Annotated in this window: 52 protein-coding genes (1 of these 52 running past the window's edge); 16 read left to right on the top strand and 36 right to left on the bottom strand. The window is 73.7% G+C overall.

Going from position 1 to position 56,468, the window contains the following annotated elements; all coding sequences use genetic code 11:
- From AOM04_RS12245 to mraZ, 12 genes are all read right to left on the bottom strand, one after another.
- Window positions 1-756: the 5' portion of a cell division protein FtsQ/DivIB gene (locus AOM04_RS12245; protein ID WP_062465074.1), read on the bottom strand. 156 nt of this gene lie to the left of the window's left edge; 756 of the gene's 912 nt are visible here — the first part of the coding sequence; it begins with the start codon at window positions 754-756; the stop codon falls past the left edge of the window.
- A 127-nt stretch (window positions 757-883) separates the two neighbouring features.
- Window positions 884-2,236, bottom strand: coding sequence for a UDP-N-acetylmuramate--L-alanine ligase (murC, locus tag AOM04_RS12240; protein WP_062465073.1), 1,353 nt, complete (start codon window positions 2,234-2,236; stop codon window positions 884-886).
- On the bottom strand, window positions 2,233-3,345 hold the full coding sequence (locus tag AOM04_RS12235; RefSeq protein WP_062465072.1) for a UDP-N-acetylglucosamine--N-acetylmuramyl-(pentapeptide) pyrophosphoryl-undecaprenol N-acetylglucosamine transferase: 1,113 nt from the start codon (window positions 3,343-3,345) through the stop codon (window positions 2,233-2,235). Before AOM04_RS12235 ends, murC begins: the two co-directional genes overlap by 4 nt.
- Window positions 3,338-4,549 carry an FtsW/RodA/SpoVE family cell cycle protein gene (locus tag AOM04_RS12230; RefSeq protein WP_062465071.1) on the bottom strand — a complete coding sequence of 404 codons (1,212 nt, stop codon included), beginning with the start codon at window positions 4,547-4,549 and terminating at the stop codon, window positions 3,338-3,340. The genes AOM04_RS12235 and AOM04_RS12230 overlap by 8 nt, the downstream gene beginning before the upstream one ends.
- A gap of 1 nt (window position 4,550) precedes the next feature.
- The gene (gene murD, locus AOM04_RS12225; protein WP_062465070.1) at window positions 4,551-5,933 is read right to left on the bottom strand and encodes a UDP-N-acetylmuramoyl-L-alanine--D-glutamate ligase; all 1,383 of its coding nucleotides are present in this window, start codon (window positions 5,931-5,933) and stop codon (window positions 4,551-4,553) included.
- Window positions 5,930-7,015: a phospho-N-acetylmuramoyl-pentapeptide-transferase gene (mraY, locus tag AOM04_RS12220; RefSeq protein ID WP_062465069.1), complete on the bottom strand. Its 1,086-nt coding sequence runs from the start codon at window positions 7,013-7,015 to the stop codon at window positions 5,930-5,932. Before mraY ends, murD begins: the two co-directional genes overlap by 4 nt.
- Window positions 7,012-8,385, bottom strand: a complete 1,374-nt coding sequence (locus AOM04_RS12215; protein WP_062465068.1) for a UDP-N-acetylmuramoyl-tripeptide--D-alanyl-D-alanine ligase — start codon at window positions 8,383-8,385, stop codon at window positions 7,012-7,014. Before AOM04_RS12215 ends, mraY begins: the two co-directional genes overlap by 4 nt.
- Complete coding sequence (locus AOM04_RS12210; protein ID WP_062465067.1) at window positions 8,382-9,920, bottom strand: UDP-N-acetylmuramoyl-L-alanyl-D-glutamate--2,6-diaminopimelate ligase; 1,539 nt, start codon at window positions 9,918-9,920, stop codon at window positions 8,382-8,384. The genes AOM04_RS12215 and AOM04_RS12210 overlap by 4 nt, the downstream gene beginning before the upstream one ends.
- 2 nt (window positions 9,921-9,922) lie before the next feature.
- Complete coding sequence (locus AOM04_RS12205; RefSeq protein ID WP_062465066.1) at window positions 9,923-11,713, bottom strand: peptidoglycan D,D-transpeptidase FtsI family protein; 1,791 nt, start codon at window positions 11,711-11,713, stop codon at window positions 9,923-9,925.
- 5 nt (window positions 11,714-11,718) lie between these two features.
- Entirely contained in the window at window positions 11,719-12,111 is a 393-nt protein-coding gene (gene ftsL / locus AOM04_RS15020) for a cell division protein FtsL (protein ID WP_062465065.1), read from the bottom strand.
- Window positions 12,108-13,115 carry a 16S rRNA (cytosine(1402)-N(4))-methyltransferase RsmH gene (rsmH, locus tag AOM04_RS12195; protein WP_062465064.1) on the bottom strand — a complete coding sequence of 336 codons (1,008 nt, stop codon included), beginning with the start codon at window positions 13,113-13,115 and terminating at the stop codon, window positions 12,108-12,110. The genes ftsL and rsmH overlap by 4 nt, the downstream gene beginning before the upstream one ends.
- A 110-nt stretch (window positions 13,116-13,225) precedes the next feature.
- Window positions 13,226-13,654 (bottom strand): division/cell wall cluster transcriptional repressor MraZ, encoded by a 429-nt coding sequence (mraZ, locus tag AOM04_RS12190; RefSeq protein WP_062465144.1) that lies wholly within the window; start codon window positions 13,652-13,654, stop codon window positions 13,226-13,228.
- 239 nt (window positions 13,655-13,893) lie between these two features.
- On the opposite strand from mraZ, the gene AOM04_RS12185 reads away from it, so the two are divergent.
- Genes AOM04_RS12185 through AOM04_RS12175 form a run of 3 tightly spaced genes read left to right on the top strand, consistent with a single transcriptional unit; the run spans window position 13,894 to window position 18,298 of the window.
- Window positions 13,894-14,886 carry an AAA family ATPase gene (locus tag AOM04_RS12185; RefSeq protein WP_062465063.1) on the top strand — a complete coding sequence of 331 codons (993 nt, stop codon included), beginning with the start codon at window positions 13,894-13,896 and terminating at the stop codon, window positions 14,884-14,886.
- On the top strand, window positions 14,883-16,145 hold the full coding sequence (locus AOM04_RS12180) for a DUF58 domain-containing protein (protein WP_062465062.1): 1,263 nt from the start codon (window positions 14,883-14,885) through the stop codon (window positions 16,143-16,145). The genes AOM04_RS12185 and AOM04_RS12180 overlap by 4 nt, the downstream gene beginning before the upstream one ends.
- Window positions 16,142-18,298, top strand: a complete 2,157-nt coding sequence (locus AOM04_RS12175; protein ID WP_062465061.1) for a transglutaminase TgpA family protein — start codon at window positions 16,142-16,144, stop codon at window positions 18,296-18,298. Before AOM04_RS12180 ends, AOM04_RS12175 begins: the two co-directional genes overlap by 4 nt.
- Before the next feature lie 74 nt (window positions 18,299-18,372).
- Here the strand turns inward: AOM04_RS12175 and AOM04_RS12170 are convergent, their stop codons facing one another.
- Entirely contained in the window at window positions 18,373-18,738 is a 366-nt protein-coding gene (locus AOM04_RS12170) for an SCO2097 family morphological protein (RefSeq protein WP_062465060.1), read from the bottom strand.
- 82 nt (window positions 18,739-18,820) lie between these two features.
- Between AOM04_RS12170 and AOM04_RS12165 the strand changes: the two genes are divergently transcribed.
- Window positions 18,821-19,600 (top strand): spermidine synthase, encoded by a 780-nt coding sequence (locus AOM04_RS12165; RefSeq protein ID WP_062465059.1) that lies wholly within the window; start codon window positions 18,821-18,823, stop codon window positions 19,598-19,600.
- A gap of 85 nt (window positions 19,601-19,685) precedes the next feature.
- Here the strand turns inward: AOM04_RS12165 and AOM04_RS12160 are convergent, their stop codons facing one another.
- The gene (locus AOM04_RS12160; RefSeq protein WP_062294355.1) at window positions 19,686-19,889 is read right to left on the bottom strand and encodes a cold-shock protein; all 204 of its coding nucleotides are present in this window, start codon (window positions 19,887-19,889) and stop codon (window positions 19,686-19,688) included.
- 155 nt (window positions 19,890-20,044) lie between these two features.
- Window positions 20,045-20,968, bottom strand: coding sequence for a PAC2 family protein (locus AOM04_RS12155; protein ID WP_082104632.1), 924 nt, complete (start codon window positions 20,966-20,968; stop codon window positions 20,045-20,047).
- A gap of 156 nt (window positions 20,969-21,124) precedes the next feature.
- On the opposite strand from AOM04_RS12155, the gene AOM04_RS12150 reads away from it, so the two are divergent.
- Window positions 21,125-23,308 carry a HelD family protein gene (locus tag AOM04_RS12150; protein WP_062465058.1) on the top strand — a complete coding sequence of 728 codons (2,184 nt, stop codon included), beginning with the start codon at window positions 21,125-21,127 and terminating at the stop codon, window positions 23,306-23,308.
- A gap of 18 nt (window positions 23,309-23,326) precedes the next feature.
- Here the strand turns inward: AOM04_RS12150 and AOM04_RS12145 are convergent, their stop codons facing one another.
- Window positions 23,327-24,136 (bottom strand): zinc metalloprotease, encoded by an 810-nt coding sequence (locus AOM04_RS12145; RefSeq protein ID WP_062465057.1) that lies wholly within the window; start codon window positions 24,134-24,136, stop codon window positions 23,327-23,329.
- Window positions 24,137-24,242: 106 nt separating this feature from the next.
- On the opposite strand from AOM04_RS12145, the gene serA reads away from it, so the two are divergent.
- Together serA and AOM04_RS12135 are read left to right on the top strand one after the other, a co-directional pair.
- Window positions 24,243-25,448 carry a phosphoglycerate dehydrogenase gene (gene serA, locus AOM04_RS12140; RefSeq protein ID WP_062465142.1) on the top strand — a complete coding sequence of 402 codons (1,206 nt, stop codon included), beginning with the start codon at window positions 24,243-24,245 and terminating at the stop codon, window positions 25,446-25,448.
- Window positions 25,449-25,510: 62 nt separating this feature from the next.
- The gene (locus AOM04_RS12135; protein WP_062465056.1) at window positions 25,511-27,229 is read left to right on the top strand and encodes a DEAD/DEAH box helicase; all 1,719 of its coding nucleotides are present in this window, start codon (window positions 25,511-25,513) and stop codon (window positions 27,227-27,229) included.
- Here AOM04_RS12135 and nrdR read toward each other — a convergent pair.
- A complete protein-coding gene (nrdR, locus tag AOM04_RS12130; RefSeq protein ID WP_062465055.1) occupies window positions 27,204-27,677 on the bottom strand; it encodes a transcriptional regulator NrdR in 474 nt (157 codons plus the stop codon). The genes AOM04_RS12135 and nrdR overlap by 26 nt on opposite strands.
- A gap of 80 nt (window positions 27,678-27,757) precedes the next feature.
- Window positions 27,758-28,072, bottom strand: coding sequence for a LysM peptidoglycan-binding domain-containing protein (locus tag AOM04_RS12125; protein ID WP_062465054.1), 315 nt, complete (start codon window positions 28,070-28,072; stop codon window positions 27,758-27,760).
- 175 nt (window positions 28,073-28,247) lie between these two features.
- On the opposite strand from AOM04_RS12125, the gene lexA reads away from it, so the two are divergent.
- The gene (gene lexA, locus AOM04_RS12120) at window positions 28,248-29,018 is read left to right on the top strand and encodes a transcriptional repressor LexA (RefSeq protein ID WP_082104630.1); all 771 of its coding nucleotides are present in this window, start codon (window positions 28,248-28,250) and stop codon (window positions 29,016-29,018) included.
- 51 nt (window positions 29,019-29,069) lie between these two features.
- Here the strand turns inward: lexA and AOM04_RS12115 are convergent, their stop codons facing one another.
- Both AOM04_RS12115 and hflX read right to left on the bottom strand, forming a co-directional pair.
- Window positions 29,070-30,998 (bottom strand): ATP-dependent DNA helicase, encoded by a 1,929-nt coding sequence (locus tag AOM04_RS12115; RefSeq protein ID WP_228373718.1) that lies wholly within the window; start codon window positions 30,996-30,998, stop codon window positions 29,070-29,072.
- Window positions 30,995-32,497 carry a GTPase HflX gene (gene hflX / locus AOM04_RS12110; protein WP_062465053.1) on the bottom strand — a complete coding sequence of 501 codons (1,503 nt, stop codon included), beginning with the start codon at window positions 32,495-32,497 and terminating at the stop codon, window positions 30,995-30,997. The genes AOM04_RS12115 and hflX overlap by 4 nt, the downstream gene beginning before the upstream one ends.
- A 98-nt stretch (window positions 32,498-32,595) precedes the next feature.
- Here hflX and AOM04_RS12105 point away from each other — a divergent pair, with 98 nt between their 5' ends.
- A complete protein-coding gene (locus tag AOM04_RS12105) occupies window positions 32,596-33,183 on the top strand; it encodes a class I SAM-dependent methyltransferase (RefSeq protein ID WP_062465052.1) in 588 nt (195 codons plus the stop codon).
- A 7-nt stretch (window positions 33,184-33,190) separates the two neighbouring features.
- Here the strand turns inward: AOM04_RS12105 and AOM04_RS12100 are convergent, their stop codons facing one another.
- The 11 genes from AOM04_RS12100 to pgsA form a co-directional block, all read right to left on the bottom strand.
- Window positions 33,191-33,796, bottom strand: coding sequence for a YdeI/OmpD-associated family protein (locus AOM04_RS12100; protein WP_082104629.1), 606 nt, complete (start codon window positions 33,794-33,796; stop codon window positions 33,191-33,193).
- A 2-nt stretch (window positions 33,797-33,798) separates the two neighbouring features.
- Entirely contained in the window at window positions 33,799-34,632 is an 834-nt protein-coding gene (gene dapF / locus AOM04_RS12095; RefSeq protein ID WP_062465051.1) for a diaminopimelate epimerase, read from the bottom strand.
- Between the two features lie 13 nt (window positions 34,633-34,645).
- Complete coding sequence (gene miaA, locus AOM04_RS12090) at window positions 34,646-35,566, bottom strand: tRNA (adenosine(37)-N6)-dimethylallyltransferase MiaA (RefSeq protein WP_228373717.1); 921 nt, start codon at window positions 35,564-35,566, stop codon at window positions 34,646-34,648.
- Window positions 35,567-35,588: 22 nt separating this feature from the next.
- Window positions 35,589-37,097 carry a tRNA (N6-isopentenyl adenosine(37)-C2)-methylthiotransferase MiaB gene (gene miaB, locus AOM04_RS12085; RefSeq protein ID WP_062465049.1) on the bottom strand — a complete coding sequence of 503 codons (1,509 nt, stop codon included), beginning with the start codon at window positions 37,095-37,097 and terminating at the stop codon, window positions 35,589-35,591.
- Window positions 37,098-37,100: 3 nt separating this feature from the next.
- A complete protein-coding gene (gene rny, locus AOM04_RS12080) occupies window positions 37,101-38,561 on the bottom strand; it encodes a ribonuclease Y (protein ID WP_062465048.1) in 1,461 nt (486 codons plus the stop codon).
- A 30-nt stretch (window positions 38,562-38,591) separates the two neighbouring features.
- Window positions 38,592-39,155, bottom strand: coding sequence for a regulatory protein RecX (locus AOM04_RS12075; protein ID WP_062465047.1), 564 nt, complete (start codon window positions 39,153-39,155; stop codon window positions 38,592-38,594).
- A gap of 3 nt (window positions 39,156-39,158) precedes the next feature.
- Window positions 39,159-40,229, bottom strand: coding sequence for a recombinase RecA (gene recA / locus AOM04_RS12070; RefSeq protein WP_062465046.1), 1,071 nt, complete (start codon window positions 40,227-40,229; stop codon window positions 39,159-39,161).
- Between the two features lie 201 nt (window positions 40,230-40,430).
- Window positions 40,431-40,664: a DUF3046 domain-containing protein gene (locus AOM04_RS12065; protein ID WP_062465045.1), complete on the bottom strand. Its 234-nt coding sequence runs from the start codon at window positions 40,662-40,664 to the stop codon at window positions 40,431-40,433.
- Window positions 40,665-40,667: 3 nt separating this feature from the next.
- On the bottom strand, window positions 40,668-40,979 hold the full coding sequence (locus tag AOM04_RS12060) for a helix-turn-helix domain-containing protein (RefSeq protein ID WP_062465044.1): 312 nt from the start codon (window positions 40,977-40,979) through the stop codon (window positions 40,668-40,670).
- A gap of 91 nt (window positions 40,980-41,070) precedes the next feature.
- The gene (locus AOM04_RS12055; protein ID WP_062465043.1) at window positions 41,071-41,553 is read right to left on the bottom strand and encodes a CinA family protein; all 483 of its coding nucleotides are present in this window, start codon (window positions 41,551-41,553) and stop codon (window positions 41,071-41,073) included.
- Window positions 41,540-42,109, bottom strand: a complete 570-nt coding sequence (gene pgsA, locus AOM04_RS12050; RefSeq protein WP_169816445.1) for a CDP-diacylglycerol--glycerol-3-phosphate 3-phosphatidyltransferase — start codon at window positions 42,107-42,109, stop codon at window positions 41,540-41,542. The genes AOM04_RS12055 and pgsA overlap by 14 nt, the downstream gene beginning before the upstream one ends.
- A gap of 83 nt (window positions 42,110-42,192) precedes the next feature.
- On the opposite strand from pgsA, the gene AOM04_RS12045 reads away from it, so the two are divergent.
- Window positions 42,193-43,524, top strand: coding sequence for a CapA family protein (locus AOM04_RS12045; protein WP_082104628.1), 1,332 nt, complete (start codon window positions 42,193-42,195; stop codon window positions 43,522-43,524).
- A 28-nt stretch (window positions 43,525-43,552) separates the two neighbouring features.
- Here the strand turns inward: AOM04_RS12045 and AOM04_RS12040 are convergent, their stop codons facing one another.
- The 5 genes from AOM04_RS12040 to AOM04_RS12020 all read right to left on the bottom strand — a co-directional run bounded on the left by AOM04_RS12040 (window position 43,553) and on the right by AOM04_RS12020 (window position 51,557).
- A complete protein-coding gene (locus AOM04_RS12040; protein ID WP_082104627.1) occupies window positions 43,553-45,811 on the bottom strand; it encodes a putative bifunctional diguanylate cyclase/phosphodiesterase in 2,259 nt (752 codons plus the stop codon).
- Window positions 45,796-48,495 carry an FtsK/SpoIIIE family DNA translocase gene (locus AOM04_RS12035; RefSeq protein ID WP_062465041.1) on the bottom strand — a complete coding sequence of 900 codons (2,700 nt, stop codon included), beginning with the start codon at window positions 48,493-48,495 and terminating at the stop codon, window positions 45,796-45,798. The genes AOM04_RS12040 and AOM04_RS12035 overlap by 16 nt, the downstream gene beginning before the upstream one ends.
- 94 nt (window positions 48,496-48,589) lie before the next feature.
- Entirely contained in the window at window positions 48,590-50,272 is a 1,683-nt protein-coding gene (locus AOM04_RS12030) for a ribonuclease J (RefSeq protein ID WP_062465040.1), read from the bottom strand.
- Window positions 50,273-50,282: 10 nt separating this feature from the next.
- On the bottom strand, window positions 50,283-51,176 hold the full coding sequence (gene dapA, locus AOM04_RS12025; protein WP_062465039.1) for a 4-hydroxy-tetrahydrodipicolinate synthase: 894 nt from the start codon (window positions 51,174-51,176) through the stop codon (window positions 50,283-50,285).
- A 42-nt stretch (window positions 51,177-51,218) separates the two neighbouring features.
- Window positions 51,219-51,557, bottom strand: a complete 339-nt coding sequence (locus AOM04_RS12020) for a cupin domain-containing protein (protein WP_062465038.1) — start codon at window positions 51,555-51,557, stop codon at window positions 51,219-51,221.
- Window positions 51,558-51,651: 94 nt separating this feature from the next.
- Between AOM04_RS12020 and AOM04_RS12015 the strand changes: the two genes are divergently transcribed.
- The 6 genes from AOM04_RS12015 to AOM04_RS11990 are packed head-to-tail and all read left to right on the top strand — an operon-like array spanning window position 51,652 to window position 56,294.
- Window positions 51,652-52,452, top strand: a complete 801-nt coding sequence (locus tag AOM04_RS12015; RefSeq protein WP_062465037.1) for a thymidylate synthase — start codon at window positions 51,652-51,654, stop codon at window positions 52,450-52,452.
- 4 nt (window positions 52,453-52,456) lie between these two features.
- Window positions 52,457-52,981 (top strand): dihydrofolate reductase, encoded by a 525-nt coding sequence (locus AOM04_RS12010; RefSeq protein ID WP_062465036.1) that lies wholly within the window; start codon window positions 52,457-52,459, stop codon window positions 52,979-52,981.
- Window positions 52,982-53,036: 55 nt separating this feature from the next.
- Window positions 53,037-54,791 carry a GNAT family N-acetyltransferase gene (locus AOM04_RS12005; protein ID WP_062465035.1) on the top strand — a complete coding sequence of 585 codons (1,755 nt, stop codon included), beginning with the start codon at window positions 53,037-53,039 and terminating at the stop codon, window positions 54,789-54,791.
- A complete protein-coding gene (locus tag AOM04_RS12000; RefSeq protein WP_062465034.1) occupies window positions 54,761-55,471 on the top strand; it encodes an AzlC family ABC transporter permease in 711 nt (236 codons plus the stop codon). The genes AOM04_RS12005 and AOM04_RS12000 overlap by 31 nt, the downstream gene beginning before the upstream one ends.
- Window positions 55,468-55,791 carry an AzlD domain-containing protein gene (locus tag AOM04_RS11995; protein WP_062465033.1) on the top strand — a complete coding sequence of 108 codons (324 nt, stop codon included), beginning with the start codon at window positions 55,468-55,470 and terminating at the stop codon, window positions 55,789-55,791. Before AOM04_RS12000 ends, AOM04_RS11995 begins: the two co-directional genes overlap by 4 nt.
- Before the next feature lie 20 nt (window positions 55,792-55,811).
- Window positions 55,812-56,294, top strand: coding sequence for a GNAT family N-acetyltransferase (locus AOM04_RS11990; RefSeq protein WP_062465032.1), 483 nt, complete (start codon window positions 55,812-55,814; stop codon window positions 56,292-56,294).
- The last annotated feature ends 174 nt before the right edge of the window (window positions 56,295-56,468 follow it).

The raw sequence follows: 56,468 nt of genomic DNA, 5'->3' as shown, positions 1-56,468 counted from the left end.
GGTGACGGTGTCCTCCGTCGAGGCGCTGATGTCCTGCACGCGGTTGCGCAGCTTGACCGGGAGCTGGTTGACCACGCCGAGCACGGACTCGAGCACGCGCTCGTTCCCCTTGCCCACGGGCACCGTCACGACGGGCAGCCTGGCCGGCGCGCCGTCGGCGTGGCCCACGCGCGTCGCCTCCGAGTCGAGCAGGTCGTAGCCGTCCGTGGCGGGCACGGCGGCGACGGGCTCGCGCGAGGTGAGCTCGATGAGCAGCCCGCGCGGCCACACGCGCTCGACGGTGGCGTCGCGCACGCCTGGCACGTCGCGCAGCTCGTCGGCGAGGCGCGACGAGGCGAGCGTGGCGAGGGATCGGCCCTCGTGCGCGTCGACGACCGCGGCCACGTCCGCCGGATCGACCACAGTCCCGTACCCCGTCACCTCGACGTCCTGCGGGTCGAGCGCGAGCACGGGCGACGCGAGCACCACCCACGCGAGGAGCGCGGCGATGGCGACGTAGCCGGCGCGGCGCGCCCACACGAGCGCGGACAGGCGCCGCTGCGCCGCCGCGCGCTCCTTGAGGCGGGCCTGCAGGCGCAGGGTGACGTTGCCGAGCTGCTCCGCGGCCACCTCGGCGCCCTTGGCGGTGCCGCGGCGCACGCGGCCCGTGACGCGCGCGCCGGTGGACGATGCGCCGGTCGGGTCGGCCCCTCGCGGCTGGCGACGCGCAGGGTCGCGCCGCCACGCCTGCGCGAGGTCCTCGGAGTCGGCCGACACGGGAACCGAGCCCGCGCGCGGCCGCTCCGCTGCGGGGCGGGGGCGGGCCGGGGCGGCGGGCATGGGCGGGCGCGACGCCTGGCCGTCGGCGGGACGCCGGGCGGCCGGTCGCGGCGGGCGCCGGACCTCAGACATCGCCGTCCCGTGCCGCGAGGCGCGCGAGGATCCAGTCCGCGGCGAGGGTCACGGTGCCCGAGCCGACCGTGAACACCGTGTCGCCCGGGCGCGCGGCGTCGGCGGCGAGCCGCGCCGCGTCCTCGAGGTCGTCCGCGAGGGTCAGCGTCGAGCCCGCGGGCATGACGGCGTGCGCGGCGATGGACGCCGAGGACACCCCGGGGATGGGGTCCTCCCGGTCGCCGTGGACGGGCGCGAGGACCACCGCGGCGTCCGCGACGGACAGCGCGCGCCCGAAGCCCTCGGCATGCATCTGCGTGCGCGTGAACAGCGCGGGCTGGAAGAGCACGACCATGCGTCCCACCCCGCCGTCGCGCGCGGCCCGCAGCAGCGCGGCGACCTCGGTCGGGTGGTGCGCGTAGTCGTCGATCACGGTGACGCCGCCGGCCTCGCCGCGCAGCTGGTAGCGCCGGCCCGTGCCCGCGAAGGTCGCGAAGGCAGCCGCGGCCGCCGCGGGGTCGGCGCCCATCTCGACGGCCGCGAGCCAGGCCGCGGTCGCGTTGAGACGGTTGTGGCGCCCGGGGGCGGAGACGGCGAGGGGCAGGGTGCGGCCCGCGTACGCGATGCCGGCGTCGTCGACGATCGCGTCGGCGTCGACGGAGCCGTACGTGATCACCCGCGTGCCCGCCGCCCGGGCCTCGTCGGCCAGGCGCCGCACCACCGCATCGTCCACGCACGCGATGACGGTGCCGGACTGCGCCGCGAAGTCGGCGAACGCGCGGTGCAGGTTCTCGACCGTGCCGTGGAAGTCGAGGTGGTCGGGCTCGATGTTGAGCAGGATCGACACCTCGGGGCGGTAGCGCAGGAAGGAGCCGTCGGACTCGTCGGCCTCGAGCACGGAGACGCCCGCGGTGCCGGCGTAGCCGCCCGCGACCGCGCCCTCGATGCCGAAGACGCGCGCGCCGACCGCGAAGCCCGCGTCGATGCCGCTCGCGTGGAGCGCGTGGGCGACCATCGCGGACGTCGTGGTCTTGCCGTGCGAGCCGGCCACCGCGACGAGGCGCTGGCCCTCGAGGGCGCGCACGAGCGCCTCGGAGCGGTGCCACACCGGGATGCCGAGCTCGCGTGCGCGCGCCAGCTCGACGTTGGTCTCGCGCACCGCGGTCGAGACGACCACCGCCTCCGCGCCGTCGACGAGCGCCGCGTCGTGGCCGAGCTGCACGTCCATGCCGGCGTCGCGCAGCGCCTGGAAGTAGGCGGTCTCGGTGAGGTTGGTGCCCGAGACGTCGTAGCCGCGCGCGGCGATGAGGCGCGCGACGGCGGACATGCCGGAGCCGCCGACGCCGATGAAGTGGATGCGGCTCACAGCGCGCCCTCGATCAGGTCGGCGAGGCGCGCGGCCCCGTCGGCGATGCCGATGCCGCGCGCGGCCTCGCGCATGGCCTCGCGCGCGTCGCGGTCGAGCAGCATGCGCTCGGCGTGCAGCGTGAGCGCCGCCGGGGTGAGGTCGGCGTCGCGCACGAGCACCGCGGCGCCGGCGTCGACCGCGGAGGCGGCGTTGAGCGCCTGCTCGCCGTTGCCGTGGGCCAGGGGGACGTAGAGCGCGGGCAGGCCGAGGGCGCCGATCTCGCACACCGTCGCGGCGCCCGAGCGGCACACCACCGCGTCCGCGGCGGCGAAGGCGGACGCCATGTCGTGCGAGTACTCGGCGACCGCGTACATCCCGCGGTCGGCGGCGGGCAGCTCGGCGAGCGCCCGGTAGGCCTCCTCCGTCTTGCCCTTGCCGGTGAGGTGGATGACGTGGACGCCGTGTCCCACGAGGGTGCCGATCGCGCCGGCGAGGGCCGCGTTGAGGCTCGCGGCGCCGAGCGAGCCTCCGAACGCGAGCAGCACGGGCGCGTCGGCCGCCCACCCGCGGGCCTCGCGTGCCGCCGCGGCGGCACGCGCCCGGCTGGCGGCATCCGCGAGGGTGCCGGCGAGCGCCTCGAGCTCGGGACGCAGCGGCAGCCCGGTGACGGTCGCGTGGCGCAGCGGGGTGCCGGGGAACGTCACGGCGACCCGGTCCGTCAGCCGCGCGCCCAGCTTGTTCGCGATGCCGGGCTTGGCGTTGGCCTCGTGCACGACGATCGGCAGGCGGCGGCGCCGCGCGGCGAGGTACAGCGGCGTGGACACGTAGCCGCCGAAGCCGACGACCGCATCGGCCCGCACGCGGTCGATCGCCGCCTCGCAGGCCTTCACGGCGCCGCGCAGGGCGCCCGGGAACCGCAGCGCCGCGGCGTCGGGCCGGCGCGGGAACGGCACCTTCTCGATCTCGACCAGGTCGAGGCCCGCGCGGGGGACGAGGTCGGCCTCGAGGCCGTCCGGGGTGCCGACCGCGGTGACGTCGTGGCCGCGCTCGAGCAGGGTGGACGCGGTCGCGAGCAGCGGGTTGACGTGGCCGGCGGTGCCTCCTCCGGCGAGGAGCAGGCTAGCCACGGCGCCCCCTCGACAGGACCGCGAGCGAGCGGCGCACCACGGAGGGTCGCGCGGCGAGCGCCTCGGGCGCTCCCGGCTCGTTGCGGGCGAAGGACAGGAGGACCCCGACTGCGGCCATGGACATGATGAGGGACGAACCTCCGGAGGAGACGAGTGGGAGCGGGACTCCCGTGACGGGCGCGAGCTCGAGCACGACCGCGATGTTGACGCAGGCCTGGACGACGATCCACGCGCCGATCGCCGCGGCGGCGATCTGCACGAAGAGGTCGGTCGAGCGGTGGACGATGCGCGTGACGGCCACGAGGATCATGGCGTACGCGGCGAGGATGAGGAGCGTGCCGATGAGGCCGAACTCCTCGCCGATGATGGCGAAGATGTAGTCGTTGTCGGAGGCGGGCAGCCAGCCCCACTTCTCGCGGCTCATGCCGGGCCCGAGGCCCCACAGCCCGCCCGAGGCGAGCGCCCACGTGCCGTGGGTCTGCTGCCAGCACTCCGCGGTGTCGGTGCACGAGCCGGTGGCCCACTGGCTGATGCGGTCGACGCGGGACTGCGCGGCGAAGACGAGCCCGACGGCGCCGACGCCGAGCAGCCCGGCCGCCATGGCGAAGAACCGGCCGGGCACGCCCGCGACCCAGAACGCGACCACCACGACCACCAGCATGATCATCGCGGTGCCCATGTCCTTGCCGGCGAGCACGAGGCCGATGACGAGGATCGCCATGATGCCGCCCGGGACCATGATGTCGCGCGGGTTGGTGAGCTTCTTGCGGAACTTGGACAGCACCACGCCGAGGTAGAGCGCGAGGCCCAGCTTGGCGATCTCGGAGGGCTGGAGGCTGAAGCCCGCGATCCGGATCCACGCCTTGTTGCCGCCGACCGCGTAGCCGGTGACGAGCACCACGCCGAGGAGGATCATCGCGCCGAACAGCACGGCGGGCGCGGCCCGCTTCCAGAACTTCACGGGCATGCGCGCGCCCACGACGAGCGCAGCGAGGCCCACCGCGAACGCGATGAGCTGCGTGACGAAGCCCGCGTACGCGTTGCCGTTGTCGACGCGGATGGACACGATCGACGAGCTCGACAGCACCACCGCGAGCCCCACGAGCAGGAGGATCGTGGTGGCGGCGAGGAGGAGGTAGTACGACGTCGTCGCGGATCGCATCCCCGTGGCCGTGGCCTCGGGCCGCGCGGCGGTCGCCGTCATGTCACTCCTCGCGGTCCATTGCCTCCACCGCCCTGGTGAACGCCTCTCCTCGGTCCGCGTAGCTGCGGAACTGATCCATCGATGCGCACGCGGGTGACAGGAGCACCGTGTCCCCCGGCTCCGCGAGCCCGCGGGCGGCCGCGACCGCCCGCTGCATCACATCCTCCCCCGGCGGTACGGACACCACGGGTATATCGGACGCGTGTGTCGCGAGCGCGGTCGCGAGCGGCTCCTGGTCCACCCCGATGAGCACGGCGGCCCGCACGCGGCCCGCGACGTCCTCCACGAGGGCGGAGAACTCCTGCCCCTTGGCGAGGCCCCCGGCGATCCACACGACCGAGCGGTCGGCGCGCCCGCCGAACGCCGCCTGGACGGCGTGGGCGTTGGTGGCCTTCGAGTCGTCCACGTACGCGACCCCGTCGAGGTCGCGCACCCAGGCCGTGCGGTGATGGTCGAGGCGGAACGAGCGGAGCCCGTCGCGCACGGCCTCGGGGGCGACGCCGACGGCGCGGCACAGCGCGGCCGCCGCGAGGGCGTTCGTGACCAGGTACGGGGGCACGTCGCCCGCGACGAGGTGGGCCAGGTCGTCGACCTCGCCGAGCTCGGCCGCCTGACGGTGCCGGTCGGGGTGGAAGGCACGGTCGACGAGCAGGCCCTCGACCAGTCCCAGCTGCGAGGGCGCGGGCGAGCCGAGGGTGATGCCGACGGCGCGCGCGCCCTCGACCACCTCGGCCTCCGCGACCATCGACTCGACCAGCGCATCGGCCGCCGGGTACACGCACGCCACCTGGACGTGCTGGTAGACCTTCGCCTTGTCGGCGCGGTAGGCCTCGAGGCTGCCGTGCCAGTCGGTGTGGTCGTCGTCGGCGTTGAGGCACACCGCCGCGTGGGGCGAGATGGTGTGCGCGAAGTGCAGCTGCAGGCTCGCGATCTCGACGGCCACCAGGTCGGACTCCTCGCGCGCGGCGTGGATGACGGGGATGCCCATGTTGCCGCACACGCGCACGTCGAGCCCGCCTGCCCTCGCGATCGCGCCGACCATCTGCGTGGTGGTGGTCTTGCCGTTGGTGCCGGTCACCATGACCCACGGGATGCCCGGGCGGCGCACGCGCCACGCGAACTCCATCTCGGACCAGATCTCGAGGCCCGCGGCCTCGCACGCACGCACGGCGTCCGAGTGGGGCGCGAAGCCCGGGGACGCCATCACGACGTCGAACGTCGACAGGTCCACCTCGGAGACGTCGCGGTGATCGGCGGCGCCGTTCGCGTCGACCGTGACGGCGATGCCGCCCAGCTCGCGCGTGACCTCGGCGGCGGACGTGCCCGCGATGCCGACGCCCAGCACGAGGACGCGGCGGCCCTCCACCGGGTTGAGCACCGTCACAGCGAGGCCACCCAGGCCGCGTAGAAGATGCCGACGCCGAGGCCGGTGAACATCGCGGCGATGATCCAGAACCGCGTGACGATGGTCACCTCGCCCCAGCCCATGAGCTCGAAGTGATGGTGCAGCGGCGCCATCTTGAACAGCCGCTTGCCGCCCGAGATCTTGAAGTACCCGATCTGCAGCACGGAGCTCGCGACGACGATGACGAAGAGGCCGCCGACGATCACGCCGAGCAGCTCGGTGCGCGTCACCATCGTCATGCCGGCGATCGCGCCGCCCAGCGCGAGCGAGCCGGTGTCGCCCATGAAGATCTTGGCGGGGCTCGCGTTCCACCACAGGAAGCCCAGGCTCGCGCCGGCGATCGCTCCCGCGAGGATCGCGAGGTCCCACGGGTCCCTGACCTCGTAGCAGGTGGAGCCCGCGCCGGGGGTGCCGCACGCCTGGTTGATCTGCCACAGGCAGATGAGGATGTACGCGACGAAGAAGATGACCGCGGTGCCCGAGGCCAGGCCGTCGAGCCCGTCCGTGAGGTTGACGGCGTTCGACCACGCGGTGATGAGGAAGTTCGACCAGATCACGAACAGGATGAGGCCGGCCGTGGGCCCCCAGATCGCGAGGTCGACGTTCGTGTCGCGCAGGAACGAGATCGCGGTGGAGGCGGGCGTGACGCCGTTGGAGTCGGGGAACTGGAGCGCGAGGATGCCGAACGAGATGCCGACGATCCCCTGCCCGAGGAACTTCCAGCGCGCCTTCAGGCCCAGCGAGCGCTCGCGCGAGATCTTGATCGCGTCGTCGAGGAAGCCGACGAAGCCCAGCCCCACCATGAGGTAGACGACGAGCATGGACGATGCGCTGGGCGTGCGTCCGACGAGCAGGTTGCCGCCGAGCCACGCGAGGACCGCCGCGAGGATGATGACGACGCCTCCCATGGTGGGGGTGCCGCGCTTGACGTGGTGGCTGGCGGGACCGTCCTGCCGGATGAACTGGCCGAACTGCCGGCGCGTGAGGTACCGGATGAGCACCGGCGTCGCGAGGAGCGACAGCAGGACTCCCAGCCCCGCCGCGAACACGACCGCCTTCATCCGACTCCTCCCACGAGCTGATCCGCGAGCTCCCACAGGCCGGAGCCGTGGGATGCCTTGACGAGGACGGTGTCCCCCTGCCGCAGCGTCTCCTCGAGGAGCGCGCGCGCCTCGCCGATTGTATCGACGTAGGTCGCCTCGTCGCCCCACGAGCCCTCGCGGACGGCGGCGATGTACGCGGGCCTCGCGCCCTCGCCGACGATGATCGTGCGGTCGATGCGGAGGCGGACCACCTCGGTGCCGATCTGCTCATGGATCGCGAGCGATGCGTCGCCGAGCTCGCGGATCTCGCCGAGCACGGCGACGGTCCTGCCGCCGTCCGCCACGAGCTTGAGCGCGCGCAGCGCGGCGCGCATCGACTCGATGGACGCGTTGTAGGCGTCGTCGATCACGGTGACGCCGTCGGGCCGCTCGGTCACGGCCATGCGGTGGGCCGACACGGGTCCGGCGGCGGCGACGCGCTCCCACGCGTCGTCGGGCGCGAGCGCGCACTCGAGGCACACCGCGAGGGCGGCGAGGGCGTTGGTGGCGTGATGCTCCCCCACGAGCGCGAGGGTCCGGCGCGGCAGCACCGTGCCGTCGGCGAGCGCGACCTCGAAGGACGCGCGTCCCTTGACCGTGGTGACGCCGCTGGCGGCCACGTCGCCGTGGCCGTTGCCGAACATCACCGCGCGCTCGGCGAGCGCGGCCATCGGGGCGACCCGCGCATCGTCCGCGTTGAGGACCGCGACGCCGCCGGGCACCAGGCCCTGCACGATCTCGCTCTTGGCGACCGCGACGTCGTCGGGCGACGCGTACTCGCCCATGTGCGCCGTGCCGACGGTGAGCGCGACCGCGACGTCGAGCGGCGCGATCGACGTGAGGTACGCGATGTGGCCGAGGCCGCTCGCGCCCATCTCGAGCACCAGGAAGCGCGTGGCGGCGTCGGCGCGCAGCACCGTGAGCGGCATGCCGATCTCATTGTTGAAGCTGCCGACGGGGGCCACGACGTCGGGCAGGACCTGCGCGAGGAGGTCCTTGGTGGTGGTCTTGCCGTTCGAGCCGGTGATGCCGATCACCGTGATCTCGCCCTCGGCGCGCAGCAGCGCGAGGTAGGCGCGGGCGAGGTAGCCCAGCGCGGCCTGGACGTCGGCCACCAGCACGTGCGGCGCGTCGACCGGCTCGGAGACCAGGCACAGCGACGCGCCCGCGGCGACGGCCTGCGGGACGAAGTCGTGCCCGTCGACGCGCTCGCCCACGAAGGCGACGTAGAGGCAGCCGGGCGCGACCGCGCGGGAGTCCTTCTCGACGGCGGTGACGACGGCCTCGGGATCGGCGGCGAGCGTGCCGCCGACCGCCTCCGCGATCCACGCGGCGGTGACCGCCCTCACGCGCGCTCCTCGCCGACCTTGGCGAGGGCGTCGAGGAAGGCCCCGGCGTCCGTGTACGGGTAGTGCACTCCGTCGATCTCCTGCGTGGTCTCGTGCCCCTTGCCGGTGGCGATGATGGTGTCGTCGGGTCCCGCGAGGCGCACGGCGGCCTCGACGGCCGCGGCGCGCGGGAACACCTCGTGGACGTCGGCCCCGTCGGGGCGCTCGGCGAGCGCGCCCTCCATGATCCGGCCGCGGATGTACGCGGCGGGCTCGGTGCGCGGGTTCTCGTCCGTGACGAACACGACGTCCGCGTGGGTCGCGGCGGCGACTCCGAGCCCGGGGCGCTTCGAGTCGTCGCGCAGCCCGTCGCACCCGAGCACGATGATGACGCGTCCCGGCGTGACGAGGCGCATCGCGTCGAGCACGCTCGCGATCCCGTCCGGGGTGTGCGCGTAGTCGACCACCGTCATCGGGGTGGTCACGTCGCGCGTCGTGACGATCTCGGTGCGGCCGGGCACCGGGCGCGCGGTCTCGACGCCGCGGATCGCGTCGGCGAGAGGCACGCCGGTCGCGTGCGCCGCGACGATGGCGCCCGCGGCGTTGGACACGTTGATGAGGCCCGGCAGGGGGATCTCGACGTCGTGCCGCGAGCGGTCGGGCGCGACGAGCACGAAGCGCATCCCGCCGCGCGCGGTCGGCTGCGCGTCGATCGCGTTCCAGTCCGCCCACGGCGAGCCGGGCCGCGTCGCGACGGTCTCGACGGGCACGAACACCTCGTCGACCAGGCGCTGCCCCCACTCGTCGTCGACGAGCACGACGGCGCGGTCGGCGAACTCGGGCGTGAAGATGCGGGCCTTCTCCTCGAAGTACTCCTCCATCGTGTGGTGGAAGTCGAGGTGCTCGTAGGAGAGGTTGGTGAACAGGACCACGGCGAAGTGCGTCGCGGTGACGCGCTCGAGCGCGATCGCCTGGGACGATGCCTCGGCCACCGCCGCGGTCACGCCCGCCTCGCGCATGCGGGCGAGCAGGCCCTGGAGCATGGGCGCCTCGGTGGTGGTGCGGGCGGCGGGGGCCGCCTCGTCGCCGATGCGCATCTCGACGGTGCCGAGCAGGCCCACCTTGGCGTGGACGGTGCGGAGGGCGCCCTCGACCAGGAACGACGTGGTGGTCTTGCCGTTGGTGCCCGTGATGCCGACGAGCGGCAGGTCGCGCGACGGGTCGCCGTAGATCTCGGCGGCGGCAAGCGCCGTGACGCGGCGCGGATGGGTGGCGACCAGGACGGGCACGCCCGTGGCGAGGCACTCGTCGGCTCCCGCACGGTCGGTGAGGATCGCGGCGGCGCCCCGCGCGACGGCCTGCGCGGCGAAGCGCGCGCCGTGGACGTTCTCGCCCGGCATCGCGCAGAACAGGTCGCCCGGCTCGACGGCGCGGGAGTCGATGGTCGCGCCCGTCACGCGGACGTCGGGGCCGTGCAGGTCGGCGCCCGCGCGCGCCTCGATGGCGCTGAGCAGGGCGCCCGCGACGCGGGTGGGGCGCATCGGAAGGTCCGGCATTCTCACTTCCAGGTGGTCGGGTACAGCGTGGGGGCCGTCGTGGACGGGGGCACCCTCAGGGTCTGCAACGCAAAGGTTGCCACATCCTTGAAGACGGGTGCGGCGGTCGTGCCGCCCCAGATCGCGGTCTTGGGGTCGTACAGGATGACGGAGACGACGATACGCGGGTCGTCCGCGGGGGCGATGCCGACGAAGGACGCGACGATCGACGTGAGCCGCCCGTCGGCGCCCGCCGCCTGGGCGGTTCCGGTCTTGCCCGCGACGCGGTAGCCGTCGATCTTCGCGAGCACTCCCGTGCCGCCCTCCTCGGTGACGTCCTCGAGCATCGTCAGCACCTGCTTGGCGGTGGACTTCGACACCACCCGCTCGGGGTCGGCGGTCTTGCGTGGCGTGAAGGTGCCGTCGGCGTCGCGGAAGCCCTTGACGATGGTCGGCTGGATCTTCATGCCGTCGTTCGCGATGATCGAGAAGACCTGGGACGTCTGCAGCGCGGTCACCGCGAGCCCCTGGCCGAAGGTGGTGGCCCACTTGGTGCGGCCGTCCCAGTCCTGCCAGTCGTGGACGATGCCGGGCGACTCCGCGAGCAGCCCGACGCCCGTGGTCTCCCCGAAGCCGAACTTCTTGAGGTACTTCCAGCGCGTCTCTGAGCTCATGAGCGCGCCCACCTGGACGGTGCCCGTGTTGGACGACGTCGCGAGGATGCCGGACAGCGTGAGCTTCTGCGTCTCGTGCTCGTGGGAGTCGTGGAACGTCTGGTCGTTGTCGGTCGTGTACGCGTACGGCGCGGTGAAGTGCGACAGGGGCGTCGCGACGCCCTCCTCGATCGCGGCCGCCATCGTGACGACCTTCGCGGTCGAGCCGGGCTCGAACACGGTCGACACCGAGCGCGCGCCGCGGTCGGCCGCGTCGCTCGCGGACGGGTCGTTGGGGTCGACGGTGTTCGAGTCGGCGAGCGCGAGGATCTCCCCCGTCTTGGTGTCCTCGACCACGACGGTCGCGCGGCTCGCGCCCGTGTCGGCGAGCGCCTCCTGCACGCGCTGCTGCGTGTACCACTGGATGTCGCGGTCGAGCGTCGTCACCACCGTCTGGCCGGGCACGGCCGGGGTCTCCTCCTGAACGCCGGTCGGGATGACGTACGCGCCGGTCGAGTCCTTCTCGTAGGTCGTCGATCCGGGCGTGCCGATGAGCTTGTCCTCGTAGGCGGCCTCGATGCCGGTGAGCCCGACCTTGCCGGTGCCCTCGGACGTGCCGCCCATGAAGCCGACGACGTTGCCCGCGAGGGTGCCGTTCGGGTAGACCCGCTTCTCGATCTCCTCGGGCTCGACGCCCACGATCTTCTCCGCGGAGATGAGGTCCCATGTCTCGGGCGAGATGTCCTTGACGATGTAGTGGAAGGTGCTGTCGCCCACCATCTCGGCGCCCAGCTCGTCCGCGTCCATGCCGAGGATGGGCGCGAGGATCGCCGCGGCGCCCGCGGCCCCCTCGGCCACGACGACGCCGTTCTCGGTGCGCTTGAACGTCGCGATCTTCTTCTGGTTGACGCCCACGTTGTAGCGCTCGACCGAGGTGGCGAGCACCGCGCCGTTGCGGTCGACGATGTCCGCGCGCGGCGTCGTGATCTCCTTGGTCACGAGGCGCTGCGACAGCGCGTCGGACGCGATCGACTGCGAGTTGACGGCCTGGATCATCACGAGGCGGCCGGCGAACACGGCGAGCACGAGCAGCAGCGCCACCGCGAGGAACCGCTGACGCAGCCGCGGGTCCGCCAGGCGGGGCGCGCGGGGCGAAGGCATGCGATCTACTGCTTCCCTGTCTCGAGGACGATGCCATCCGATAGTGACACGGAGCCGAGCGCCGGCGCGGGCGCCATGCCGAGGCGTGCCGCCCGCCTCGCGAGGTTCGCGGGGGCGGCGTTGGTGTCGAGGGTCTCCTGCAGCGCGGACTGCTGCGTGTGGAGGTCGGCGATCTGGATCTTGAGGTCGCGGCGCTCGTACGCGCCCTCGGCCATCGTCGTGTTGATGAGGAGCACCGACGCGAGCGCCGCGACGATGATCGCGACGCACAGCCACGCGAACGGCACGAGCGAGCGCGAGGACTCGGGCGCGGCGACGGGCCGAAGGTGGCGGCGCGGGGCCGCCTCGGTCCGCGGTGCGTGCGCGGAACGCTGCTGACGCAGGGGTGCGGCGCTCATGCGTGCCTCCTCAGCCGCTCGGGCGGCGTCGGGCGCAGCCGCTCGGCGGCGCGCAGTCGGACGGGCTTGGATCGGGGGTTGGCCTCCGCCTCCTCGGGCGACGCCTTCTCGGCGCCGCGGGTGAGGAGCCGCAGGTACGGCTGGGCCGACTCGGGGACGATGGGCAGCCCGGGAGGCGCCTGGGTCTCGGCTCCCTCGGCGAACGCGCGCTTGACGATGCGGTCCTCGAGCGAGTGGTAGGACTCGACGACCACGCGGCCGCCCACGCCGACGCCCTCGATCGCGGCCGGGATGGCGCGCTCGAGGACCTCGATCTCGCGGTTGACGGCGATGCGCAGGGCCTGGAAGGTGCGCTTGGCGGGGTTGCCCGCGCCCGGCGTGCGGGTCGCGGCGGGGATGCACGCGCGCACGAGGTCGACGAGCTCGGCCGAGCGGGTGATCGGGGCGGTCTCGCGGCGCCTCACGATGGAGCGGGCGATCTTGTGGGCGAAGCGCTCCTCGCCGTACTCGCGCAGGATGCGCGTGAGCTCGCGCTCGTCCGCGTCGCGCAGCAGGTCGGCCGCGGACACGGGGTCGGCGGGGTTCATGCGCATGTCGAGCGGCGCGTCCTGCGCGTACGAGAAGCCGCGCTCCGCATCGTCGATCTGCAGCGAGCTCACGCCGAGGTCCAGCAGGATCCCGTCCGCGCGGTCGACGCCCGCGGCCGCGAGCGCGCCGGCGATGTCGTCGTACTCGGCGTGGTGGGCGATGAAGCGATCGCCGAAGCGGGCGAGGCGTGCCGAGGCGAGCGCGATCGCCTGCGGGTCGCGGTCGATGCCGACCACGCGGGCGTGGGGGCAGCGCTCGAGGATGCCCTCGGTGTGCCCGCCCATGCCGAGCGTGCCGTCGATCGCGACGGCGCCCTCGTGGTCGAGCGCGGGGGCGAGCAGGTCGACGCAGCGGTCGAGCATCACCGGCGTGTGCCGCTCGGCGGCTCCGCGCTCGTCGTGCTCGTGCTCAGCCATCGCCCCTCCTCACCCGGGTCCGGCCCGTGCCCCGTGGTCTCCCTCCGAGCTCCTCTGGCGGGGGGAAGTCCGCCAGAGCGATCCGGGAGGAGGCCACGAGGCACGCGCTCCTACATGTCGTCGAAGATCTCGGCCGCCGTCTCCGCATACGCGTCCTCGCCGGCCTCCAGGTACTCGTCCCACTTCTGCGCGTCCCAGATCTCGACGCGCGAGCCCATACCCACCACGGCCACGTCGCGGTCGAGCCCCGCATAGCGGCGCAGCGGCTGCGACAGCAGGATCCGGCCCTGCTTGTCGGGGACCTCGTCGCTCGCGTGCCCGAGGAAGGCGCGCAGGTAGTCCCGCGCCGCCTTGTTCTCGAGCGGCGCGCGGCGGAGCCGGTCGTGGATGGTCGTGAACTCGTCGACCGGGAACAGGAACACGCAACGGTCGAGGCCGCGCGTGGCGACCAGCCCGTTGGTGAACCGGCCCCGGAACTTCGCCGGGAGGATCAGGCGGCCCTTGTCGTCGAGACGAGGCGTGAAGGTGCCGAGGAACACGCCCGTCGGGCCAAGGCCGAACGTCGCGGTGTCAGACATCGGCCCCTCCCCTCAGGCTCCCTGTCCCTCCCAGTGCCTCCACTTTACTCCACTTCTCTCCACCTGTCTCGGAAAATCTTCAAAATCTGACATCAATTTGCCTAAAAGCGCAGGTAGTCTGCGTGGAGCGTAGTGGAGGGAAATCGCCGCACAGGCGCCCTCGCGCTCCACTAGGCTCGGATCTGGGAGAGGGGAGCCCCATGACGACGACCGTCCCGACCGCCTCGCAGCTGGCCGATGTGTGCGACCTCGCGCTACGCGTGCGGGAAGAGCTGAGGAGGGTCCTGTCGGGGCTCGACGACGCGATCGACGCCACCCTGGCGACCGTCCTCGCCGAGGGCCACCTGCTCCTCGAGGACGTCCCCGGCGTCGGCAAGACGACCCTGGCCCGCGCGCTCGGGCGAGCGCTCGACGCGAGCGTCGGCCGCATCCAGTTCACGCCGGACCTGCTCCCGTCCGACGTCACGGGCGTGAGCGTCTTCCGCGGCGACGAGCACCGCTTCGAGTTCCGCCCCGGACCCGTGTTCGCGAACATCGTGGTGGCCGACGAGATCAACCGCGCCTCGCCCAAGACGCAGGCCGCGCTGCTCGAGTCGATGCAGGAGCGGTCCGTCACGGTCGACGGCGAGACCCGCCCGCTGCCCACGCCGTTCCTCGTCGTCGCGACGCAGAACCCGATCGACATGGAGGGGACCTATCCCCTGCCGGAGGCGCAACGCGACCGCTTCATGACGCGCATCGCCGTGGGCTACCCCTCGCACGCGGACGAGGTCGCGATGCTCGACGCGCACGACGGCCACGACCCGCTGGCCGAGGTGCGACCCGTCGCGACCGCGGCGGACCTTGAGCGCGCGATCGCGACCGTCCGCGGCGTGTACGCCTCCGCCGCGATCAAGCAGTACCTCGTCGACCTCGCGCGAGCGACGCGCGAGAGCGCGGATCTCCGGCTGGGCGCCTCGCCCCGCTCGTCGCTGCAGCTCCTGTCGGCGGCGAAGGCGCGCGCGGCCATGGCCGGCCGCGACCACGTGCTGCCCGACGACGTCAAGGCGCTCGCCGTGCCCGTGCTCGCGCACCGGCTCATCCCGGCGGCGCAGGCGCGCGCCGCGGGCCGCACCGCCGAGACGGTCGTCACCGAGCTGCTGTCGCGGATCGCCGTGCCCACCGCCCGCACCCCGGAGCCCACCCGCGGATGAGCTCGTTCCGGCGCCCCGCCGGCCGTCGCGAGGCCGATGCCGAGACGGCGGTCTCGCCGCGCGGCGTCGGCCTCGCCGCGGGCGGCGGCGCGCTGCTGCTCGTCGGTGTCGGGTTCGGCTCCGCGCCGCTCGTGCTCATCGGCGCCGCCGTGGTGGCCGCGGTGCTCGTCGCCGCGGGCTGGATCGTCGCGTCCTCCCTGCTCACCCGCTCGCGCGTGCGCGGCGTCACGCGCGAGGTCACGCCCGCGACGCTCACCGCGGGCACGCCCGCGCAGGTGGTGACGCGCGTGGCGGCCCCGGGCGGCGCGGCACGCGTGCTGCGGATCCGCGAGCAGGCGGCCGCCGAGCTCACGGGCGGCGCGGGCACGCGCGCCTCGATCGCACGGCGGCCGGGCGGGATCGAGCTGCGCTACCGCCTGGAGCCCACGCGCCGCGGCCGCTGGCTCCTGGGCCCCGCGCTCGCCCGCGCCGCCGACCCGTTCGGGCTCGCGTGGACGGACCGGCCCGTCGGCCAGGCGCTCGAGATCGCCGTGTGGCCGCCGGTGGTCGACCTCGCCGCGAGCGCGGGCGAGCTCATGGGCGTCGCCGACCGCGCCCATGCGGGCGCCCGCACCCCCGCGGCGGACGACGCCTCGCTGCGCGACTACCGCGAGGGCGACGACCTGCGCCGCGTCCACTGGGCGTCCTCCGCCCGGCGCGGCACGCTGCTCGTGCGCTCGGAGGAGCAGCAGGGCCGCACCGCGGCGACGATCCTGCTGGCGCTGCCGCCGGTGAGCGCGGGGCTCGAGTGGGCCATCACGGCGGCAGCGTCCGTCGCGCTGTCCGTGCTCGAGGCGGGGCACCCGGTGCGGCTGCTCGCGGGAACCGCGGAGGCGTCGGTGCACGATGCCCGCGGGCGGGCGGCCGAGCCCGCACGCGCGCAGATCCTCGACGCGACTGTCGACCTGGCGCCGTCCGAGTCCACGTCGGAGGCCGACCGCCTCCTCGCCGCGTCGGCGGGGCGGGTCGACGCGGGCCATCGGGACGTGGTGGTCGCGGTGGTCGAGCCGCTCGGGCCCACCGCGCTGCACGCGCTCACCCCCCTGGGCGAGTCCGGGCGCGCGTGGGCGCTCGTGCGGGCGTCGCTCGCGGCACGCGCGCGGGCCGAGCGCACGGCCGAGGCCCTGCGGCTCGGCGGATGGCGCACGGTGGTGTCCCTCGAGCCCGAGACCCTCGAGTCGGCCTGGACTCGGCTGCTCGCCGAGGAGACGGACGCATGAGCGGCGGACGGTGGCGGCTGGCCGCGACCCCGCTCGTCGCCGTCGCGGTCGGGCTGAGCCTCGCGGGCCTGTCCGGCCTCGTCATCTACGGCGGCTGGCTGAAGGTGCTCGCGATCGTGCTCGGGGCGACCGCCGCCGTGGTCGTGCTCGCCCGCCTCACGACAGGGAGGCCCTTCCTGCCCACGGTCGCGGGCGCCCTCGCCGGCGCCTGGTTGATCGTGCTCGCCTACGTGCCCGCGGACGACGGAGGGATCCGGTGGCTTCCCACGGGCGACACCCTGGCCGCCGTGCGCCAGGTCGCTCTGGACGCGGTCGGGTATGCGCAGGTCTCGGTCGCGCCGGCGCCCGTCGAGCCCGAGCTCGCGGGGGCGATCACCGCGGCGGTGGTCGCGCTGTTCCTGCTCGTCGACGCGGTCGCCGTGGGCGCGGGCTTCGCCGCGTCGGCGGGCTTCCTGCTCCTCGCGCCGTGGCTGCCGGCGCTCACGCTCGAGCGTCGCGTCCCCACCGCCGCGCTCGCCGGAACCCTCGCGGCCTGGCTCGCGGTGATCGCGTTGTCGCGCCGCAACGACCGCGGCTCGTGGCGCGCCCGCGCGCGCGACGGCGCCGCCCCCGCCTCACCGCCCGCGGTGCTGGGCGCCGCCGTCGCGGCGGTGCTGGTCGCGCTGCTCGTCGCGCCCCTCGCGATCGGCGGACCGTTCTGGGGGGCCATGCCCCGCCTGAGCCTGCCCGCCTCGCTCGGCGGCACCTCCCGCCTCGACCTCGAGATCGACCTGCGCGACTCCCTCACCACGCGCTCCGGGACCCCCGTCCTCAGCTACTTCTCCACGAACGGCCGCGTGGACGTCCTGCGCGCCTACTCCATGGGAACCTTCGACGGCAGCCGGTGGGACCGCGACCCCGAGGGAGAGATGGTGCCCGCGACCGGGGTGCTATGGCCCGAGGACCTCGCGAGCCCCCTGCTCCACGACCCGGCCACCATCTCGGTGAGCGTGGGCGACCTCGCCGAGAGCCACGTGCCGGTGCCCGCCTCGCCCCGCTCGCTGGCGGCCGGGAACGAGTGGCTGTACGACCCGTCGACGGACGAGGTGGTGATCAACCGCGAGGGCGGGACCCGCGACCTGTCGTACACCGTGCGCGAGGAGGTGGGCTACACCACCGAGGAGGCGCTGCGCGGCGCCGACCCGCTGATCGCGGCCGGCGGCGACCGCGCCGTGCCCGCGCGCTACCTCGACCTCAACCCGCGCATCGACATCGAGAACGTGCGCGCGATCGCGCAGGCCGTGACCGCGAGCGCCACCGACCGCTACGAGCAGGGCCTCGCGCTGCAGGAGTACCTGCGCGGCCCCAGCTTCACCTACGACACGGAGGCGCCCACCACCAGCGACGACATGGTGTCGACGTTCCTCGAGCAGCAGCACGGCTACTGCATCCACTTCGCCACCGCGATGGTCGTGATGGCGCGCACGCTCGACATCCCGGCGCGCATGGCCGTCGGGTTCCTGGGCGGCGTCGAGTCGGGCGACGGCTTCCAGGTCCGCGGCCGCGACGCGCACGCGTGGCCCGAGCTGTACTTCCCTGGCCACGGCTGGGTGCGGTTCGAGCCCACGCCCTCCGTACAGACCGGATCGCGCCCCGCGTACGCGGTCCCGGTGGTCCAGGGCACCACCCCGGACGACACGCGCAACCCGGTCAACCCCACCACCGCGCCGCGCACGTCGCGCCCGAGCGCGGCGCCGACGACGACCGCGCCCGCGACGGTCGAGGACGCGCGGGGCTTCCCGTGGATCCCCGCGCTCGCCGGCGCGCTGGTGCTCGCCATGCTCGCGATCGGCGTGGCGCGCCGCCGGGGATCGGCCGTGGCCGTCGACTCCCCCGAGGCGGCATGGGCGTCGATGCGCCGCCGCCTGGGCGACCGCGCCGGGGACGATGCGCTGACCCCCGCGGAGACCGAGCGCGCGATCCTCGAGCAGGGTCCCGAGCTGAGCGACGCGGCGTGCGAGGCGCTCGCGCGGCTGCGCACGGCGGTCGAGGACCAGCGCTACGCCCCCGGGGGCAGCGGCGTGCCCGCGTCGCAGCTGGCGGCGTGGGCCGATGCGGTGGCGGAGGCCGCGCGCGAGGCGGACAAGGCGGCCGCCCAGGGCCACCGCCGCTAGGGATGCGACGTGTTCACGGCCTCGGCCGCGAGCACGTCTGCGCAACGCGGTCCCAAGGAACGGAACCGCAGAAGCTAGATGTCGCCCTGCTCGCGCCGGCGCTCGAAGCGCTCCTCGACGCGGGACATGAAGCCGCGGTCGCCCTTGCGACGCTTCGCGGCGGTGCCGCCCGCGGCACGCAGGCCGGCCGGACGGGGTGTGAGCAGCGCCCACACGGCGGCCGCGAGCATGACGGCGAAGCCGGCCACGCCCACGATCACGAGCTGGGTGACCGCGCCGGTGACGACGATGCCGAGGCCGACGACGACGCCGACCCCCGCCCACACATAGCGGCTTCGGGGGCGCGAGGCGCGCGCCATCGCAGAGCCAAGCTTGGCGTCCGAGCCGAGGTCCCTCTCGAGCTGCTCGAGAACGCGCTGCTCGTATTCCGACAGCGGCATCGCAGCCTCCTTCGTGTGCACCGTGTGATCAAGTCTATCGGTCGCGCGTCATCCGTACCAGACGGGCGTCTAGGGTGAGCCCATGCCCCGGTCCCACCACCTCCGCATCGCTCCCGACGTGCCTCGTGGCGTCGAGTTCGCGATCGCGACGGGTGTCGCCGAGCTCCGTGACGAGCCCGATGGGACAACGTTCCTGTGGGTCAACGGAGTTCCCAGCTCGCCGCTCGACCCCGACCCGGGCTTCCTCGCGTTCGAGTACATGCGGCACCTGTCGGCCGCGGTCGACGCATGGGGACCGCCGCCGCGCATGCTCGCGCTGCACGTGGGCGCCGCCGCATGCGCCTTCCCGCGCCACCTCGCGCACCGGCTGCCCGACTCCGGCCACATCGCCGTCGACGTCGACGCGACGCTGCCCGAGCTCGTGCGCGCGTGGTGGGACCTGCCCCGCGCGCCGCGGCTGCGGATCCGCGCTCAGGACGGCCTCGACGCCGTGACGACGCGCCGCGACGCGAGCCTCGACCTCGTGGTCCGCGACGCCTTCGCGGGCGACGCGACCCCGGCGACGCTCGCCTCCCCCGAGTGGTGGGCGCAGGCCGCGCGCGTGCTGCGCCCCGGCGGTCTGGTCCTCGCGAACATCGGCACACGGCCCGGCGACCGCACCGCGGCCGCGGACGTCGCGGCGGCCGCCGAGGCGTTCGGCTCCACCCTCGCGATCGGCGAGCACGCGGTCCTCAAGGGCCGCCGGCGCGGCAACGTCGTGCTGGCGGCGGTCACGTCCGGCGCGATCGACGAGGCGGCGCTGCGGCGCTACGCGGGGTCGGCCGCCCTGCCGACGGGCGTCGTGCGCGACTGGCGCGGCTGATCCCGCCCGGCCCGCGCATCGTCCCGGGCAACGTCGAAGGCCGCCGGCCCCGAGGGGACGACGGCCTTCGCGAGAGAACCTCGGCTCAGAGGGGACGAACCTTCTCCGCCTGCGGGCCCTTCGGACCGTTGGTGACCTCGAACTCGACGCGCTGCGCCTCCTCGAGGCTGCGGTAGCCGTCCGTCTCGATCGCCGAGTAGTGGACGAAGACGTCGGCGCCGCCGCCGTCCTGGGCGATGAACCCGTAGCCCTTCTCCGCGTTGAACCACTTCACAGAGCCCTGTGCCATGCCTGTCTTTCCTTACCTTCGTGACCTTCGTGCCCGGGTGACGGGAAGGCCGGGCACGGCGCCCGGCCCTGTCGCCGCAATGCCGCGTCCCCAGCCCAGGTGAGACAGGTTCTTGCACACTACGTTTCTTGCAACCGGGGCAAGCATGGCAGACATCAGGGCTGATTGGGAGGATCCCGCCGCTCCTGCGCCAGGAATTTCTCGAACTCGGCGGCGATCTCGTCGGCGGACGGGAGCTGGTCGTCGAGCGGCAGCCCCCGGCCTCGTGCCTCGTGGAACGCGTCGTACTGGTTCTCGAGCGCCTCGACCAGCGCCTGGACGTCCTCGCTCTCGGCGAGCTGGCGGCCGATCTCCTCGGTGGCCCGCTCGGCGGCCGCATCGAGCGCGCCCGGGTCGAGGTCCAGCCCCGAGACGTCCTCGAGCCCCTCGAGGGCACGCTGCGCGGCCTGCGGATAGGTGGACTGCGCGAGGTAGTGCGGCACGTGCACCGCGACGTTGACGACCGGCATCCCCCACTGCCCGAAGCGGTACTCGAGGAGGTTCTGCGCCGACGCGGGCACGGTCACGGTGCCGAACATGGAGGGGGTGTCCGGCAGCAGGTCCTGATCGGTGCCGTGCAGCGTCACCGTGAGCGGGCGCGTGTGCGGCACGGCCATGGGGATGCCGTGGGTGCCCAGGGTGAGCCCCACGCCGAGCCTGTCGACGATCTCCCGCACGGCCCCGATGTAGCGCTCCCACTGGATGTCCGGCTCGAAGCCGTGCAGCAGGAGGAAGGGCGAGCCCTCGCCGTCGTGGACCATGTCGAGCGCGAGGTGCGGCTCGTCGTAGGCGGTCCACTGGTTGATCGAGAAGGTCATCTCGGGGCGGCGCGAGCGGTAGTCGAGCAGCTGATCGATGTCGAAGGTCGCGACACGCACGGGTGCGTCGTCGCTCAGCAGGTGGTCGGCGACGAGCGCGCCCGCGCGGCCGGCGTCGATGAATCCGCGCAGCGAGTGCAGCAGCACACCGCCCTCGCGCGGCGCGGCATCCGCCCACGCCTTCACGCCGTCCGCGTCCCAGGTCACCAGAGGTCGTTCCATGATGTTCCATCCTTCCACCCCCGCCGGACCCCGGGTCCGGTTCTCGCCCTCCGCGAAACCGGCGCGGGGGGCGGGTGCTACCGATGGCCGCACGAAAGGGCGATAATGAGGGACTGCCCTGTTCCCGTCAACGCAGGGCGTGCGGAGGGTATGCCGATGGCGAACGAGCGAGGGCTCACGGCCGAGCGAAGCGGTCTCACGGCCGAGCAGGAGGTCGTCGACGGCCTGTACACCAGGCTCGACGAGCTGCGCGACGAGGCGGGCGACAGGCTCGCCGCGATCCGCAAGGAGGGCCCGTCGGGCTCGCCGCAGAACCGCTCCGAGCGCGACGCGTTCGCCACGCTCTACGAGGACCGCATCGCCCAGCTCGACGCCGTCGAGGACCGCCTGTGCTTCGGCCGCCTGGACCTGCGCGACGGCGAGCGCTTCTACGTGGGCCGCATCGGCCTGTCCGACGGCGAGCACGTGCCGCTGCTGACCGACTGGCGCGCGCCCGCGGCGCGCGCCTTCTACTCGGCCACCGCGGCGAGCCCCGGCGAGGTGGTCAACCGCCGCCACCTCACCACCCAGGGACGCCGCGTCACCGCGGTCGAGGACGACGTCCTGGACGTGGACGCGCTGCGCGCGATGGGCGCCGACGCGGCCCTCGCCGGCGAGGGCGCGCTGCTGGCCGCGCTCGGGGCGCGGCGCACCGGCCGCATGGGCGACATCGTCGCCACCATCCAGGCCGAGCAGGACGCGGTCATCCGCGCGCCCATGCAGGGCGCGCTCGTGGTCCAGGGCGGTCCCGGCTCCGGCAAGACGGCCGTCGCGCTGCACCGCGCCGCCTACCTGCTCTACCACCACCGCGAGCAGCTCGAGTCGCGCGGCGTGCTCCTCATCGGCCCCTCGAAGACCTTCCTGCGCTACATCGACCACGTGCTGCCCTCGCTCGGCGAGACCGGCGCCGTGTCGACCACGCTCGCCGGTCTGGTGCCCGGCGCGAACATCACGGCCGTCGAGCCGGACGAGTCGGCGGAGGTCAAGGGCCGCACCGTCATGTCCGACGTCGTCAAGGCCGCCGTCCGCGAGCGCCAGCGCGTGCCGCGCGCCGACCGGGAGATCCGCATCGACGGCCGCACCGTCGTCATCAAGCGCGGCGACGTCAAGGACGCGCAGGCGCGCGCCCGCCGCGAGGGCCGGCCGCACAACGAGGCACGCGCATCGTTCGCGAAGGACATGATCGGACGCCTCACGCGCCAGCTCGCCGAGCAGATCGAGGCGTACTCGGACGAGGACCGCCACGAGCTCGAGCGCGACGTGCGCGACGACCGCAACGTGCGCATCGCCATCAACCTGTCCTGGCTGCCGATCAGCCCCGAGCAGCTGCTGCGCGACCTCTTCTCGAAGCCCCACCTGCTCGACCACGCGGCGCGCATGCTGCCGCAGGACGAGCGCGACCTGCTGCTGCGACCCGCGTCCGCCCCCTTCACCGAGGCCGACATCCCGCTGCTCGACGAGGCGGCCGAGCTGCTGGGCGACCTGCCCGGCTCGCGCGCGCGCCGCGCCGACGGCCCGTCGGCCGAGGAGATCCAGTACGCCAAGGACGTCCTCGACACGTTCGGCGACGGCGGCGTGGTGACCGCCGAGGACCTCGCGGCCCGCATGAAGGGCGGCACCGCCCGCCTGTCCGTGGCCGAGCGCGCCCGCGGCGACCGTACCTGGACGTACGGCCACGTGGTGGTCGACGAGGCGCAGGAGCTCAGCCCCATGGCGTGGCGCATGCTGCTGCGCCGTTGCCCCACGCGCTCGTTCACGATCGTCGGCGACGTCGCGCAGACCACGTCGGTCGCGGGCACCCGCTGGTGGCCCGAGACGATGGACCCGCTGTTCCAGACCAGCTGGGAGCTGCGCGAGCTCACCGTCTCCTACCGCATCCCTGCCGCCGTCGCCGCGGCCGCCCAGGCGTACGCACGCGCCGCGCGCCTGCCGGTCAGCGACCTGCGCGCCGCCCGTGAGCTCGACGACGCGACCGCGGCGACCCGGGCGGACGATGCGGTGGCCGCCGCAGCGCGCGTGGCGCGCGCCCACGACCGCGGGTTCGCGACGGGCGAGGGCGGACTGGTCGCCGTGATCGCGCCGCCGCGCCTGCACCACGAGCTGCGGTCGCTCCTCCAGGGCTCGGCCGTCGAGGTGTACACGGCCCGCGAGTCCAAGGGGCTCGAGTTCGACGTGGCGGTGGTGGTCGAGCCGGCCGAGATCGGCGAGCGGCCCGGCGACCTGTACGTCGCGCTCACGCGCCCGACGCGCCGCCTCGAGCTGGTCCACGCCGCACCGCTGCCGCGAGGCCTCGCGCTGTAGGCGCGCCGCGCAGCGTCCCTAGCGGGCCTCGCAGCCGCCCGACCCGGCGAGCGCGAGGCCCGCGAGGTCGCCCGGCCCCCAGTGGAGCAGGCGCAGGTTGGACTCGTGCATGAGCTCATCCTTGTCGCCCACGTGCGCGAGGCCGACGACGTGGCCGAGCTCGTGCTCGACGACGGCGCGCGCGAGCGCGTCGCCGCCGCCGCCGTCCTCGATGCGCGCTACGTCCTCCCAGTCGATGATGACGACGCCCGCGCGCAGGTAGCGCGAGTCGCCGTACGCGCCGGGCACGGCGCTCGAGCCGCCGAGGCCCGTCACCGTGCCGGCGAGCTCGGGGTTCTGATCCTCGCTCTCGAAGCCGATGATGATCGGTGCGAAGCGGTCGCCGTAGCGCGGCTGGACGAGCGGTCGGTCGAAGGACGCGGTCTCGTCGGTGAGCCCGTCGTACACGAACTGGAGGCCGGTGGCCTCCTGCACCGACGCGACCGCCTCCTTCACGATCGTCTCGAAGCCCTCGGGCATGTGCGCGGGCGAGATGACGTACGACAGCGGCCGGCACGGGTCGTACCTGACCGGACCGCCGCCCTCGCCGCCATCGGGGAACAGGAAGTCGTAGGAGCCGACCGTGGTGGACGTCACCGCGGGCAGGAGCCGCTCGTCGGGGCCGGCCGCGGTGGGGATCCTCACGGTCTCCCCGCCCGACTCGATGACGTTGCGCGGGGTGCCCCAGTGGCGCACGTCGGACCACGTGACACCGCGCCACACCGCCCCGGCGACGAACAGCGCCGTGCACGCCACGGTGACCACGATGATCCTGCCCGCCGACCTCATGCGGACACTCTGCCACGGGAGGGGGGTTCCTCCGCTACGCCCCGGACGTCCCTCCGGCCCGACCAGGCGGAACCCGAGTTGGAGAAGCACCAGGAAATGCGAGACGATAGCGCCCGTGCGCGCACTCCTTCTAGAGAACCTCTCCACCAAGGCCACCGAGATCCTCGAGGCCGCCGGCATCTCCGTCGAGAACCACGGCGGCGCGATGGACGAGGACGAGCTCATCGACGCCCTCCAGGGCGTCCAGCTGCTCGGCATCCGCTCCAAGACACAGCTCACGGAGCGCGTGATGGAGGCGTGTCCCGACCTCATCGCGGTCGGCGCGTTCTCGATCGGCACCAACCAGATCGACCTCGCCGCCGCCGCGAAGCGTGGCATCGCGGCGTTCAACGCGCCGTTCTCGAACACCCGCTCGGTGGTCGAGATGGCCGTGTCCGAGATGATCTCGCTCACCCGCCGCCTGCCCGACCATAACCGCAGCCTCCACGAGGGCCTGTGGTCGAAGTCGGCGACCGGCGCGCACGAGATCCGCGGGCGCACGCTCGGCATCGTCGGCTACGGCAACATCGGCTCGCAGCTGTCGGTCATCGCCGAGGCCCTCGGCATGAACGTGATCTTCTACGACAACGCGGAGAAGCTCGCGCTGGGCAACGCGACCCCCATGCCCAGCCTCGCGGCGCTGCTCGCCGAGGCCGACGTCGTCACCCTCCACGTGGACGGCCGCAGCGGCAACCGCGGGTTCTTCGGCGCCGAGCAGTTCGCCGCCATGAAGGACGGCGCGATCTTCCTCAACCTCTCGCGCGGCTTCATCGTGGACCTCGAGGCGCTCAAGGCGGGCCTCGAGTCCGGCGCGATCGGCGGCGCGGCCGTCGACGTGTTCCCCGAGGAGCCCAAGAAGACCGGCGACCCGTTCGAGTCGCCGCTGCAGAACATGCCCAACGTCATCCTCACCCCGCACATCGGCGGGTCCACCGAGGAGGCGCAGCGGGACATCGGCATCTTCGTCGCCACGCGCCTGCGCGACTACGTGTTCCACGCGTCCACGTCGCTCAGCGTCAACGTCCCCAACCTCTCGCTCGACCAGGTCCAGGGCTCGCACCGCGTGGCCCACCTGCACGAGAACATCCCCGGCGTCCTCGCCGCGGTCAACCAGGTCTTCGCCGCCCACAACGTCAACATCGACGCCCAGCTCCTCGGCACCCGAGGCGAGCTCGGCTACGTGGTGACGGATGTGGCCTCCGGCCTCAACAAGGAGGCGGTGCGGGCGCTCTCGAGCATGCCCGGCACCGTCCGTCTGCGAGTGCTCTCATAAACACCACCGACCCCACCACCGACGCCGTCTCCTTCGCGGAGCTCGGGCTGCCCGACCCGCTCGTGGAGGCGCTCGGCCGCCACGGTATCGAGACCGCCTTCCCCATCCAGGCGGCCACCATCGCCGATGCGCTTGCCGGCCGGGACGTGCTCGGCAAGGCCCGTACGGGCTCGGGCAAGACCCTCGGCTTCGGCCTGCCCGCGATCGTGCGGCTCGCCGAGGGCCCCCGCCCCGAGAAGCGCCGCCCCCGCGCCATCGTGCTCGTGCCGACGCGCGAGCTCGGCATGCAGGTCTCCGACGCGCTCGAGCCGTACGCGCACGCCATGCACGTGTCGCTCAAGCTGGTCGCCGGCGGCCTGTCGATGTCGAAGCAGATCCAGGCGCTCGAGCGCGGCGTCCACCTCGTGGTGGCGACGCCCGGCCGCATGGCCGACCTGGTCCGCAACGGCCACGCCGACCTGTCCGAGCTCGAGCTCATCGTCATGGACGAGGCCGACCACATGGCCGACATGGGCTTCATGGACGAGATCACCGAGATCCTCGCGGGCGTGCCCGCGGGCGGGCAGCGCCTGCTGTTCTCCGCGACGCTCGACGGCGACGTCGACAAGCTCGTCAAGGCGTACATGCAGGATCCGGTCACGCACGACGTCACAGACGGCGACGACCAGCCCGCGACGATGCGCCACGTGGTGCTCAACGTGCCGCCGAACGCGAAGTACCAGATCGCCACGCGCATCGCGGCGCGCGAGGGCCGCACGATCGTGTTCGTGCGCACCAAGCTCGCCACCGAGCGCATCGCCGACGAGATGCGCGAGGCGGGCGTCCTCGCCCTCGCGATCCACGGCGACCGCTCGCAGGCGGAGCGCAACTTCGCGATCGCCGCGTTCCGCGCCGGCGACGTGCCCGTCCTCGTCGCGACGGACGTCGCGGCGCGCGGCATCCACGTCGACCACGTCGACCTGGTGATGCAGATCGACCCGCCGGCGGATCACAAGGACTACACCCACCGGTCGGGCCGCACGGCACGCGCGGGCGAGGAGGGCCTCGTCGTCACCCTGGTCCTGCCGCACCAGCGCCGCTCGACGGACCGGATGCTCGAGCAGGCGGGCGTCGACGTGACGTTCCGCAAGGTGCGTGGCGAGGACGACGAGTCGCTCGCGATGATCGCCGAGCTCACGGGTGCCCGCGAGCCGTCGTGGCAGCCGGTGCGTGAGCCGCGCCCGCAGCGCCCCGAGCGCCGCGGCAAGTACGACCGTCCGGGTCGCGGCGACCGTCCGAGCCGTGGAGACCGCGGAGATCGCGGCGGCCGCTCCGAGCGTCGCTGGGAGGACCGTCCGGCCCGCCAGTGGGACCGCGACGACCGTCCCGCGCGCCGCGAGGACCGCGCGCCGCGACGCGACGACCGCGCCGACGAGGCGCTCGCCGCCACGCAGCGGATGGAGGAGCGGCTCGCCCGCATGGAGGCCAGCCTCGCGGAGCGCGAGGCGCGGCTGGCCGCGCGCGAGCGCGGTCTGTCCGAGCGGGAGGCGCAGGTCGAGGAGCGCTCGACGCGTCGCTACGACGACCGTGGACCCCGTCGCTACGACGACCGCCCCTCGAGGAGCGGCGGCGACAGGGGCGGCAAGGGCGGCTACGACCGCTCGTCCGGCGGTGGACGCTCCTCCTCCGGCGGCGGCAAGTCCTACGGCAAGGGCGACAAGCCCTACGGCAAGGGCGCGGGCAAGGGCGGGTACGACTCGGGCCCGACCCGGAAGCCTAGGAAGCCGAGGAGCGGCCGCTAGCCGCATCCTCCTCGCGCAGCCGGGCGATCGCGGCCTCGAAGTCCTCGAGGCTGTTGAACGCCTGGTAGACGCTCGCGAAGCGGAGATAGGCGATCTCGTCGAGCTCGCGCAGCGGAGGCAGGATCGCCAGGCCGATGTCGAGGGCGTTGATCTCGGCCTGGCCGTTGCCGCGGATGGTCTCCTCGACCTTCTGCGCGAGCAGGGCCAGGTCGTCGTCGCTCACGGGGCGGCCCTGGCACGCCTTCTTCACGCCGGAGACGATCTTGTCCCGGCTGAACGGCTCCGTCACGCCGTTGCGCTTCGCGACCGTCAGGCTCGCCGTCTCGACGGTGGTGAAGCGGCGCCCGCACGCGGGGCACTCGCGGCGACGACGGATCGACGAGCCGTCGTCGGCGGTGCGCGAGTCGACGACGCGCGAGTCGGGGTTCCTGCAGAACGGGCAGTGCATGCGTTCACTCTGCCATGAAGCGAGGCGCCCGCCCAATCCCCCGCCCCCTGGCCACCGCACGCATCCGGCGGCGGCGGCCGTCACTGGACGGGCAGGTAGATCTGCTCTCCCGCCGCCAGGGCGGTGTCGGGCATCGCGTTGAGGTGCTGGATCTGCGCGACCGTGTCGCGGACGTCGTCGCCCGCGGGCGTGAGCGCCGCGGCGATGTCCCAGAGCGTCTCCCCCGCGCCGACCGTGTACGCGTCGACGGCCGCCGGCTGGGCCGGGCCGTCCGCCGCGAACGCCTGCGGACCGATCACGGCCGCCGCGACGAGCAGCATGGCGACAGCCAGGAAACGGCCGGCGCGTGCGCGACGGGCTCGGGCCTCGCCGGTCTGCGGTGCGTAGATGCTCATCTCTGCCTCCTCGATTCGAACACCTGTTCTATCGAACGTGTGTTCTAGTTCTAGCACCGCCCGCCGACACTGACAAGACACGCTCGAACATATGTTTGATTTCCGCCGGGGCTTGCCCTAGCGTCGAGGACAAGAGGACCACCGGGGTCTGACATCCACCCGACGGGAGGCAGGCATGACGCAGCGGGGCACGCGACCGGGCCGGGGCGGACGGCGCGCGGAGGGCACGCTCGGCGAGGGCGCCGAGGCGACCGTCCACGAGCTGCGCGACCCCGCCACGGGCCTGACCGCGCGCCAGCGCGCCGTCGTCGACTTCATCCGCGCCACCGTGCTCGACCGGGGCTACCCGCCGTCGATGCGCGAGATCGGCGACGCCGTCGGCCTCACCTCGCCCTCGTCCGTCAAGCACCAGCTCACGGCGCTCGAGGCGAAGGGCGTGCTGAGGCGCGACCCGCACCGCCCGCGCGCCATCGAGGTGGTGCTGCCCGGCGAGCAGGAGGCGGAGCCCGCCGTCGAGGCGCCCGCCGCTCCCCCGCTGCCCCCGGCCGTCGCATCGTCCGTCCGCGAGGACGACGTGAGGATCGTGCCGCTCGTCGGCCGCATCGCCGCCGGTGGCCCGATCCTCGCCGAGCAGTCCGTCGAGGACACGTTCGCGCTGCCGCGGCAGCTCACCGGTGACGGCGAGCTGTTCATGCTGCAGGTGTCCGGCGACTCGATGGTCGACGCCGCGATCTGCGACGGCGACTGGGTGGTGGTGCGCCGTCAGGACAGCGCCGACAACGGCGACATCGTCGCGGCGCTGCTCGACGACGAGGCCACCGTGAAGACGTTCCGCCGCAAGGACGGCCAGGTGTGGCTCATGCCGCACAACCCCGCGTACACGCCCATCGACGGCACGCACGCGCGCGTGATGGGCAAGGTCGTCTCGGTCCTGCGCCGCGTCTGACGGCACGATGCGCGGGCCGGCTCCCGCCGCATCGTCCCTGGTGGCGGACCGCTAGGACGCCGCGAGCCGCCGCAGCGCACCGAGCGCGACCTCACGGTCCGTGGTCGGCCACAGGTCGGGCATCGACCGCGTGAGGAAGCCGCCATAGCGCGCGGTCGCGAGGCGCGGGTCGAGCACGGCCACCACGCCGCGGTCCGCGCTCGAGCGGATCAGCCGCCCGGCGCCCTGCGCGAGCAGCAGCGCCGCGTGGGTCGCGCTGACCGCCATGAAGCCGTTGCCGCCGTTCTTGGCGACGGCCTCGGTGCGCGCCTGCGCGACAGGCTCGTCGGGGCGCGGGAACGGGATGCGGTCGATCACGACGAGGCTCGCGGTGCGGCCCGGCACGTCGATGCCCTGCCACAGCGACGTCGAGCCGAACAGGCACGCCGACTCGTCCTCCTGGAAGCGCGCGACGAGCGTGGGCAGCTGGTCGTCGAGCTGGTACAGCACGGGCACGTCGAGCCGCTCGCGCATCGCGTCCGTCGCGGCCTGCGCGGCCTTGTGGGAGGAGAACAGGCCGAGGGTGCGCCCGCCGGCCGCCTGGATGAGCGCGGCGAGCTCATCGAGCGCCTCCTCCGAGATGCCGCCCATGCCGGGCTTGGGCAGGTGCTTCGCGACGTAGAGGATGCCCTGCCTCGGGTAGTCGAACGGGCTGCCCGCGTCGAGCGTGACCGCGTGGTCGACGCCGAGGTGGCGCGAGATCGCGCCGAAGTCGCCGCCGAGCGCGAGCGTGGCCGAGGTCATCACGGACGCCTTCTCGTCGAGCAGGCGCTCGCGGATGAGCCCGGCGACGTCGAGCGGCGCGGCGACGATGCGCTCGACCACCCGGGAGTCGTAGTCGCCGTCGCGCGGGGCGAGCCAGATGACCTGGCTGCCGTGCTCGCCCTGGAGCTCCTCGCACACGTCGACGATCGCGCCGAGCGAGGCCCCCGCGACCTTGCCGCCGGCGCCGAGCTCCTCGGCGCGCTTGGTGGTCTCGGACACGTAGGCGCGGGCGGCGGCGCGGACCTCCTCCACGGCCTGCGCGAGCGCGTCGGGCAGCCCCAGACGCAGGCGGCCGGGCTCGAGCTCCCCGAGCGCGCCGTCGAGATGCCGGGCGGCCCGGTCGAGGTTCTCGGTGACGATGCCGCAGCGGCGGGCGTCGCGCGCGGCGCGGTCGACGGCGGTGACGGTGAGCTCGTGGGTCGCCGAGGAGGTGATGCGGCTCACGAGCTCGTGGGCCTCGTCGACGATCAGCACGCTGTGCTCGCCGATCATGTCGTGGCCCGTGGCCTGCACGCCCAGCACGGCGTGGTTGGTGACGACCACGTGGGCCTTGGCCGCCGTGTCCCGCGTGCGCTGGGAGAAGCACTCCTGCAGGGCGGGGCACTTGGACTCGAGGCACTCGCGGCCCGAGACGGACACCTGTGCCCATGCGCGGCCGCTCACGCCGGGCACCAGGTCGTCGCGGTCCCCCGTGTCGGTCGAGTCGGCCCACTCGTTGAGGCGGACGATCTCGCGGCCCAGGTCGCTCGTGGGGCCGATCGGCAGCATGTCGTCGCTCGGCTCGTCGGGGTAGCCGCCCGCCATCTTGTGCACGCACAGGTAGTTCCCGCGGCCCTTGAGCAGGGCGATGCGGGCGCGCTGGCCCAGGACGGGCTCGAGCGCCTCCACGACGAGCGGGAGGTCCTTGGTGTAGATCTGGCGCTGCAGGGCGAGCGTCGCGGTCGAGACGACCACGCGGCCGCCCGTGCGCACGGCATGCGCGACGGCGGGCACGAGGTAGCCGAGCGACTTGCCCGTGCCGGTGCCCGCCTGGATGAGCGCGTGCGCGGAGCCGTCGAGCGCATCGGTCACGGCGCGCGCCATGAGCCGCTGCCCCTCGCGCGGCTCTCCCCCGAGCGCGCCGATGGCCTGCTCGAGCAGCGCGTCGGCGTCGTGGGTCTCCACGGACGCGGTCACAGCGAAGCCGACGGGACGCCGGCCTCCTCGAGGCGGGCGGCCAGGCCCGCATCCACGAGCGCCGTCAGGTGCGTGCCCTCCGCGACGTGCGACTGCGCGAGCACCTCGCCGTGGCGGTGCACCTCGCTCACGAGGTCGCCGCGCGTGTACGGCACGACGACGTCCACGGTCACCTCGGGCCGCGGCAGCTCGCGCCCGATGAGCTCCATGAGCTCCTCGATGCCCTCGCCCGTGAGCGCGGACACCTCGATCGTGATCTCCCGGCGGCCGCGGAGGCGCATGAGCGTCTCGGGGTCGGCGATGTCGGCCTTGTTGAGGACCAGCACCTCCTTGACCTGGTCGGCCCCCGGCACGTCCGCGAGCACCTCGCGCACCGCGCGGATCTGGCTCTCGGGGTCCGGGTGGGACGCGTCGACCACGTGGAGCATGAGGTCGGCGTGCGCGACCTCCTCGAGCGTCGAGGCGAACGCGGCGACGAGCTGGTGCGGCAGGTCGCGCACGAAGCCGACCGTGTCGGAGACCGTGAACTCGCGGCCGTCGGGCGTCTCGGAGCGGCGCACGGTCGGGTCGAGGGTCGCGAACAGCGCGTTCTCGACGAGCACGCCCGCGCCGGTGACGCGGTTCAGCAGCGACGACTTGCCGGCGTTGGTGTACCCGACGATCGCGACGTTGGGCAGCCCCAGGCGCTTCTCGCGGCGCACCTTGCGGGCCGGCTCCATCGCCTTGATGTCGCGGCGCAGCTGCGCCATGCGGGTGTGGATGCGGCGGCGGTCGAGCTCGATCTTGGTCTCGCCGGGTCCGCGCGAGCCCATGCCCGCGCCGGCGCCGCCGACCTGGCCGCCCGCCTGACGGGACATCGACTCGCCCCAGCCGCGCAGGCGGGGCAGCAGGTACTCGAGCTGCGCGAGCTCGACCTGCGCCTTGCCCTCCTTGGACTTCGCGTGCTGCGCGAAGATGTCGAGGATGAGCGCGGTGCGGTCGATGACCTTGACCTTGACGACGTCCTCGAGGGCACGGCGCTGGCTGGGCGCGAGGTCGTCGTTGACGATGACGGTGTCGGCGCCGACGGCTGCGACGATGTCGCGCACCTCGTGCGCCTTGCCCTTGCCGATGTAGGTGGCCGGGTCGGGGTGCGGGCGGCGCTGGAGCACGCCGTCGAGCACCTCGGAGCCGGCGGTCTCGGCGAGCGCGGCGAGCTCGCGCAGCGAGATCTCGGCGTCCTCGGACGTGCCGTGCGACCACTGGCCGACGAGCACCACGCGTTCGAGGCGCAGCCGGCGGTACTCGACCTCGGTGATGTCCTCGAGCTCGGTCGAGAGGTTCTGGACGCGGCGCAGCGCGGCGCGCTCCTCGCGCTCGTACTGGTCGCCGTCGTAGTCGGTGACGGCGGTACCGCCCTCGGCGACGGCCGTGCCGGCGCGGGAGAGGACCCGGTCGATCACCGCGTCGGCGCGGCGGTCCTCGGGCGTGTCCTGGTGGTCTGCTGCTGAGTCGCTCATACGGCGTCCATTGTCTCACCCCGGCCCGCCGCCCCGGAGCGGCCTGGGGACGATGCGCGACGCGGCCCCCGCGCGTCCCTCCCGCTACGCTCGTGGGCGTGACCGAGGACCACTACTTCACCGCGCGGCCCGCCTCCGCGGACGAGCGCCGCACCATCCGCGTGACCCTCGCGGGGCGCGACGTCGAGGTGGAGACCGCGCCCGGCATCTTCTCCCCCGGCCACGTCGACCTCGGCACCCAGGTGCTGCTGCGCGCGGTGCCCGAGCCGCGCGGCGCGCTGCTCGACATCGGCTCCGGGTGGGGGCCCATCGCGCTCGAGGCGGCCCTCCGGGGCGCATCGTCCGTCACCGCCGTCGACGTCAACGAGCGCGCGCTGGACCTGCTGCGCCGCAACGCGGCCCGGCTCGGGGTCGCCGTGGACGCGTGCCTGCCGGGCGAGGTGCCGGCGGACGCGACGTTCGACACGATCTGGTCCAACCCGCCCATCCGCATCGGCAAGGACGCGCTCCACGCGCTGCTCGCGACGTGGCTGCCCAGGCTCGCGCCGGGCGGCGAGGCGTTCCTGGTGGTGCAGAAGAACCTGGGCGCCGACTCGCTCGCGACGTGGATCGCCGCTCAGGGGTGGGGCGCCGTCGAGAAGATCGGCAGCTCGAAGGGCTTCCGGGTCCTGCGCGTCTCCGCGTAGCCGCGCGTCAGGCGCGCGGCCGCCACTGGTTGGCGCGCTCGCCGCGCGCGGCCTTCTCGGCCGTCTCGGCCACCCGCCGCGCGCGCGTCTCCGGCCGCTTGGCCTGCACGATCCACTGCAGGATCGCCTTGCGCGCCGAGGGCGGGAACGCGTCCCACCGCTCGCGCGCGCCCGCGAGCCCGTCGAGCGCGGCGACCAGGTCCGGCGGCTCGGTCGCGTCCTCGACCTCGTCGAGCAGCGACCAGGAGCCGTCGGCCCTCGCGCGGTCGATCACCGCGCGCCCGGCCTCCGTCATGAGGCCGGCCTCCTCCAGCTCGGCGACGCGGACCTTGTTGGGCCGCGCCCAGCCCGACCCGGGCCGGCGCGGCGCGCAGTAGTGCATGGTCCGCTCGGCGTCGAGCGCCCTGCCCTTGGAGTCGACCCAGCCGTGGCACAGCAGCGCGCGCACGAGCGCGTCGTAGTCCATCGGGACGTGGCCGTGCGCGGCGCGCCAGCGCACCACCCACACGCCGGTCTCCCGCGCGCCGTGCTCGGCGAGCCACGCGCGCAGGTCGGCGCCGTCCTCGGGATGGATGCGGGGGACGCCGTCGTCGCCGGGCTCGACCGGGTGCATCGTCAGGCGGGCGCCTCGACGTCGCCGGTCGCGACGAGCACCGCCGGCCCCTCGAGCACGGTGGACCCGCCCTCGATCCGCACCGTCACGAGCCCGCCGGGCACCTCGACGTCCCAGACGTCGGGCGCGCCCGCGCCGGCCCACGCCCGCATCGCCAGCGCGACGGCGCACGCGCCCGTGCCGCACGAGCGGGTCTCGCCCGAGCCGCGCTCGTGGACGCGCATGCGCACGCGGCCGCGCACCTCGCCGCCGACCTCGGCGTGGCCCAGGGCGACCGCGAACTCGACGTTGGTCCCGTGCGGCGGGACGGGGTGCACGCGCGGCGCCGCCGCGAGGTCCAGGCCGGCGAGCTCCTCGAGGCTCTCGAGCGCGACGACGTGGTGGGGGTTGCCCATGTCGACGCTGAGCGCCGGCCGGATCCCCTCGAGCCCCGTCGCGGCGACCTCGGAGTCGAAGCCGTCCGTCGCGTCGCCGATGCGGTACTCGCCCATCCCGATCGCGTAGCGACCGCCCGCCAGGGAGGTCACGGTCCGCGGGCCGCCACGGGTGACGAACTCGAGGCCGCCCGACAGGTCCTCCCCCGCCTCGGCCTCGAGGAACGCGCCGAAGACGCGCGCGCCGTTGCCGCACATCTCCGAGGTGGTGCCGTCCGAGTTCCAGTAGTCCATGAACCACGCGTCGCCGTCGCGCACGGCGCGGATGACGCCGTCGCCGCCGATGCCCGCGCGCCGATCCGCGAGGAACCGCACGAGCTCGGGAGTGAGGTCGGTGTCGCCGGCGGGGTCGAACAGCAGCACGAAGTCGTTCTCCGTGCCGTGGCCCTTGGTGAATCTCATGGGCCCAGCGTAGTCAGGAGCGGGCCTCGACCTCGGCGACCAGGGACGATGCGTCGGCCGCGGCCCGCGTGACGTCGCCGTGGTCACGGGGCGCGCCGATCCAGCGCACGCGCGGGTCGGGACGGAACCACTGGGCCTGCTTGCGCGCGAGACGGCGGGTGTGCTGCTTGATGAGGTCGCGCGTCGCGTCAGCGGCGAGCTCGCCGTCGAGGTGGCGCAGCGTCTCGGCGTAGCCGACGGCGCGGCGGGCGGTCACCCCGTCGCGCAGGCCGCGCGCCTCGAGGGCGCGGACCTCGTCCACGAGCCCCTCGGCCCACATCGCGTCCACGCGGGCGTCGATGCGCGGGTCGAGGAGCGCGTAGGGCAGGTCGAGCGCGATGGTCAGCGCGGGCGCGTGGTACTCGTGGCGCGGCAGGCTGCTCTGGGTCGACCCGGTGAGCGCGATGATCTCGAGCGCCCGCACGAGGCGCTTGACGTTCTGCGGCGGGATCTTCGCGGCCGTCTCGGGGTCGAGCGCGGCGAGCTCGCGGTGCAGCACGCCGGGCCCCTCCGCCTCGGCACGGGCCTCCAGCGAGGCGCGCAGCTCGGGGTCGGTGCCGGGGAACTCGAAGCGGTCCAGGAGCGCGCGCAGGTACAGGCCCGAGCCTCCGACGACGATCGCGCGGCGCCCGCGCGCGTGGATCGCGGCGATGTCGGCGCGCGCCTCCTCCTGGAAGCGCGCGACGGACGCGTCCTCGTGGACGTCGAGCATGTCCATCTGGTGGTGCGGGATGCCGCGCCGCTCCCCGACGGGCAGCTTCGCGGTCCCGATGTCCATGCCGCGGTAGAACTGCATGGAGTCCGCGTTGACGACCTCGCCGTCGAGCGCCTCGGCCAGGCCGAGCGAGAGCGCGGACTTGCCCGTCGCGGTGGCGCCGACGACCGCGACGATCACCGGCGCATCGTCCACCGGCACCTCAGGCCCGGCGCAGGGCCGGCATGCCGAGGCCCACGGGGCCCGCGGGTGCGCCGCCGCCGGTCCCGCACGAGTCCCCGCCGTGGTCGTGGTCGTCGCCCTGGGCCGCGTCCCACGCGTCGCCGGCGCGCGTGCGGCGCACGGCGTACGGTCCGCCGTCGAGGCCGGAGTCGGCGAGGAGGTGGTGCGGCGCGCCGTGCGTGACGCGGACGGTGACCATGTCGCCGGGGCGCGGCACGTCGGCGCCCTCGGGCACCGCGAAGTGGACGAGGCGGTTGCCCGGCTCGCGGCCGCTCATGCGGGCGGAGTCGCCGTCCTTGCGGCCGCCGCCGTCGAGGACCATGAGCTCGAGCTCGCGGCCCACGAAGCGCTGCGAGTCCTCGAGCGTGATGCGCTCCTGCAGCGCGATGAGGCGCTCGAAGCGCTCCTGCACGACGGCCTTGGGCAGCGGCTCGAGCTCGTAGGCGGGCGTGCCGGGGCGCGGCGAGTACTGGAACGTGAACGCCGAGGTGAAGCGCGAGGCCTCCACCACGCGCATCGTCTCCTGGAAGTCCTCCTCGGTCTCGCCGGGGAAGCCCACGATGATGTCGGTGGTGATCGCGGCGTCCGGCATGGCCGCGCGGACGCGCTCGATGATGCCGAGGTAGCGCTCCGAGCGGTACGAGCGGCGCATCGCGCGCAGCACCCTGTCGGAGCCCGACTGCAGGGGCATGTGGAGGCTCGGCATGACGTTCGGGGTCTCGGCCATCGCCTCGATGACGTCGTCGGTGAACGCGGCCGGGTGGGGCGAGGTGAAGCGCACGCGCTCGAGGCCGTCGATCTCGCCGCACGCGCGCAGCAGCTTCGCGAACGCGCCGCGGTCGCCGAACTCGACGCCGTAGGAGTTGACGTTCTGGCCCAGCAGCGTGACCTCGACGGCGCCCTGGGACACGAGCGCCTCGACCTCGGCGAGGATCTCGCCCGGGCGGCGGTCGCGCTCCTTGCCGCGCAGCGACGGCACGATGCAGAACGTGCAGGTGTTGTTGCAGCCGACCGAGATCGACACCCAGCCGGACGCGATCGCGTCGCAACGCGACGGGAGCGTCGACGGGAAGACCTTGAGCGACTCCTCGATCTCGACCTGCGCGGCGGCGTTGTGGCGCGCGCGCTCGAGCAGCACGGGCAGCACGTCGATGTTGTGGGTGCCGAACACGACGTCGACCCACGGCGCGCGGCTGACGATCTCGCCGCGGTCCTTCTGGGCCAGGCAGCCGCCTACCGCGATCTGCATGCCGGGGCGCTCGGCCTTGACGGACGCGAGCTGGCCGAGGTTGCCGTACAGGCGCGTCGCGGCGTTCTCGCGGACGGCGCACGTGTTGATGACGACCACGTCGGCGACGTCGGCGCCCGCGGGTGCGGCGGTGTAGCCGGCTCCCTCGAGGAGGCCGGCCATGTGCTCGGAGTCGTGCACGTTCATCTGGCACCCGAGCGTCCTGACGAGGTACGTGGGGGCGAGGGAAGTCTGGGTCATTGCCTAACCTGCGACGGCGTCCGCGCGAAGCTCGCGGATCACGGTCACCTTGATCTCTCCGGGGAAGGTGAAGTCCTTGCTGATGTGCTCGGCAATTGTACGCGCCAGCGCCTGGGTCCCCGCGTCGTCGACCTCGTCCGGCTCGACGATCACCCTCACCTCGCGGCCCGCGGCCATCGCGAGGGCGCGCGTGACGCCGTGGTGCTCGAGCACGATCCGCTCGAGGTTCGCCATGCGGTTGACGTACGCGTCGAGGTCCTCCCGGCGGGCGCCCGGGCGCGACGCGGACACGGCGTCGGCGATCTGGACGATGACCGCCTCGAGGGAGTCGGGCGCGACCTCGTCGTGGTGCGCCGCGATCGCGTTGACCACCCGTGGCTCCTCGCCGTGCTCGGCGGCGAAGCGCGCACCGAGCGCGGCGTGCGTGCCCTGCTGCTCGTGCGTGAAGGCCTTGCCCAGGTCGTGCAGCAGCGCGCCGCGGCGCGCGATCTCGACGTCGGCGCCGATGAGGGTCGCGATGTCGGCCGCGATCTGCGAGGTCTCGACGAGGTGGGCGAGGACGTTCTGGCCGTACGAGGTGCGCAGGCGCAGGCGTCCGAGCACGTCGACGATCTCGGTGGGCACGCCCGACACGCCCGCCGCCGACAGGGCGTCGAGCCCCGCGGCGCGGTGACGCTGGAACGCGCCGGCGACGGCCCTGGCGTAGGCGGCCTCGACGCGCTGCGGCTGGATCCTGCCGTCCTCGACGAGGGCCGCGAGCGTCACCTCGGCGATCTCGCGCCGCTCGGTGTCGAAGCTGGACAGCTGGACCGCGTTGACGCCCTCCTCGACGATGACGTTGACGCCCGTGAGTGACTCGAAGGCACGGATGTTGCGGCCCTCGCGGCCGATGATGCGGCCCTTCATCTCCTCGCTGGGCAGGTCGATCCAGGAGGTCGCGTGCTCGGCCGAGGAGGGCGACGCCTGGCGCTGCATCACCTCGACGAGGATCTCCCGCGCACGGTCCTCCGCGGTCGCTCGGGTGCGCTTCTCGATCACTCGCAGCGCGCCCTCGGAGTCGGCGCGCGCCTTGTCGATCAGCTGAGCGGTCAGCGCGGCACGCGCCTCCTCGGGCGTGGTGCGGGCGGCGGCGGCCAGCGCCGCGGTGCGGTCCTCCTCGATGCGCGCGCGCTCGACGACGAGCCGCTTCTCGTCGCGCGCGACCACCGCGGCGCGCTCCTCGAGCGCGCGCGCGTACTGCTGCGCATGCCGATGGTCGCTCGCGACCTCCTTCTCGCGCTGGAGGCTGTGCTCCTCGCGGCGCTTGGCCTCGGCCATGCGCGCCTGGGCGTCCTCGCGCAGCATCGAGGCCTCGGCGCGGGCGGCCTCGCGCTCGGCGCGCGCCTCGCGCCGCGCGAAGGCGACGAGCAGGAGCGCGACGAGGCTCGCGCCGAGGAGCAGCAGCACGATCACTGACTGGGTCATCTGCTGATGCTCCTCCTTCGCCCGGGCATGTCAGTACCCGCCATCCTCCTCATCGGCACGTCGCAAGTCTTTCACGAGTGCGAATGCGACCGACGGGGCGTATCCCTTGCGCCCGAGCATCGCGACGACGCGCCTGGTGCGCACGTCCTCGGGGTGCGCGGCGAGCTGATCCCAGCGCCGGCGCGCGAGCGCGGCCGCCCGCTCGCGCTCCTCGTCGTCGTCGATCTGGCCGAGCGCGGCACCGATGGCGTCCTCGTCGAAGCCCTTGCGCGCGAGCTCCTGACGGATCGCGCGGCGGGACTGGCCGCGCTCGGAGTGGCGCGTGCGGACGATGGTCGCGGCGAGCGCGGCGTCGTCGACGAGCCCGACCTCCTCGTAGCGCGCGACGATCTCCCCTGCGAGACCCGGCTCGACGCGCTTGGCGACGAGGGCGTCCCGGAGCTGGCTCGCCGAGCGCGAGGCGCGCGTGAGGATCCCCAGCGCGATCTCGCGCGCCTTCTCCGGATCGGTGACGGGAGGCGGCGGGGCGTCCTCCCCGGCGGACGCGCGCCGCGAGCGGCGGCGCCCGGCCGGGGGGTCGTACGGCTCGGTCATGCCTTAGGCGTCGGCCTTGCCCTTCTTGGCCGCGGGCGCCTGGGCGTCCGCGGGGTCCTGGCTCTCCTCGCCGACGGGCACGCCGACGCCGAGCTTGGTCTTCACCTTGCGCTCGATCTCGTCGGCGAGCTGCGGGTTGTCCTTGAGGAAGTTGCGGGCGTTCTCCTTGCCCTGGCCCAGCTGGTCGGACTCGTACGTGTACCAGGCGCCGGACTTCTTGACGAAGCCGTGCTCGACGCCGAGGTCGATGATGCCGCCCTCGCGGGAGATGCCCTGGCCGTAGAGGATGTCGAACTCGGCCTGCTTGAACGGCGGGGCCATCTTGTTCTTCACGACCTTGACGCGGGTGCGGTTGCCGACGGGCTCGGTGCCCTCCTTGAGGGTCTCGATGCGGCGCACGTCGAGGCGGACCGACGCGTAGAACTTCAGCGCCTTTCCACCCGTGGTGGTCTCGGGGCTGCCGAAGAACACGCCGATCTTCTCGCGCAGCTGGTTGATGAAGATCGCGGTGGTGCCCGTGGTGTTGAGCGCACCGGTGATCTTGCGCAGCGCCTGCGACATGAGGCGGGCCTGGAGGCCGACGTGGCTGTCGCCCATCTCGCCCTCGATCTCGGCCTTGGGCACGAGCGCCGCGACCGAGTCGATGACGAGGATGTCGATGCCGCCCGAACGGACGAGGATGTCCGCGATCTCGAGCGCCTGCTCACCCGTGTCGGGCTGCGACACGATGAGGTTGTCGATGTCGACGCCGAGCTTGCGCGCGTACTCCGGGTCGAGGGCGTGCTCCGCGTCGATGAACGCGGCCGTGCCGCCGAGCTTCTGCATGTTCGCGACCGCGTGGAGCGCGACGGTCGTCTTTCCCGAGGACTCGGGGCCGTAGATCTCGACGATGCGGCCGCGCGGCAGCCCGCCGATGCCGAGCGCGATGTCCAGCGCGAGCGAGCTCGTGGGGATCGCCTCGACCGGGACCACGGTCTTCTCGCCCATGCGCATCGCGGATCCCTTGCCGAACTGGCGGTCGATCTGTCCGAGCGCGGCCTCGAGCGCCTTCGCGCGGTCCTGTGCCTGTGCCATGTCGCTTCCTCACATCCATCCGGGGCAGGTCTGCCGTATGTCGAGGACGACGCTACGCCGACCCTCCGACACCGGCGTCGAGACCGCCGCCCCGGCGAGGGACGGACGCGCCTCACGGTGTCCTGGGGACCACAGTAATCGAACGCTTGTTCGAGCGCGAACGACACGCCGGAGCGTCGCGCCGGACGATGCGCGGCGGGCTCAGCGGGGCGGCGGCACCATGCGGCGGTCGTCGCCGCCGTCGCGGCGGTCGAGCGGCACGCTCATCTCCTCGCACCACGCGTGCCACACGTCGCGCGGGGGCACGCCCGCCTCGAGCGCCTGGGCGGGCGTGAGGGAGTCGAGCCCGGTGAGCGCGAGCTCGCGCGCGAGGGTGCGCGAGTAGGCGGGCCCGAAGACCGCGTCGGCCAGGGACCAGAGCTCGCTGAGCCGCACGCCCTACCGGGAGCGCATCGAGCTGAGCAGCTCGGGCACGGTGTCGGGGATCGCCGGCATGACGGGCACGGCGGAGAGCGACTCGGCCGCGGCGAAGCGGTCGGACACCTCGCGCAGGATGGTCGACATGGGCATGTCCAGGGCATCGCAGATCGACGCGAGGAGCTCGGACGAGGCCTCCTTCTGGCCGCGCTCGACCTCGGACAGGTAGCCGAGGGACACGCGCGCGCCCGAGGAGATGTCGCGCAGGGTCTTGCCCTGCGTCAGGCGCGCGTCACGCAGCACCTCGCCGATCTCGTTGCGAAGCACGGGCATGCGCCCTCCCCTCATCGTCGTCATCCGGCCCTGATCCATGCTGACACAACGCACCATACCCCAGGCTTGTTCCGACCCGGTCGCGTGCCTGTTACAGCGAGGTGACATCCCGCGCAAGGGACGCAAGCACCAGTCCGAGCGCGGCGTCGACCGCGCCGGCGCGCACCGCGTCGCGGTCGCCGTCGATCTCGACCAGGCGGCTCGCCGCGCCGGCCGGACCCGCGACGGCGACGTGGGCGCGCCCGGGCGGGGCGCCGTCGTGCGCCTCCGGGCCGGCCGCGCCCGTGGTCGCGACGCCGAGGACGGCGCCCGTCGCGTCGCGGACCCCGCGGGCCATCGCCTCGGCGACGTCCGCGGAGACCAGCCCCGCGCGCGCGATGAGGTCGGGATCCACGCCGAGGAGCCGCGCCTTCATGTCGCCTGTGTAGGCGACGATGCCGCCGCGCACCACCGCCGAGGCGCCCGGGACGGACACGAGGGCAGCGCACAGCGCGCCGCCGGTGAGCGACTCCGCCGTCGCGATCGTCACGCCCGCCTCCCGCAGCCGCGCGACCACGTCGTCAGGCCGAGGCACGTCCGCCCGTCCGTGACGCGCGCGCCGCCTGCAGGATCTTCACGGTGTAGTCGACACCGGTGACGAGGGCGAGCGCCGTCGCGACGAGGAGGACCCACCATGCGGCGTCGTCGACCCACGCCGGCGTGCCCGGCAGCAGGTAGAGCCAGATCGCGAGGAGCTGGGCCATGGTCTTGAGCTTGCCGCCGGGCGAGGCCGCGATGACCGTGTCGGAGGCGACGAGGAGGCGGCCCACGGTCACCCAGATCTCGCGGACGGCGATGATCGCGACCGGCCACCACGGGATCCCGTCGACCGCGACGAGCACCACGAGCACGCCCAGCACGAGCGCCTTGTCGGCGATCGGGTCGGCGAGCTTGCCGAACGGGCTCACCACCGCCCAGCGGCGCGCGAGGTAGCCGTCGAGGAAGTCGGTCGCCGCGGCGATCATGAAGAGGATGAGCGCCCACGTGCGGGCGGGGCCGTCGGCGCCGCCGTCTGCCGCGAGCAGCACGAGCACCACCGGCACGAGCACGAGGCGCACGACGGTGAGCGCGTTGGGCACTGCGGAGGTCACGGACACACCCTAATGCGCGCGACGGGTCGCGGCGCGCGCCCGAGCGCGCACGGAGGCGCGTCCGGCGGCGGGATAATCGACGCATGCCCCCTCTCGTCGGACCCGGTCACGCGCGCCGTCGCGGCGCCCGCCTGGCCTCGGCCGCGGTCGCGGTGCTGGTCGCCGCCGCCGGCTTCTCGGCGGGGCTCCTGAGCGCGCGGCAGCTGTCCCCCGCCGACACCGTCGCCGCGGCACCGACGGAGATCGCGGCGCCGGTCGCATCGTCCACCCGCACGCCCAGCCCCGAGCCGAGCGTGAGCGTGACGCCGTCGCCGGAGCCGCCCGAGCCCGTGCGGTTCACGCTTGTCGCGGCGGGCGACGTGCTGCCGCACACGCCCGTCGACGACTCCGCGAGCACGGCGGGCGGCTACGACTTCACCGCCCTGATGACGGGCGTCCGGCCCTACATCGAGGGCGCCGACGTCGCGATCTGCCACATGGAGGTGCCCGTCGCGCCGAAGGGCGTCGCGCCGTCGGGCTACCCGATCTTCTCCGCCCCGTCCGCGCTCGTGCGGGACCTCGCGGCGGTCGGCTGGGACGGCTGCTCGACCGCATCGAACCACAGCGTGGACCGCGGCACGGCGGGCGTCGACGCCACGCTGGCGGCCTTCGAGCGCAACGGCCTGCAGCACGCCGGGACGGCGCGCGACGCCGACGAGGCCGCCCAGACCGCCTTCTACGACGTGCGCGCGGGCGACCGCACGGTGCGCGTCGCGCACGTCAGCTTCGCGTACGGCACCAACGGGATGCCGGTCGCGCACCCGTGGGAGGTGAACCTGTTCGACGCGGACGCCGCCGACGCGTCACCGATCATCGCGGCGGCGAAGAAGGCCCGCAGGGCCGGCGCCGACGTGGTCGTCGCGTCCGTGCACTGCTGCGTCGAGTACCGCACGGCCCCCACCGACGCGCAGCGCGAGATCGCCCGCCAGATCGCGAGGTCGGGCCAGGTGGACCTCTACATCGGCCACCACGCCCACGTGCCGCAGCCGATCGAGCTGCTGCCCGGCGGCCCGTCCGGCACGGGCATGTGGACGGCGTTCGGGCTCGGCAACTTCCTGTCGAACCAGGACGGATGGTGCTGTGTGGCGGACACGGCGAGCGGCGAGCTGCTGAGCGCGACGTTCACGGTGGACCCGGACGGCGCCGTCGCGGTCGACGTCGGCTGGACGCCGATCACCGTCGACCGCCGCGACTCCCACGCGATGCACGTCCTCACCGACATCCCCGACGGGGCGGGCACGCTGAGCGCGGCCGAGGTCGCGACGCGGCTGGCCGCGGTCCGCGCGGCCGCGGGCGAGGAGGCGCCCGAGGTCGACGCCCCGGTGACGGCGCTGGCCGACGAGGTCACGACGACGCGCGCCGCGAAGTCCTCCTAGCGGCGACGATGCGGCGGCGGGTCGGCGATCAGCGGTCGCCGAGCACCGGCTCGGGCTCCGCGGGGCGCGGGTCGATGAGGCTCGTGCCCGTGTGCGGGTGCTGCGACAGGGCGGTCGCGGCGGGCTGCGCGACGCCGAACAGCCACCCCTGCCCGTACCGCCAGCCGCAGTCCGCGAGGAACTGTGCCTGAGCCTCGGTCTCGATGCCCTCGGCGATGGTCGCGAGGCCCAGCTCGCGGGCCAGCGCGCCGAGCGCGCGGGACACGCGGGCGCCGGCGGGGTCCTCGGGGATCCCGGCGACGAAGGACATGTCGAGCTTGACGCCCGACACCGGCAGGTCGCGCAGGTACGACAGCGGGGACACGCCCGTGCCGAAGTCGTCGAGGAGGATCGGCACGCCGGCGTTCCGAAGCTCGGTGAGCTCGTGGCGCACGCGCGTGTTGGGGGCGACGATCGACGCCTCGGTCAGCTCGATGACCATGCGCTGCGGGCTGAGGTGGTGACGCCCGATCGCGGCGAGCACCCCGTCCGCGAAGGCCGAGTCGCCCAGCTGGTCGGCGGAGACGTTGAGGGACACCCACACCGTGTCGGAGGGCGAGCGCTCGAGGAACTGCGCGGCCTGCTCGACGAGCGCCGCGCCCAGGGTGCTGGCGAGGCCGCGGTCGTCGATGAGCGGCAGGAACGCGCCCGGCAGGAGGAGCCCCCGGGTGGGGTGCTGCCAGCGCACGAGCGCCTCGTACCCGACCACCGTCCGGCTCGTCAGCTCGAGGATGGGCTGGTAGTGGAGCACCAGGTCGCCGTTCTCGATCGCGCGCGCGAGCTCCGCGGCGAGCGCGGTCTGGTTGTCGTCCGCGGTGCGCATCGACGGCTCGAACACCTCGGTGCGGCTCTTGCCGGCGGCCTTGGCCCGATACATCGCGGCGTCGGCGGCGCTCAGCAGCGCCGCTCCCCCGCCGGCGGCCGTCTCCTCGTCCGCCATCGCGATGCCCAGCGATGCCGCCAGCTGGATCTGGTGGCGCTTGACCGCGAGCGGGGCGCGCAGGCCGTCGTGGATCGCGGCCGCGATGTCGAACAGGGCCTTGGAGCAGTCCGGGTCCTGCACCGCGATGACGAACTCGTCGCCGCCCAGGCGGGCCACCGTGCCGCGGCCGCCCGTCGCGGCGCGCAGCACGCCCGCGACGTGGACGAGCGCGTTGTCGCCGATCGCGTGGCCGAAGCGGTCGTTGAGGCCCTTGAAGCCGTCGAGGTCGACGGCGATGACGCCGACGCGGGAGTCCGCGTCGGGCTGCGCGAGCAGGTCGGCCAGCACCTCGTGGAACAGGTTGCGGTTCGCGAGGCCCGTGAGCGGGTCGTGCATCGCGCGGTGCTGCATGAGCTCGGAGCGCATGCGGACCTCGGTGGTGTCGCGGACGTGGACCACGTAGTGGTCGGGGGCGCCACCCGCGTAGCGGACCAGGCCGACGTCGAGGACGGCCCACACGACGTTGCCGTCGGTCTTGACGTAGCGCTTCTCGACGGAGAAGTGGTTCTGGTGGCCCTCGTACAGCCGCTGGAGCTGGTCGCGCTCGGCGTGGAGGTCCTGCGGGTGCGACAGGGCGCTGAACGGGGTGCCCCGCAGCGCCGCGACGGTCGAGCCCATCATCTCCGCGAAGGCGCGGTTGACCTCCATGAGGCGCCACTCGAGGTCGACGAGCGCCATGCCGGTGGGCGCGTTCTCCATCGCGCGGCGGAACTGCGCGTCGGACCGGCTGAGCGCCTCGGCTGCCTCGCGCAGCCCCGTGGTGTCCATCACGGTGACGACGCTGAGCGACCGGCCGCCGTTCGCATCGTCCACCTGGCGCGAGCGGACGTGGAGCCAGCGGATGTCGTCGACGCCGCGACGTCCGGGCACGCCGACCACGCGAGGCCGGCCGTCCTCGGTGCGGGAGAACGCCTCGCCCGGGAGCATGGGCCGCATGTGGGCGTCGACCGCGCGCACCGGCAGGCGGGTGAGCGCCATGCCGACGGTGTCCGCGGGCCGCAGCCCCAGGATCGCGCAGGCGAGATCCGAGATCAGCGCGACCTCGCCCGTCGGGGTGACGATGATGACGCCGTCGCGCGACGAGCTCATGACCGCGTCGAACTGGCGGCGCAGCGACCGCTCCTGCGCGAGCGCCGAGTCGCGGGCCGCCCGCTCGCGCCCCGATCGCCAGAAGAAGTAGAACGCGCTGAGCGCGAGCATGATGAGGAGCGCGCCGAGCGCGGCGATGAACGCCGGCTGCGCGAACAGGTCTAGGACTCCGCCCATTCCCCGTCCTCAGGCTCGTCGTATGCGGTGATCGAGCCCACCGTAGCGCCCGACTCCCCTCGTAGGACAGCAAGAGTGGACGCAAGTTCGTCAGGTGTGACCAATACGTCACGAGCCTTCGATCCCTGCGACGGGCCCACGATCTCGCGGGTCTCGAGGAGGTCCATGAGGCGGCCGGCCTTCGCGAAGCCCATCTTGAGCTTGCGCTGCAGCATCGACGTCGAGCCGAGCTGGGTCGTGATGACCAGCTCGGCGGCCGCGAGGAGGTCGTCGAGGTCGTCGCCGATGTCCTCGGCCACGGCCGCGGGGCCCTGCGCGGGCTGCAGCACGTCGTCGCGGTAGTCGGGGTCGCCCTGGCGCTTGGAGTGCTCGACGGCGTTGTGGATCTCGGTCTCGGTGACCCACGAGCCCTGCACGCGCATCGGCTTGGACTCCCCCATCGGCATGAACAGGGCGTCGCCCTGCCCGATGAGCTTCTCGGCGCCGGGCATGTCGAGGACGACGCGCGAGTCGGCGAGCGACGACGTCGCGAACGCCAGGCGCGACGGCACGTTGGCCTTGATCGTGCCCGTGATGATGTCGACCGACGGGCGCTGCGTCGCGAGGACGAGGTGGATGCCGGCCGCGCGGGCGAGCTGCGTGATGCGCTGGATGGACTCCTCGACGTCGCGCGGGGCGACCATCATGAGGTCCGCGAGCTCGTCGACGATCACGAGCAGGTAGGGGTACGTCTTGATGCGGCGCTCGGACCCGGGCAGCGGCTTGACCTTGCCCGCGCGGACGGCCTTGTTGAAGTCGTCGATGTGCTTGAAGCCGAACAGCGCCAGGTCGTCGTAGCGCATGTCCATCTCCTTCACCACCCACTCGAGGGCCTGCGCGGCCTTCTTGGGGTCGGTGATGATGGGCGTGATGAGGTGCGGGATACCCTCGTAGATGGTGAGCTCGACGCGCTTGGGGTCGACGAGCACCATGCGCACCTCGTTGGGCGTGGCCCGCATGAGGATCGACGTGATCATCGAGTTGACGAACGACGACTTTCCCGCGCCCGTCGCACCCGCGACGAGCAGGTGGGGCATCTTCGCGAGGTTGGCCATGACGTAGCCGCCCTCGACGTCCTTGCCGATGCCGATCGACATGGGGTGGTCGTTGCGCGCGGCCACGGGCGAGCGCAGCACGTCGCCCAGCGCGACCGTCTCGCGGTCGACGTTGGGGATCTCGATGCCGATCGCGGACTTGCCGGGGATGGGCGACAGGATGCGCACGTCCGCGCTGGCGACCGCGTAGGCGATGTTCTTGCTCAGCTGCGTGATCTTCTCGACCTTCACGCCCGCGCCGAGCTCCACCTCGTAGCGGGTGACGGTCGGGCCGCGCGTGAAGCCGGTGACCTCGGCGTCCACGCCGAACTGGTCGAGGACGTCGCGCAGCGACGCGACCACGCGGTCGTTCGCGGCGGAGCGCTCCTTGTGAGGCGCGCCCTGGATGAGGAGGTCGAGCGGCGGCAGCGCGTAGGGGACGGTGCTCTCGAGCTCGCCCTGCTCCCCCGCGGGGACGATGTGCGTGGCCGGGGGCGCGTGGACCTCGCCGGGGACCTCGATGAGGGTGGTGGCGGCGTCGGGCCCCGCGGGCGCTTCGTCCCAGGGCGCGGGCTCGTCCCATGCGGACGCGTCGGGAGCGTCCCACGGCGCGGGCTCCTCGCCGACGGCGTACGGGGAGATCTGCTCCGTCACGGCGCGGCGCGACTCCTCGCGGCCGGGTGCCGCCGCGGGCTCGACGGTCGCGGCCTTGTCGAACGCCTCGTCGGCCTCGTACGCGTCGATGACCTGCGTGGGATCCGGCTCCTCGCCGTGCAGCGCCTTGTCCAGCATGCGCTTCGCGCGGCCCTTGGTCCTGGGCTCCTTCGGCTCCTTGGGGGCGCGCTCGCCCTTGCGCTCGAGCGTGCGGTGCTCGGGCAGGTCGAGCGCGTCGTCGCCGTCGGCGTCGTCGTGGTCGTGGCCCTCGCGGACCTTCTCGACCACCTCGCCCACCCACTGCGCGGCCTCGCGCACCGAGATCCCGGCGATGACCAGGAGCGAGAGCAGCGCGAGGAGCACCAGCACCACCACCGCGAGGGGCGCGGTGACCAGCGCCGCGAGCGGCGTGCCGACCGCGAGCCCGATCACGCCGCCGGCCGCCTGCAGCCCCGCGAGACCGTCGTGCAGGCTCGGGCGCCCGTGCGCGATGTGGATGATGCCGTCGAGCGTGATGGCGAGCGCGAGCGCGCCGAGGGTGATGCGGTGGTTCGCGTTCTGCTCCTGCGGGGCGCGCATGAGGCGCACGGCGAGGACCATGAGGACCACCGGCAGCCCGTACGCGAGCACGCCGAACAGGCCGGCGCCGGCCCAGTGGATCGCGGTGCCCGCCCAGCTCGTCAGCTGGAACCACTCGCGCGCGGCGATGAGGATCGCGAGGATGACGAGGATGATCGCTGCCCCGTCGCGACGGACCGCGGGCGGCACGTCGCGCGCGCCGTGGCCGATGCCACGCACGGCGGAGCCGACCGCGTTCGCCGTTCCCTTGCCGATCGCGCGCAGGGCACGCAGCAGCGCCGGCGGGCGGCGCTTGGCCTGCGCGGAGGAGCGGCTCGACGCGGGCCGTCGAGCTTGCTGCGTCCTCGGCGCGGGTCGGGACTGTCGTGTCTGTGCCATGGCACAGCACGGTAGCGCGACCCACCGACGGCGGCGGGTTGCCACCCCGCCCGGCCCCCGCATCGTCCCCCGGAGGGACGATGCGGGGCTCGGCTCACGCCTCGACGACCACCGGGATGATCATCGGGCGGCGGCGCAGCTTGGTGCCCACGAAGCGGCCGAGGACGCGGCGCGCGACCTGCTGCAGCTGGTGGGTGTCGGTGGAGCCGCCCTTGGCGGCCTCCTCGATGGCCTTCTTGATCTCGGGAAGGATCGTGTCGAACACCGAGTCGTCCTCGGCGAGGCCGCGGGCGTGGACCTCGGGGCCGCTCACGACGCGACCGTTGGAGGAGTCGACGACCGCGAAGACGGACACGAAGCCCTCCTCCGACAGGATCCGACGGTCCTTGAGCTCGGCGTCGGTGATCTCGCCGATGGACGAGCCGTCGACGTAGACGTTGTGCACCTCGACGGCGCCGACGACGCGCGCGACGCCGTCCTTGAGGTCCACGACGGTGCCGTTCTCCGCGAACATGACGTTGTCGCGCGGGACGCCGGTCCTCATGGCGAGCGCGCCGTTGGCGAGCAGGTGGCGCACCTCGCCGTGGATCGGCATGACGTTCCGCGGGCGCAGGATGTTGTAGCAGTAGAGCAGCTCGCCCGCGCTGGCGTGGCCGGAGACGTGCACGCGGGCGCTGCCCTGGTGGACGACGGTCGCGCCGAGGCGCATCAGCCCGTTGATGACGCGGAAGACCGCGTTCTCGTTGCCCGGGATGAGGGACGAGGCAAGGATCACCAGGTCGCCCTCGCCGACGGTGACCTTGTGGTCGCCGGTGGCCATGCGGCTGAGCGCGGCCATCGGCTCGCCCTGGGATCCGGTGGACATGTAGACGACCTGCTCGCCCGGCATGTCGTCGGCCTTCTTCGGGTCGACGAGGATGCCGTCGGGCACGCGCAGGTAGCCCATGTCGGCCGCGATGCCCATGTTGCGCACCATCGAGCGGCCCACGAACGCGACCTTGCGCTGGTGCGCCTCCGCCGCGTCGATGACCTGCTGGACGCGGTGGACGTGGCTCGCGAACGACGCGACGACGATGCGGCCGGTGGCGGTCTGGAACAGGCGGTCGAGCACGGGGCCGATCTCGACCTCGGCGGTCGTGAAGCCCGGCACCTCGGCGTTGGTGGAGTCGACCTGGAACAGGTCCACACCCTCCTCGCCGAGGCGGGCGAAGCCGCGCAGGTCCGTGATGCGGCCGTCGAGCGGCAGCTGGTCCATCTTGAAGTCGCCCGTGTTGAGCACGGTGCCGGCGGGCGTGCGGACGAACACCGCGAGCGCGTCGGGGATGGAGTGGTTGACGGCGAGGAACTCGAGGTCGAACGCCCCGAGCTGCTCGCGCTGGCCCTCCTTCACGGCGAGCGTCACCGGGTTGATGCGGTGCTCCTTGAGCTTCGCCTCGACGAACGCGAGGGTGAGCTGCGAGCCCAGGATCGGGATGTCGCGGCGCATGCGCAGCAGGTACGGGACCGCGCCGATGTGGTCCTCGTGTCCGTGCGTGAGCACGATCGCCTCGATGTCGTCGAGGCGGTCCTCGATGTAGCCGAAGTCCGGCAGGATCAGGTCGACGCCGGGCTGGTGGTCCTCGGGGAACAGCACGCCGCAGTCGATGACGAGCAGGCGGCCGTCGTACTCGAGGACGTGCATGTTGCGGCCCACCTCGCCGAGGCCGCCGAGCGGCACGAGCCGGAGGGTGCCCTTCTCGAGCGCGGGCGGCGGGAGCAGGTCGGGGTTGAAGGTCATGCGGTCTCCGTCAGGGGTGGATGCCGGCGGCCTCGAGGCGCGAGATCAGCGCGTCGTGCTCGTCCGACGTGAGGGGAAGCAGGGGAAGCCGCATCGCGCGGCTCGGGATCACGCCGAGCCAGTGCATCGCGGACTTCGCGGTGATGGCGCCGGGGCCGGAGAACACGGCCTCGTGCACCGGGAGCAGGGACTCGTGGAGGCGCTCGGCCTCCGCGGTGTCGCCCGCATCGTGCGCGGCGATCATCGCCGCGATCTCGTTGCCCACCACGTGGGACGAGACGGACACGACGCCCACGGCGCCGGCCCGGAGGAAGTCGAGGGTGAGCGGGTCGTCGCCGGAGTACCAGGCGAGACCCGTGCGCTCGAGGCGCGCCTTGGCGGCCTCGACGGCGCCGGTCGCGTCCTTGACCGCGACGACACGCGGGTGGTCCGCGAGCACGTCGTACGTATCGTCGGAGATGGCGAGACCCGTGCGGCCCGGGATGTCGTAGAGCATCGCCGGCAGCCCGGTCGCGCCGAGGATCGCGCGGAAGTGAGCGACGACGCCCGCCTGCGTGGGCTTGGAGTAGTAGGGCGTGAGCGCAAGGATGCCGTCGGCGCCCGCCTCCTCGCCCTGCTCGGCCATGCGCACGGCATGAGCCGTGTCGTTCGAGCCCGCGCCCGTCAGGATGCGCACGTCCGGGCCGACCGCCTCCCGCACCGCGACGATGAGGTCCACCTTCTCGGGTGCGTGCGTGGTGGGCGCCTCGCCCGTGGTGCCGGACAGCACCAGGCCGTCCGAGCCGTGCGCGACGAGGAACTTCGCGAGGTCCTGGGCCGCCTTGAGGTCCAGGGCGCCTCCCTCATGCATCGGGGTGACCATCGCGGTCAGCACAGTGCCGAAGGGGCGCATGTCGGAAGTCATGGGGTCAACCTATCGCGCGCGGCGGGTGGCCCGCGGTCACGGTCAGGCGTCCGCGCGCGTCGCCACGGTGAGCAGCACCGCGCAGTCCGTGAGCGCCTCGAGCCCGTGGCGTTCCGGAGGGATGACCAGGTAGTCGCCCGGCTCGAGCGTGGCGCCTGCGGTCGCGGTGGTGAGCTCGACCTCGCCGCTCAGCACGTGGAGCGTCGCCTCCCCCGGGCTCTCGTGGTCGTGAAGGCGGTTCCCGGCCGCGAGCGCGATGACGGTCTGCCGCAGGTCGCTGCCGCGGCCGCCCATGAGGGTGACGGAGTGGCGGCCGCTGGACGATGCGCGGGCGAGCTCGAGCTGCGCGTCGACCACATCGGCCAGGTTCTCCGGTTCCATGCGAGGCTCCGTCCGTCCCCGCCAGTCAAGCGCATCGTCCGCCGGCCCGCACGGCGTACGGGGCGATGTCGGGGGCGCGCCGTACCCTGGACCCGTGACCATCCCCACCCCGTACGAGGACCTGCTGCGCGAGGTGCTGGCCACCGGCACCCCCAAGGGCGACCGGACCGGCACCGGCACCGTCTCGGTGTTCGGCCGCCAGATCCGCTACGACCTGTCTCAGGGCTTCCCGCTCCTCACCACCAAGCGCGTGCACACGCGCTCCATCGTGGGCGAGCTGCTGTGGTTCCTGCGCGGCGACACCAACGTGCGCTGGCTGCAGGAGCGCGGCATCACCATCTGGGACGAGTGGGCGGACGCGGACGGCGAGCTCGGGCCGGTATACGGCCACCAGTGGCGGTCCTGGCCCGCGCCGGACGGCGGCCACATCGACCAGATCACCGAGATCGTCGAGCAGATCCGTTCCAACCCGGACTCGCGGCGCCTCGTCGTATCCGCGTGGAACGTCGCCGACATCCCGCAGATGGCGCTCGCCCCCTGTCACGCGCTCTTCCAGTTCTACGTCGCGGACGGCAGGCTCTCGTGCCAGCTGTACCAGCGATCGGCGGACCTGTTCCTGGGCGTGCCGTTCAACATCGCGTCCTACGCGTTGCTCACCCACATGATCGCCGCACAGACCGGGCTCGAGGTCGGCGACTTCGTGTGGACGGGCGGCGACTGCCACATCTACTCCAACCACGTCGAGCAGGTGGAGCGCCAGCTCGCGCGCGAGCCCTTCCCCTACCCGACGCTGCGCCTCGCGCCGCGGGACTCGCTGTTCGACTACGACATCGAGGACGTGGTGATCGAGAACTACCAGCACCACCCGGGCATCAAGGCGCCCGTGGCGGTCTGAGCGCGTGACGGTCAAGGCGGTCTGGGCACAGGCCAGGGACGTCCACGGGCGCCCGGTGATCGGCCTCGACGGCGCCATGCCGTGGCACCTGCCCGAGGACCTCGCGCACTTCCAGGCGCTCACGCGCGGGCACACCGTCATCATGGGCCGGCGCACGTGGGAGTCGCTGCCCCCGCGCTTCCGTCCCCTGCCAGGCCGCGTCAACGTCGTGGTCACCTCGGGTGACGCTCCCGAGGGGGCCTTCCGCGCATCGTCCCTGGACGATGCGCTGGCCGTCGCGGCGGAGCACGCGCCCGCGGGCGTGCGCTGGGTGATCGGCGGGGCGGGCCTGTTCGCCGAGGCGCTCGCGGTGGCCGAGGCGCTCGAGATCACGGAGATCGACGCGGTGGTGGAGGGCGACACGTTCGCTCCCGACCTCACGGCCGACAACTGGGCGGTCGACGCCTCCACCGAGCCCGCCGTGTCCGCGTCGGGGCTTCGCTACCGCTTCGTGACCTACGTGCCCGCGGAGGGCCACCGCCAGGACTGAGCCGGTGCCGCCGCGCGGCACCATGGCCCCGCGCACGGGTGCCAGGATGAACGCCATGACCTGGACCGTCCCCGCGCGCATCGAGACCGAGCGGCTCGTGATCCGCCGCTACGTCCCCGAGGACGCGGAGGCGATGTCGCGCGTCATCCCGGCGAACCGTTCTCACCTGGAGCGCTTCCTGCCGTGGGCGCGCGCCGAGCCGGTGAGCGAGGAGGAGCGGGCGGCCACGGTCGCGACGTTCATCGCGCAGCACGAGGCGGGCGAGGACTTCCCCATGGGGATCTTCGACGCGGCGACGGGCGAGTACGTCGGCGGCGCGGGCTTCCACACGCGCCGTGGTCCGGGCGTGCTCGAGATCGGGTACTGGATCGCGGCGGCCCACGAGGGGCGCGGGCTGGTGACCGAGGCTGTGGTGGCGCAGACCGCCGTGGCGCTCCTGTACGCGGGGGCACGGCGCGTCGAGATCTATCACGCGCCGGAGAACGTGCGCTCGGAAGCGGTCCCCCGTCGCGCGGGCTTCACGCACGAGGGCCTCGCCGACGCGGACGAGCACGGTCCCGCGGCGGAGCGCTGGGTCGCCGACGTCGCGACGCTGACGCGCGACCCGCTGGCCTCCGCGCCCCTGCCGACGCTGCGCGACGCCGACGGCGCGACGCTCGCGTGGCCCGTCTGGGACGTGCCGGCGCGCGTCGAGACCGAGCGGCTGGTGATCCGCCGGTTCCGCCCCGAGGATGCCCCCGAGGTGTCGCGCGTGATCGCGGCGAACCGCGAGCACCTGGTGCGCCACCTCGCGTGGGCAAAGGACGAGCCCAAGACCCCCGAGCAGCGCGCCGCTAAGATCGCGCTCAACATCGCCCACCACGAGGCGGGGATCGAGTTTCTCATGGGGATGTTCGACCGGGACGGCGGCGCGTACCTGGGCAGCATCGGCCTGCACCCGCTCGACGACCGGCCGGGGCTCGAGATCGGCTACTGGATCGACGCGGAGCACGAGGGCCGCGGCCTCGTGAGCGAGGCCGCCGCGGCGCTCACGCGCGTGGGGCTCGCGTACGCGGGCGCGGAGACCGTCGAGATCTTCCATCGGCCGTCGAACGCCCGCTCCGAGGCGGTGCCGCGCCGGCTCGGCTTCGCCGACGCCGGGCTCACGCGCGACACCGACGACGGGCAGGAGGCGCGCCGCTGGGTCGCCTCGCGCGAGACCCTCGCCGCCGAGCCGCTCGCGACGGCGCCCTTCCCCCGCCTCGCCGACGCCGACGGGCTTCCCCTCGCGTGGGGCCTATGGGACGTGCCGACGCGCATCGACACCGAGCGGCTGGTGCTGCGCCGCTACGAGCCCGGCGACGTGGCCCCCCTGCACGAGTCGATCCTCACCAACCTCCCGCACCTGCTGCCGTTCATCCCGTGGGCGAGGAACGAGCCGCTCTCGCTCGCGGAGCGCGAGGACCTGGTCGCGGAGTACGGCCGGGCCTTCGACACCGGTGAGCAGTTCCGCTTCGCGATGATCGACCGGGCGACAGGCGCGTTCATCGGCGGCGCGGGGCTCCACACCCGCGTCGGGCCGGACGCGCTCGAGGTCGGCTACTGGATCGCGGCGGACCGCGAGGGCGAGGGGCTCGTCTCGGAGGCGGTGCGTGCGCTCACCGAGGTCGCGCTGACGTCGGGCGCGTCGCGGGTCGAGATCTGGTGCGACCCGGGCAACGTCCGCTCGAACGCGGTTGCCGAGCGCTGCGGATACGGCTCGCTCGGCCTGCGCACCCGCGGCGGCGAGACGCTGCACGCATGGGCGGCCGAGGGCCCGTGGCGCGCGTGAGGCTCGACGCGGCCCGGCAGCAGGCGGTCTCGGTCTCGCTCGCGACGGGCGCGTACGGGCTGAGCTTCGGCGCACTGGCGGTGGCCGCCGGTCTCGACGTGTGGCAGACCGCGGCGCTGTCGCTGCTCGTGTTCTCCGGCGGGTCGCAGTTCGCGTTCATCGGGGTGCTGGGCGCCGGCGGTGGGCCGGCGGCGGCGGTCGCGACCTCCACGTTCCTGGGGCTGCGCAACGGCTTCTACGGCGTCGGGCTCGCGCCCGTGCTGCGCCCGATCGCCGGCTGGCGGCGCGCGGCGGCGGCGCAGGTCACCATCGACGAGTCGACCGCCGTCGCGCTCGCCCAGCCCGCCGACGACCTCCCCGCACGCCGCGCCGGCTTCTGGTGGACCGGCATCGGGGTGTTCGTCGCGTGGAACGCGATCACGGTGCTCGGGGCGCTCCTGGGCGCGCGCATCGGCGATCCGCGCGACTGGGGGCTCGACGCGGCGGCGGCCGCGGCGTTCCTCGCGCTCGTGTGGCCGCGCCTGGCCCACCGCCGTGCGCAGGCGGTGGCCGCCGCATCGGCCGTCACCGCGCTCGCCCTCACGCCCGTGGCGCCCGCGGGCATCCCCGTGCTCGCGGCCGCGGCGGTCGCGATCGTCGCCGGCTGGGGCCACCCGCGACCCGAGGAGGTGCCCGAGTGAGCGCGTACGCGTGGACCTGGGTCGCGATCGTCGGGGCGGGCGTGCTCGCGTGGGCGACCAAGCTCGCGGGCCACTCGGTGCCCGAGGCGTGGCTCGAGAACCCGCGCGTGCACCGCATCGCGGCGTTCGTGACGGTGGCGCTGCTGTCCGCGCTCGTCGCGGTGCAGACCTTCGCGACGGGGCGCACGCTGGCGATCGACGCGCGGCTGGCCGCCGTCGCGGTCGCCGCGGTGCTGCTGTGGCGGCGCGCGCCTTTCATCGTCGTGGTGGCCGTGGCCGCGGGTGTCGCGGCCGGGCTGCGCGCGCTCGGGTGGGGCTGAGCCGCCCTAGGCTGGTCCGCATGATCCACGCCGACGTCTCCGCCCGCCCCGCCGTCCCCGGGGACGAGGACGCGATCGCCCTGATCCAGCTCGCCGCGTGGCGCGGCTGGATGGGCGACGCGGTCGACGGCCTTCCTGCCGACGAGGTGCGGGCTCGGTGGGCCGCGGCGATCGTCGCTCCCCCGTCGCGCGACCACCGGGTCTTCGTCGCGTGCGACGGCCCGCGGGTCGTGGGCTTCGCCGCGATCACGCCCGGCGAGGTCATGGCGCTCGAGGTCGCTCCCGAGCACCGTCGCGCCGGTCACGGCTCACGCCTGCTCTCCGCGTGCATCGACACGCTGCGCCTCCAGGGCCGCGACGACGTCCGCGCCTGGTCCCTCGAGGCGGACGATGCGCGCCGCGCCTTCCTGACGTCCGCGGGCCTCGCGGAGGGCGGGCTGCGCCGCACGCTCGAGGGCCCCGACGGCGAGCTCGTCGAGCTGATGTACCGCGCCGCACTGTAAGACCGGCCGCGGGCAGAGCTCTCCCGTGGTCATGCGACGTCGCGTTCGTCGAGGTCGAGGTCGATCTCGAGGCGCACCACCCCGCCCTGGACGGGCGTGCGTGCGGGGTCGACCGATGCCGGCGGGATGAACCAGGGCCTGCCGTCGCGCATCTCCAGCTCCCACCCGGTCGTG

The sequence above is a fragment of the Demequina soli genome (assembly GCF_000971195.1).
Lineage (GTDB): Bacteria > Actinomycetota > Actinomycetes > Actinomycetales > Demequinaceae > Demequina > Demequina soli.
The sequence above is the reverse complement of the archived record's forward strand: the minus strand, read 5'-3'. Positions and strand labels throughout refer to the sequence as shown.

Coding starts and splice junctions, on each gene's coding strand:
- ftsL (WP_062465065.1), bottom strand. CDS start 12,111: ATGAGCGCCGCACCCCTGCGTCAGCAGCGTTCCGCGCACGCACCGCGG.
- miaB (WP_062465049.1), bottom strand. CDS start 37,097: ATGACCCAGACTTCCCTCGCCCCCACGTACCTCGTCAGGACGCTCGGG.
- AOM04_RS12060 (WP_062465044.1), bottom strand. CDS start 40,979: ATGCCCGTGCTTCGCAACGAGATCGGCGAGGTGCTGCGTGACGCGCGC.
- AOM04_RS12005 (WP_062465035.1), top strand. CDS start 53,037: ATGACCTGGACCGTCCCCGCGCGCATCGAGACCGAGCGGCTCGTGATC.
- AOM04_RS12185 (WP_062465063.1), top strand. CDS start 13,894: ATGACGACGACCGTCCCGACCGCCTCGCAGCTGGCCGATGTGTGCGAC.
- AOM04_RS12230 (WP_062465071.1), bottom strand. CDS start 4,549: ATGACGGCGACCGCCGCGCGGCCCGAGGCCACGGCCACGGGGATGCGA.
- dapF (WP_062465051.1), bottom strand. CDS start 34,632: ATGAGATTCACCAAGGGCCACGGCACGGAGAACGACTTCGTGCTGCTG.
- AOM04_RS11990 (WP_062465032.1), top strand. CDS start 55,812: ATGATCCACGCCGACGTCTCCGCCCGCCCCGCCGTCCCCGGGGACGAG.
- lexA (WP_082104630.1), top strand. CDS start 28,248: ATGACGCAGCGGGGCACGCGACCGGGCCGGGGCGGACGGCGCGCGGAG.
- AOM04_RS12150 (WP_062465058.1), top strand. CDS start 21,125: ATGGCGAACGAGCGAGGGCTCACGGCCGAGCGAAGCGGTCTCACGGCC.
- dapA (WP_062465039.1), bottom strand. CDS start 51,176: ATGACTTCCGACATGCGCCCCTTCGGCACTGTGCTGACCGCGATGGTC.
- hflX (WP_062465053.1), bottom strand. CDS start 32,497: ATGAGCGACTCAGCAGCAGACCACCAGGACACGCCCGAGGACCGCCGC.
- AOM04_RS12020 (WP_062465038.1), bottom strand. CDS start 51,557: ATGGAACCGGAGAACCTGGCCGATGTGGTCGACGCGCAGCTCGAGCTC.
- AOM04_RS12160 (WP_062294355.1), bottom strand. CDS start 19,889: ATGGCACAGGGCTCTGTGAAGTGGTTCAACGCGGAGAAGGGCTACGGG.
- rny (WP_062465048.1), bottom strand. CDS start 38,561: ATGACCCAGTCAGTGATCGTGCTGCTGCTCCTCGGCGCGAGCCTCGTC.
- AOM04_RS12125 (WP_062465054.1), bottom strand. CDS start 28,072: ATGAGCATCTACGCACCGCAGACCGGCGAGGCCCGAGCCCGTCGCGCA.
- nrdR (WP_062465055.1), bottom strand. CDS start 27,677: ATGCACTGCCCGTTCTGCAGGAACCCCGACTCGCGCGTCGTCGACTCG.
- AOM04_RS12035 (WP_062465041.1), bottom strand. CDS start 48,495: ATGGCACAGACACGACAGTCCCGACCCGCGCCGAGGACGCAGCAAGCT.
- rsmH (WP_062465064.1), bottom strand. CDS start 13,115: ATGGCTGAGCACGAGCACGACGAGCGCGGAGCCGCCGAGCGGCACACG.
- mraY (WP_062465069.1), bottom strand. CDS start 7,015: ATGAAGGCGGTCGTGTTCGCGGCGGGGCTGGGAGTCCTGCTGTCGCTC.
- AOM04_RS12030 (WP_062465040.1), bottom strand. CDS start 50,272: ATGACCTTCAACCCCGACCTGCTCCCGCCGCCCGCGCTCGAGAAGGGC.
- AOM04_RS12175 (WP_062465061.1), top strand. CDS start 16,142: ATGAGCGGCGGACGGTGGCGGCTGGCCGCGACCCCGCTCGTCGCCGTC.
- AOM04_RS12145 (WP_062465057.1), bottom strand. CDS start 24,136: ATGAGGTCGGCGGGCAGGATCATCGTGGTCACCGTGGCGTGCACGGCG.
- AOM04_RS12180 (WP_062465062.1), top strand. CDS start 14,883: ATGAGCTCGTTCCGGCGCCCCGCCGGCCGTCGCGAGGCCGATGCCGAG.
- AOM04_RS12075 (WP_062465047.1), bottom strand. CDS start 39,155: ATGACCGAGCCGTACGACCCCCCGGCCGGGCGCCGCCGCTCGCGGCGC.
- AOM04_RS12155 (WP_082104632.1), bottom strand. CDS start 20,968: ATGGAACGACCTCTGGTGACCTGGGACGCGGACGGCGTGAAGGCGTGG.
- AOM04_RS12100 (WP_082104629.1), bottom strand. CDS start 33,796: ATGCACCCGGTCGAGCCCGGCGACGACGGCGTCCCCCGCATCCATCCC.
- AOM04_RS12210 (WP_062465067.1), bottom strand. CDS start 9,920: ATGCCGGACCTTCCGATGCGCCCCACCCGCGTCGCGGGCGCCCTGCTC.
- AOM04_RS12165 (WP_062465059.1), top strand. CDS start 18,821: ATGCCCCGGTCCCACCACCTCCGCATCGCTCCCGACGTGCCTCGTGGC.
- AOM04_RS12170 (WP_062465060.1), bottom strand. CDS start 18,738: ATGCCGCTGTCGGAATACGAGCAGCGCGTTCTCGAGCAGCTCGAGAGG.
- AOM04_RS12000 (WP_062465034.1), top strand. CDS start 54,761: ATGGGCGGCCGAGGGCCCGTGGCGCGCGTGAGGCTCGACGCGGCCCGG.
- AOM04_RS12045 (WP_082104628.1), top strand. CDS start 42,193: ATGCCCCCTCTCGTCGGACCCGGTCACGCGCGCCGTCGCGGCGCCCGC.
- AOM04_RS12205 (WP_062465066.1), bottom strand. CDS start 11,713: ATGCCTTCGCCCCGCGCGCCCCGCCTGGCGGACCCGCGGCTGCGTCAG.
- AOM04_RS12040 (WP_082104627.1), bottom strand. CDS start 45,811: ATGGGCGGAGTCCTAGACCTGTTCGCGCAGCCGGCGTTCATCGCCGCG.
- recA (WP_062465046.1), bottom strand. CDS start 40,229: ATGGCACAGGCACAGGACCGCGCGAAGGCGCTCGAGGCCGCGCTCGGA.